The following is a 57671-nucleotide window of genomic DNA, read 5'->3' as shown; positions in this document are numbered from 1 at the left end:
ACAGGCGTAAAGTAGCTATCCCCCATTTTGATAGAAAGTGGAAGTGATAATAATGATAGCAATTGGATAAAAAAACAACAAATTTCTACCTAATATTTCATAAAACTTTACTTAAAAAATGACAAGACCTGAATGCTTTCTTTCACAATATCAGGCCTTGTTTCTACAATTTTACATTTTTTTACTATTGTTCATAATAATCATCAATTGATTTTATAAGTGACTTCACTATTTTATCTTGGTATTCACTAGTATTTAATTTTTCAGCTTCCACCTGATTAGATAAAAAGCCACATTCTACAAGTATAGATGGCATACTATCATTACATCTTAATACTTTATAGGAATCTAATGCAGGCTTTTCTTTTCTCTTGTTATTAGGATCTAAATCTCTTCGTAAATTTTCCTGAGTTATTTTTGCAAGCTTCTCACTCTCCGCATTTTTAGAATACCAAACCTGCGCTCCATAGTATTTTTCTTCAGGAAACATATTAAGATGTATGCTTACAAACATATTACATTTGCTATCTTTTTTCATTTTACATCTGTTATTTAAATCTTCAACTTTTTTCTTTCTTATTCTGCCATTATCTTCATATAATCCTTTGTCTTCTTCTCTTGTCATAATTACTTTGTATTTTTGCTTTTCTAATTCAGATTTAAACTTTAATGATATTTTCAAATTTATGTCTTTCTCTAAAATTCCACTTCTAGACTCAGCTCCACCATCAATTCCACCATGGCCAGGATCTATAAGTATGGTTACATTTTTTTTATCATTACTACTTGTGTTTAAATGAAACATAGGCATAGAATATTTGATATTAACATAAAATACAGAAACTAATCCCAAAGATACAGTTAAAACAACTAACATTAATATTCTATTTTTAAAACGCACTATTACCCCTCCTAAAATAAAACTTCATCTATATTCTATGCCTTAATATCGCTTTTTAATTAACACAATTTTTTACAATAAAAAAAGAGAGGAAATTCCTCTCTCTTTCTTATCTCTTTGAGAACTGTGAAGCTTTTCTAGCCTTTTTAAGACCATATTTCTTTCTTTCTTTCATTCTTGGATCTCTTGTTAAGAAACCAGCTTTCTTAAGTTCTGGTCTTAGGTTTTCATCAGCCTTTAAAAGTGCTCTTGAAATACCATGTCTTATAGCTCCAGCCTGACCAGTAAATCCACCACCGTGTACATTTACTAATACATCAAATTTTTCTTTAGTTCCTGTTAAAACTAATGGTTGGTTAACTATAACCATTAAAGTTTCTAATCCGAAATAGCTTTCCATTTCTCTTTTATTTATTACTACTTTACCTTCACCAGGTACAAGTCTTACTCTTGCAATTGATTTTTTTCTTCTTCCTGTTCCAAAATACTGAACTTTAGCCATTTTTTCTCCTCCTTCCAGCTTCCAATTAATATCTTAATTCTAATACTTCTGGTTTTTGAGCTTGATTATCATGCTCAGCACCTCTGTATACTTTTAACTTTTTAAGCATTTGTCTTCCTAATACGCCCTTTGGAAGCATTCTTCTAACTGCTTCTTGGAATACAAATTCAGGTTTCTTTGCTATAGCCTCTCTATATGGAGTCTCTTTTAATCCACCTGGATAAAGTGAATGGTGTCTTAACATTTTCTGATCTAATTTTTTACCAGTTAAAACTACCTTTTCTGCATTTATTATTATAACAAAATCTCCTGTATCAACATGTGGTGTAAATGTAGGTTTATTTTTTCCTCTTAATATTGAAGCAACCTGGCTTGCTACTCTTCCTAGTGGCTTTCCAGCAGCATCAACAACATACCATTTTCTTTCAACTTCTTGTGGTTTTGCTATGTATGATTTCATGTTTTTACCTCCCTAAATTCTTTTACAAAATACGTACCTCTATATAAAGATCCGGGGCTAGTGGATCTTTTATACTTATAATACAAACATACATTATTATAATACAATCTCCCTGGCGTGTCAATAAGTTAAACACTGAAATTACTTAGTTTCCTTAATAAAACACTTCTTCTAAAATTAATCCACATGCTGGAACAGATTTTCCTGCATTAGCTCTATTTTTAGAAGTAATTATTTTCTCAATATCTTCAGGGTTAAACTTGCTAACTCCTACATCTAACAAGGTTCCCACTATAATTCTAACCATATTATATAGGAATCCATCTCCTGTGATACTAAACCTTATGTATTTACCATCTTTATCTATTGTAAGTTCTTTTATTGTTCTCACAGATGTTTTTACAGAACTTCCCTGCTTTTTAAATGCAGAAAAATCATGAGTTCCCAAAAAATACTTTGATGCTTTTCTCATCCGTTCAATATCTAATGTTTTATTAAAATAATATACATAATTTCTTTCTATGGCTGGTCTATTAGATCCATTTACTACAGTATACACGTATCTCTTACCTATACTATTATATCTAGAATGAAATTCTTTATCTACTTCTTTAGACTCTACAACAACTATATCTTCTGGCAAAAAAGCATTTAGTGCCCTTTTAAAGTTATTTGGAGGTATCGAATTTTCCGTAAAAAAATTACAAACAAATCCTTTGGCATGAACTCCTGCATCCGTCCTGCTAGATCCTATAACTTTTGAAAAAACTCCAGTAACATTTTCGATAGCTTCCTCAATTTTTTGTTGAATTGATTCACCATTATTTTGTCTTTGCCATCCACAATAATTAGTACCATCATACTCAATTAATAACTTAATATTTTTAGTTAATGCCATGTATTACTCCATACAGAAACAGCTACCAATGCTACTACACTTATTCCTGCAATAAAGTCTCTGTTAGTCATTTTTAATTCCTTCATTCTAGTTCTTCCATCACCGCCCCTATAACATCTAGCTTCCATAGCCATTGCTAATTCGTCAGCTCTTCTAAAGGAACTTATAAAAAGAGGAACTAGTATAGGAATAAGGTTTTTTGCTCTTTGAATTAAATTTCCTGATTCAAAATCAGCGCCTCTAGCCATTTGAGCTTTCATTATCTTATCTGTTTCATCCATCAAAGTTGGAATAAATCTTAATGCTATAGTCATCATCATTGCTAATTCATGAGCAGGTACACCTATTTTCTTAAGTGGATTTAGAAGTTTTTCTATACCATCTGTTAATTCTATTGGTGATGTAGTTAACGTTAATAACGATGTTCCAATTATTAAAAATACAAGTCTTAAAACCATGAATGCAGCAAGTACTAAACCTTCTTTATACACCTTCAAAAATTTCCAAGCATATAATGGCGGATTTTTACCATCTGTCATAAAAATATTTAATAATGCAGTTATTAATACTAATATAAGTATTGGTTTAAGTCCTTTGTATATATAGCTAAAATGAACCTTAGATATAATTATTGAAAGTAAAGTAAATGCTATTATGAATATGTACCCTTTAAAGGTATTTACTAAAAATAGATCTACTATATATATTAAAGATATTAATATCTTTACTCGTGGATCTAACTTATGGATAAAAGAGTCGCCAGGTACATATTGGCCTATTGTAATATCCTTAATCATTTACTAGCTCCCCTAACGTTTTTTTAGTATTCTTAGTATCTCCGCTTTAGCTTGCTGTATAGTAAATATATCATCAGATATATTTATTCCTTTTTCTTTGAGGGCTCTTGCAAGATAAGTAACTTGCGGTACTGCAAGCCCAACGCTTTCCAATGTATCTATTTCTTTAAACACTTGTGTTGGTGTTCCATCAAGTATAGTTTTTCCTTCATGCATAACTAGTATCCTATCTGCAAGTTTTGCTACATCTTCCATACTATGAGAAACAAGTATAATAGTCATTTTATATGCTTTGTGTAAATCTTTTATTTGACCTAAAATATCATCTCTTCCTTTTGGATCAAGACCTGCTGTCGGTTCATCTAATATTAAGACTTTAGGTTCCATAGCCACTACACCTGCTATAGCAACCCTTCTTTTTTGACCCCCACTTAATTCAAAGGGAGACTTGTCTTTATACCTTTCATAATCCAACCCAACCATGTTCATAGCTTTCTTTACTTTGCTGTTTATCTCATCATCACTTAATCCTAAATTTTTAGGACCAAAAGCAATGTCTTTTTCTATAGTTTCTTCAAAAAGTTGATACTCAGGATACTGGAATACAAGACCTACTTTTTTCCTTATGAAATTTAGATTAATTTTCTTTTCAGTAATATCCACATCATCTATTATGATCTTTCCTGAACTTGGTTTTAATAAACCATTAATATGCTGAATAAGTGTAGATTTTCCTGAACCAGTATGACCAATTAAAGCAACAAATTCTCCCTCATTGATATTAGCATTAACATTGTCTAATGCCTTTTTTTCAAAAGGAGATCCTTTCATATACACATGAGTTAAGTTTTCTATTTTAATTGACATAATTCATCCACCATCTCATCTATAGTTAATATATCTGTTCTTATATTTATGCCACTTTCCCGCAGTTCATAGCTTAGCTCTGTCATTTGAGGTACATCAAGTCCTATATTTTTCATCTTTTCAACTTGACTAAAAATATCCCTAGGAGTACCTTCCATCATAACTTTTCCTTCATCCATAACTATTATTCTATCAGCCTTTACTGCTTCTTCCATATAATGAGTAATTAGTATTATAGTTATACCATACTTACTATTTATCTCTTTTATAGTTTTCATTACTTCTTTTCTTCCTGATGGATCTAACATAGCAGTGGATTCATCAAATATTATACATTCAGGCATCATAGCCAGCACTCCTGCTATAGCCACTCTCTGCTTTTGACCTCCAGATAGTAAATGAGGCGCATGCTTCTTATACTGATACATATTTACTCTTTTTAAACATTCGTCTACTCTTTTTCTTATTTCCGCAGGATCAATTCCTAGATTTTCTGGACCAAAAGCAACATCTTCTTCTACAATAGTTGCAACTATTTGATTATCTGGATTTTGAAAAACCATACCAGCTTTGTTTCTTATAGTCCAAACATTTTTTTCATCACATGTATCTAATCCACTCACATACACTTTCCCATCAGTTGGAATTAACAATGCATTCATATGCTTTGCTATAGTTGATTTTCCAGAACCATTCCTTCCTAGAACAACCAGAAACTCTCCTTTTTTCACTTCAAGACTAGCATTATTAATAGCCAATTTTGTTCCATTTTTATCAGCGTTTTCATACTTATAAATAACATTCTTACATTCTATCATCTTATCTTTCATGGAAGCACCTCGCTAAATTAATGCAGCAAATTATTTATATACTTATATATAAGAAAATGGGGATTAAGCTAGTTTACTTAATCCCCTAAATCTTATACTAACTCTAGTATAACTACTTCAGCTCCATCGCCTCTTCTTGGACCTACTTTGTATATTCTAGTATATCCACCATTTCTTTCAGCATATTTAGGAGCTACTTCATCAAATAAATTTTTAACTACTTCCTCTTCAGTTACGAATGAAAGTACTTGTCTTCTAGCATGAAGATCCCCTCTTTTTGCAAGAGTGATCATTTTTTCTGCTAAGTTTTTAGTTTCTTTTGCTCTAGTTTCTGTTGTTTCTATCTTTCCATGCTTTAAAAAACTAGTAACAAGATTTCTAAGCATTGCTCTTCTTTGATCAGTTGGACGACCTAATTTACGATATCCTGCCATCTCTATACCTCCTTACCTTCGTTTTTCTTTGAGTAAACAATGTTAATATTCTTTTTTATTCTTCACTCTGTTTTAAAGATAATCCTAAGGCTTCAAGTTTTTGCTCTACTTCTTCTAAGGATTTCTTACCTAGGTTTCTAACCTTCATCATATCATCCATTGTTCTTTCTGTTAATTCTTGAACAGTATTTATTCCTGCTCTCTTTAAACAATTATAACTTCTAACTGAAAGATCTAGTTCTTCTATAGTCATTTCAAGAACTTTTTCTTTCTTATCTTCTTCTTTTTCAACCATTATTTCAACATTATTTGCATGATCAGTTAATGTCATAAATAATTTAAAGTGCTCTATAAGAATTTTAGCTGATAAACTTATAGCTTCATCGGGCATTATTGTGCCATTAGTCCATACTTCTAAAGATAACTTATCATAATCAGTAATTTGGCCTACCCTTGTATTTCCTACAACAAAGTTGACTCTTTTGATAGGAGTATAGATTGAATCTACTGCAATAGTACCTATAGGCATATCCTCAGATTTGTTCTTTGTTTGAGAAACATATCCTCTTCCAGTACTAACTTGGATTTCCATATATAATCTTCCATCATCATCAAGAGTTGCTATATGTAAATCCTTATTAATTATTTCTATGTCTTCATCTGTCTTTATGTCTCCTGCAGTAACTTCTCCTGGGCCCTGTGCATCTATATAAATAGTTTTAGGACCTTCTCCATTCATCTTTAAAGCTAGACATTTTATGTTTAAAACTAATTCAGCAACATCTTCTTTTACTCCACGAACAGTTGAGAATTCATGAAGTACACCATCTATTTTTATGTGGTTTGCAGCAACTCCTGGTAAAGAAGAAAGAAGAATTCTTCTTAATGCATTACCAAGAGTGATACCATAACCTCTTTCTAATGGTTCCACTACAAATTTTCCATAGGAACCATCTTCACTAACTTCAACACATTCTATTTTAGGCTTTTCTATCTCTAACATGAATATAACCCTCCTTCTATTTGTATTTCAATTTATTTTGAGGGCAACTGATTCTAATATTAATTATTTACTATATAACTCTACTATTAATGTTTCGTTAACAGGAACATCGATATCTTCTCTTGAAGGCTCTCTAAGAATTTTTCCTTCAAAGTTTTCTGGATTTCCTTCTAACCAAGCTGGTAAAGTTTTTGGATTTTCAGCAAAAGTCTTAAACTTTTCTGTTGCTCTACTCTTTTCACTTACAGTTATAACATCATTAGGTGAAACTTGATAAGAAGCGATATCTACCTTCTTACCATTTACTAAAAAGTGTCCGTGTGTTACTAACTGTCTAGCTTCAGGTCTTGAGTTTCCATATCCAAATTTATAAACTACATTATCAAGTCTCATTTCAAGAAGTTTTAACAAGTTTTCACCTGATATACCTCTTTTTCTTTCAGCTCTTTCATAATATGTTCTGAACTGTCCTTCTAGTATTCCATATATTCTTCTAGCTTTTTGTTTCTCTCTTAATTGTAATCCATAGTTAGATAATTTTTTTCTACTTTGTCCGTGCTGTCCTGGTGCATAACCTCTTCTAGAAACTGCACATTTATCTGTAAAGCATCTATCCCCTTTAAGGAATAATTTTAAGCCTTCTCTTCTACATAATCTACATACTGCTCCAGTATATCTTGCCATTAAATTTACACCTCCTATACCTAAACTCTTCTTCTTTTTGGTGGTCTGCATCCGTTATGTGGTATAGGAGTAACATCTTTAATCAATGTAACTTCTAATCCAGCAGCTTGTAGTGATCTTATTGCAGCTTCTCTACCAGCTCCTGGTCCCTTAACGTATACTTCAACACTCTTTAATCCATGTTCCATAGCTGCTTTTGCTGATGTTTCAGCTGCCATTTGAGCAGCAAATGGAGTACTCTTTCTAGAACCTCTAAATCCTAATCCACCTGCACTAGCCCATGATAATGCATTTCCTACAGCATCAGTTATAGTTACTATTGAATTATTAAAAGTTGATTTTATATGTGCACAGCCATGCTCAATATTCTTTTTCTCTTTTCTTCTTCTAGTCTTTCTATTCTTTGATCCAGCTGCCATCTTTCTCCCTCCTTACGCTCTGTTATTTCTTTTTCTTAGCCCCTATCATTTTCTTAGGACCTTTTCTTGTTCTTGCGTTTGTCTTAGTCTTTTGTCCTCTTACTGGAAGACCTCTTCTATGTCTTATTCCTCTGTAACATCCAATTTCGATTAATCTCTTTATGTTAAGAGCAATCTCTCTTCTTAAGTCGCCTTCAACCTTTATGTTCTTATTTACATAGTCTCTTAACGTATTAACTTCTTCTTCAGTTAAATCCTTAACTCTAACATCTGGATTTACTCCAGTTTCACTAAGGATTTTATGAGAAGTTGGTAGTCCTATACCATATATATAAGTTAGACCTATTTCTACTCTTTTTTCCTTTGGTAGGTCGACACCTGCTATTCTTGCCATTAAAATTTACACCTCCTGAATATCTAGTTGGTATGGATTTATTTTTTATATAAAGCTTTAGGTCAATAGAATAATTTTAATTCTACATGCAGCCGCATCCTAAAACATTAATAACATAAAATTGTTTTTTATTAATAATTTATTAGCCTTGTTTTTGTTTGTGTTTAGGATTTTCACAGATAACCATTACTCTTCCTTTTCTTTTAATAATTTTGCATTTTTCACACATAGGCTTAACTGATGGTCTTACTTTCATAGCTAACCCTCCTTACTTTGCTCTCCAGGTTATTCTTCCACGACTTAAATCGTATGGAGAAAGCTCTACTGTAACTTTGTCACCTGGAAGAATTCTTATAAAGTTCATTCTTAACTTACCTGATATATGTGCCAATATTTTATGTCCGCTTTCCAATTCTACTTCAAACATAGCATTAGGTAACGCTTCTAAAACAGTACCCTGCATTTCTATAACATCATCTTTTGACATAAGGTAATCAAACCTCCTTATTCTTGTCGTAAGACTGCATAAATTTTCTTATCATCGCACTATTAACTTTTTGATTTGATATTAACAGATCTCTTATTTCTTCAGCTACAGAACTAGTAAAGTTTAAATGCTTCACTTTTTTCTTTTTTGGTTTTTCTACAGTTCTAAGGTCTCCATCACAAATATAAACATATTCATCATCTAACACGCTTAGTATTATGAAGAATTTTCCTTTATCTCTTCCTGCTTTTGAACAAACTAACTTTCCTATACAGCTATTACTGTCTAACAACATATTCACCTCTATTAAATTAAGGTCAGTATCTCAGGACCGTTCTCTAAAATAGCAACGGTATTTTCATAATGAGCTGATAGGCTACCATCCATTGTTACAACAGTCCAATTGTTAGGTTCTGTTTCTACACGGCATTTTCCTGCATTTACCATAGGTTCTATGGCGAGCACAATACCCCGAGTTAATTTTGGTCCTCTTCCAGGTCTTCCATAATTAGGTACCTCAGGATCTTCGTGCATATCTTTGCCTATACCATGACCTACATATTCTCTTACTATAGAATATCCAAAGCTTTCAGCATAAGCTTGAATAGATGCAGAAATATCAGTTAATCTATTTCCAACAACAGCTTTTTCAACACCTTTAAAAAAACTTTGTTTTGTCACTTCAATTAAGTTTTCAGCTTCTTTAGAAATTTTGCCTACAGCAAAAGTTCTTGCTGCATCGCCCTGATATCCATTCAATATAGCTCCACAATCAACGCTTATTATATCGCCTTCTTGCAAAATTACATTTTTATTTGGAATACCATGAACTACTTCCTTATTAACTGAAGTACATATTGAACCTGGAAATCCACAATACCCTTTAAAGGATGGTTTTGCTCCCTGTTTTTCAATATAGCTTTCTGCAATTCTATCCAATTCTGCAGTTGTTATACCAGGTTTCACTGCTTCTTCAAGTTTCAACAGGGTATTTCCAACAACTTTACCCGCCTGCCTCATATACTCTATTTCTCTGTCTGTTTTAATTATTATCATTTACCAACAGCTCCTAGAACATTACAAATTTCATCAAAAACTTTTGTTATTTCTCCTGTTCCTTCTACTGTTGAGAGTATACTTTGATTTTTATAGTATTGAATAAGTGGTTGAGTCTGCCTATCATACACATCTAATCTTTCTTTAACAGTTGCTTCAGTATCATCTTTTCTTTGTATTAATTCGCCGCCACAAGCATCACATTTTCCTTCAACATTAGAAGGATTAAACTTTACATGGTAGCTTGCGCCACATTTTGAACAAACTCTTCTTCCTGTCATCCTTTCTAGAATAAATTCCTTAGGAACATCTATAAGTAATGCAGTATCAATTTTTTGTTCATTAGCATTTAAAAATGAATCTAAAGCTTCAGCCTGCTTAACTGTTCTTGGAAATCCGTCTAATAAAAAGCCATTCTTACAATCATCTTCATTCAACCTATCTTTTACTATTCCTATAGTAACTTCATCAGGTACTAGCTTTCCATTATCCATATATGTTTTAGCCTCAATTCCAAGAGGAGTTTTTTCTGAAATATTCTTTCTAAAAATATCTCCTGTAGATATATGAGGTATTAAAAATTTTTCACTAATTAATTTAGCCTGAGTTCCTTTTCCAGCTCCTGGAGGACCTAATAAAATTATTTTCACTTGAATCATCTCCAAATATTTTTATTACCTTAAGAACCCTTGGTAATGACGCATTACCAACTGTGACTCTATTTGCTTTATTGTTTCTATAGCAACATTTACAATAATAAGCAATCCAGTAGCCCCAAAATATATACCTTTAAAGTTTGTATGATTTTGAGCTATCATTGGTATTACTGCTATCACTCCTGCAAAAGATCCACCAAGTATTGAAACTTTAGCAAGAACTTTTTCTATGTGCTCAGTTGTAGGTTCTCCTGGTCTTATTCCTGGTATGAATCCTGATGACTTATGCATGTTTTCTGACATTTCTTCAGGCTTCAAAGTAACCTCTGTATAAAACCAAGTAAAGAATATTGTTAATAAAAAATAAGTTAGTGCATATTGCCAACTACCATCTTTAAATATACTAAATTTACCTGCAGTTACAAATTTATAGAAAGCTGAATTTGGCCAAAACTGACCTATAGTCATTGGAAACTGCATAACAGATATAGCAAATATTATTCCAATAACTGCTGAACCATTTACATTAATAGGAATATGAGTGGATTGACCTTTATAAAGCTTTCCACCTGATGTTTTTCCAGCATATTGTATAGGTATTCTTCTTTCTGATAAAGTCATAATTACTACTGCTACAAACATTGCAAATGCCACCACAACCAGTGCTACAAGCTCAATAAAATTAATTGTCTCCATTTTCTGCAGTCCTATAATTTGATTTAGTGTCTTTGGAAATCCAGAAATAATATTTACAAATATTAAAAGCGATATACCATTTCCAATTCCACTATCAGTAATTCTATCACCAAGCCAAATTAAAAACGTTGAAGCTGTAGTCAATGTAAGTATTATTAAAAATGCATTAACTTTATTATATGGATCATGAAGTGCATTAGCTCTAGCTATTATAACATATGTACTAATAGCTTGAATTGCTGCTAAAGGCACTGCAGCATATCTTGTATATTGTTGTATTTTCTTTCTTCCATCGTCTCCTTCTTTAGAAAGTTGTTCTAACGCAGGAATCGCAATTTGCAATAATTGCATTATGATGGAAGAGTTAATAAATGGTACTACACCAAGAGCAAATATACTAAATCTACTAAATGCACCACCTGCTATCAAATCATAAAAACCAAATAATGATCCGCCTTTAGTTAAATCAGCAAGTTTTGTAGTATCAATTCCAGGAACAGGAATAAAATTTCCCATCCTGAAAATTGCTATCATTAGTATTGTAAACAATAATCTTTTTCTCAACTCCGGAACTTTCCAGGCATTACGTAAGGTTGATAACATTATTATACCACCTCAACTTTTCCTCCAAGCGCTTCTATTTTTTCTTTAGCTACCTGTGAGAATTTTGCTGCTTTTACAGTTAATTTTTTCTGCAAATCACCATTGCCAAGTATCTTAACACCATCTTTTGATTTCCTTACTATTCCTTTTGATAATAGTAATTCTGGTGTAACTTCAGTGCCATCTTCAAAAATATTTAATCTATCAACATTTATAGTTGAGAATTCTTTTGCAAATATATTTGTAAATCCTCTTTTGGGAAGTCTCCTGAATAAAGGCATCTGTCCGCCTTCAAAACCTAATCTGACTCCGCCGCCGGATCTAGCTTTTTGTCCTTTTTCACCTTTACCAGCGTTTCTTCCTAAACCTGAACCAGTACCTCTACCTACTCTTTTAGGAGCTTTTCTTGATCCTTCTGCTGGTTTTAACTCATGAAGTTTCATTTCAACTTACACCTCCTCTGTATTACGCTTCTTCTACATTTAGAAGATAGCTAACTTTTTTTATCATACCTTTAATCTGAGGAGTATCCTCATGTTCTACAACTTTTCCTATTTTCTTTAATCCAAGAGCGTTAACAGTAGCAATATGATCTTTTTTTCTTCCTATTAAGCTTTTAGTTAAAGTTATTTTAATTTTAGCCAAGGTTCATTCCCCCCCTAACCTAAAATTTCTTCAACAGATTTACCTCTAAGATTAGCAACATGTTCTGCTGTTCTTAATCTTGATAAACCGTTTATAGTAGCATTAACCATATTTCTTGGATTATTGGATCCTAAAGATTTAGCTCTAACATCCTTTAATCCTGCAAGTTCAAGTACCGCTCTAGCAGGACCTCCTGCTATAACTCCTGTACCTTCTGATGCTGTCATTATAAGTACTCTTCCAGTACCAAATTCACCTTGTATATCATGTGGTACTGTTGTACCAAGCATTGCAACTTCTACTAAATTCTTTTTAGCATCTTCTATGCCTTTTCTGATTGCTTCAGGTATTTCTATAGATTTACCAGTTCCTACGCCTACGTGACCATTTTCATCACCAACAACTACAAGGGCACTAAATCTAAAGTTTCTACCACCTTTAACAACCTTAGCAACTCTGTTTATAAATACAACTTTTTCTTTAAGATTTAAAGTGCTAGGATCGATTCTCATTTATTTCCCTCCTTCTTTAGAATTGTAAACCAGCCTCTCTTGCGCCTTCTGCAAGATTCTGTACTCTTCCGTGATATACATATCCGCCTCTATCAAAAACTACTTCTTTTATTCCATGTTCAATAGCTCTTTTAGCTATTATTTCACCAACTTTTTTAGCTGATTCTTTATTACTGCCTATACCTTCGAAATCTTTATCCAAAGTTGAAGCAGAAACTAAAGTTTTTCCATTTATATCATCTATTATTTGAGCATATATATTTTTTTCACTTCTATATACTGCAAATCTAGGTCTTTCAGTTGTTCCAAAAATTTTCTTACGAACTCTAAGATGACGTCTTACTCTAGCTTTTTTTCTGTCGTCTTTATTGAACATAAAAGTCACTCCTTTCTATTATTTCTTACCAGTCTTACCTTCTTTACGTCTTATAACTTCGTTTTCGTATTTGATACCTTTTCCCTTGTAAGGTTCAGGTTTTCTCCAAGTTCTTATATCTGCTGCAACGGCACCAACTAATTCTTTATCAATACCTCTAACGATAACTTTAGTAGCAGCAGGTGTTTCAAATACTACGCCTTCAACTGGTTCTATTTCAACTGGATGTGAATATCCAAGATTCATAACTAATTTTTTACCTTGTAACTGAGCTCTGTAACCAACACCTACTAATTCCAGTGTTTTTGCATATCCTTCAGTTACTCCGATAACCATGTTATTTATTAGTGCTCTTGTTAATCCGTGAAGAGCTCTTACATTCTTTACATCGCTGTCTCTTGTAACAACTACATGGTTGTCTTCAAGAGCTATATTTACATCTTTGCTCATAGCTCTAACAAGTTGGCCTTTTGGTCCTTTTACAGTAACAACGTTGTCTGGTGTTACTGTAACAGTTGCGCCGTTTGGTATAGCTACTGGGAGCTTTCCTATTCTTGACATGATTACACCTCCTGTATTCCTATAGGCACATAACAAGCTTAATTTGCTATATATCCTAATTACTTTGACTTAAGTAATAATACTTTACATTTCTTTTATATCTTCAAATTACCATATGTAGCAAAGAACTTCTCCGCCTACTCCAAGTTTTGTTGCTTCTTTGTCTGTAATAATTCCTTTTGAAGTTGATATTACAGCTATTCCCAAGCCATTTAAAACTTTTGGTATTTCTTCTTTTCTGCAATAAACTCTTAATCCTGGCTTAGATATTCTTTTAAGACCAGTTATAACTCTTTCTTTACTTTGACCATACTTCATTGCAAGTCTTAACATATTAACGGAACCATCTGTATATTCCTCTACGTCTTTTATATATCCTTCTTGAAGCATTATATTTAAAATAGCCTTCTTTATGTTAGAAGAAGGTACTTCTACTATTTCATGTCTAACAATGTTTGCGTTTCTTATACGTGTAAGTAAATCTGCGATAAGATCAGTCATTACCATTTATTGTGCCTCCTTTCATTAACAATTATCATTACCAACTTGCTTTTCTACATCCTGGTATTTCACCTTTGTAAGCAAGTTCTCTGAAACAAATACGGCATATACCAAACTTTCTTAATACAGAATGAGGTCTTCCACAAATTCTGCATCTAGTGTAAGCTCTAGTTGAATATTTTGGGTCCTTATTCCACTTTTCTATTAAAGCTTTACGTGCCACGTTTTCCCCTCCTTATTTCTGAGTGAATGGCATTCCAAGGAATCTTAATAATTCTCTTGCTTCTTCGTCAGTGTTTGCAGTTGTAACGAAGATTATATCCATACCTCTTACTTTATCTATTTTATCATATTCTATTTCTGGGAACATTAATTGCTCTTTAACTCCTAATGAATAGTTTCCTCTTCCATCAAAAGCTTTATCTGAAACTCCAGAAAAGTCTCTAACTCTTGGTAAAGCAACATTCATTAATTTATCTGCAAATTCATACATCTTATCTTTTCTTAATGTAACTTTACAACCTATTGGCATGTTTTCTCTTATTTTGAAGTTAGCAATAGATTTCTTTGCTCTAGTTAAAATTGGTTTTTGACCTGTAATAAGTGTTAAATCACTTACTGCAGCTTCTAACACCTTTGGGTTATCCTTAGCTTCACCAACACCCATATTAATAACTATCTTCTCTAACTTTGGTAACTCCATAACATTTTTATATCCAAATTTATCCATTAAAGCCGGAATTACTTCCTTTTGATATTTTTCTTGTAATCTTGAGATCATTATTTAGCCCTCCTTTCAAAGATTAGAATGTTTCTCCGCACTTCTTACAAACTCTAACTTTTGTTCCATCTTCTAATAATTTATGGCTTATTCTTGTTACTGATTTACATTTATCACAATATAACATTACTTTTGAACTATATATAGGAGCTTCCTTTTTAATTATTCCGCCCTGCATATTTGCTCTGTTTGGTTTCTGGTGTTTTGTTACTTCATTGATGCCTTTAACAATTACTTTTCCTGTTTTAGGCATTACGGCTAAAACTTCTCCTGTTTTACCCTTATCTTTTCCGGATATAACCATAACCGTGTCTTTTTTTCTAACATGTATTTTATTTAATGCCATTATAGCCACCTCCTTATCTTATAGAACTTCAGGTGCTAATGATAATATTTTTGTAAAATCTTTATCTCTTAGCTCTCTTGCAACTGGTCCGAAGATACGAGTTCCCTTAGGGTTTTTATCTTCTTTTATTATAACAGCAGCATTTTCATCAAATCTTATGTAAGAACCATCAGCTCTTCTTAAGCCTTTTACTGATCTTACTACAACTGCCTTTACAACTTCACCTTTTTTAACAACACCGCCTGGTGTTGCACTTTTAACGCTAGCAACTATTATATCACCAATGTTTCCCCATTTTCTTTTGGAACCACCTAATACTCTTATACACATAATTTCCTTAGCACCGGAATTATCTGCAACTTTCAACAATGTTTGTTGCTGAATCATTGAAAATACCCTCCTTTCAGCTTTATATACTATTTAGCCTTTTCAACTATTTCTACAAGTCTCCATCTCTTATCTTTTGATAATGGTCGTGTTTCCATTATTAAAACTCTATCATTAATTTTTGCTTCATTATTTTCATCATGAGCTTTAAATTTAGTTGTTCTATTAACTGTTTTTCCATATAATGGATGACGAACTTTTGTTTCTATTGCTACTACTATTGTCTTATCCATTTTGTCAGAAACAACTTTACCTATTCTTGTTTTTCTATTTCCTCTTTCCACAGAACAAACCTCCTTTCAGTCTATGCCCTTAGCTCTTCTTCTCTAAGGATGGTCTTAATTTGGGCTATAGATTTTTTAACTTCTTTAATTCTCATTGGATTTTCCAATTGACCTGTGGCTAACTGAAATCTTAAATTGAATAATTCGGCTTTAAGATCTCCTAGTTTACCCTGCAAATCTAGGGGGCTGTTTTGTCTTAATTCTTGCAATTCTTTAGCCTTCATTATTTTCACCACCCACTTCTTCAAAATCTCTCCTAGTCACAAATTTAGTCTTTAAAGGTAATTTGTGTGATGCAAGTCTCATAGCTTCTCTTGCAACAGTTTCATTAACACCTGACAATTCGAATAATACTCTACCTGGTTTAACAACGGATACCCAGTATTCTGGTGATCCTTTACCAGAACCCATACGAGTTTCAGCAGGCTTTTCAGTAACTGGCTTATCTGGGAAAATCTTTATCCAAAGTTTTCCTCCTCTTTTAATGTATCTATTAATAGCTATTCTGGCAGATTCTATCTGATTGCTTGTAATCCATCCACATTCAGTAGCCTGTATAGCAAAATCTCCATATGCTATAAAGTTTCCTCTTGTAGCTTTGCCCTTCATTCTACCACGTTGTACCTTACGATGTTTAACTCTCTTAGGCATTAACATATGATATTCCTCCTTCCTATGCGTTAACTTCTTCCTTATTTTGAGCTACTTTCTTAACAGGAAGAACTTCTCCTCTATATACCCATACTTTAACTCCGATTTTTCCGTATGTTGTATCTGCTTCTGCAAATCCATAATCTATATCAGCTCTTAATGTTTGTAGTGGAATTGTTCCTTCATGATATTGCTCAGTTCTTGCTATTTCAGCTCCACCAAGTCTTCCTGAACATGAAGTTTTAACTCCTTTAACACCAGTTTTCATTGCTCTTTGAATAGTTTGCTTCATTGCTCTTCTGAATGAAATTCTTTTTTCAAGTTGTTGAGCTATATTTTCAGCCATAAGTTGTGCATCACCTTCTGCTGATTTAACTTCAACAATATTTATTAAGATGTTCTTATCTGTAACTATCTTTTGGATACTAGCTTTTAAAGCATCTATTCCTGAACCGCCTTTTCCTATTACCATACCAGGCTTAGCTGTAAATATGTTTAACTTAACTCTTTTAGCTGCTCTCTCAATTTGAATTCTTGAAACTCCAGCTGAAGCAGTTTTAGCCTTTACAAATTCTCTGATCTTATTATCTTCCACTAGGTTATCTGCAAAATTTTTCTTATCTGCATACCATTTGGCATCCCAATCTTTAATTACGCCAACTCTTAGGCCATGTGGATGTACTTTCTGTCCCATCTGTTTCCCTCCTTCTTAAGCTCTTTCTTTAACAACTACTGTTACGTGACTAGTTCTTTTCTTGATTCTAAAAGCTCTTCCTTGAGCATGTGGTCTGAATCTCTTTAATGTTGGTCCTTGACAAGCATACGCCTCCGCAACATATAAGTTATTTATATCTAAACTTAAATTATTTTCTGCATTTGCAACTGCTGATTTTAAAACTTTATTAATAACCTCAGCTGCATCTTTTGGAGTATATTTTAATATAGCAAAAGCTTCATTTACGTTTTTGCCTCTTATCAAATCAAGAACAACTCCTACTTTCATTGATGACATTCTCACATATTTAGCTATAGACTTAGCTTCCATAGATATTACCTCCTTTCTAGACTATTTTAACTTACTTGATTTCTCAGTTCTATCTATATGTCCTTTAAATGTTCTAGTTAATGAAAATTCTCCTAACTTATGTCCTACCATATCCTCTGATATATATACAGGTACATGTTTTCTTCCATCATGTACTGCTATTGTATGACCTATCATTTGTGGGAATATAGTTGAACTTCTTGACCAAGTTTTTACAACTTTCTTCTCACCATTTTTATTCATTTCGTTTATTCTATTTAAAAGTGTTTCTTGAACATAAGGTCCTTTTTTAACTGATCTACTCACGATTTGGCCTCCCTTCATACAACGTAACTAATAAGCAGTGAAGAGAACTTAACATTCTCTTCCTACTATTTATCGTTTCTTCTCTTAATAATAAATCTATCTGAATATTTCTTATGTTTTCTAGTTTTATATCCAAGTGCTGGTTTGCCCCATGGAGTCATTGGACTTGCGTGTCCGACTGGTGATTTACCTTCACCACCACCGTGTGGATGGTCATTAGGATTCATTACAGAACCTCTAACTGTAGGTCTGATTCCCATGTGTCTTGTTCTACCAGCTTTACCTATATTAGTGATTTCATGAGTTAAGTTTGAAACCGTTCCTATAGTTGCTCTACATTCTATTTTTACGTATCTCATTTCACCACTTGGAAGTCTTAAAGTAGCATATCCGCCCTCTTTAGCCATAAGTTGAGCTGATGTTCCAGCTGATCTAACAAGCTGTGCTCCCTTTCCTGCTGACAATTCTACATTATGAACAATTGTACCAACAGGTATGTTTTGTAGTGGAAGACAATTTCCTGTCTTTATGTCAGAATCTGCACCTGATACTATAATATCTCCAACTTTTAATCCAACTGGAGCTATTATGTATCTCTTTTCTCCATCAGCATAAACTACAAGAGCTATATATGCTGATCTATTTGGATCATATTCTACTGTAGCTACCTTAGCTGGAATTGAATCTTTATTTCTTTTGAAATCTATTATTCTATACTTTTGTTTAGCACCGCCACCAATATGACGAACTGTTATTTTACCGTTTGCATTTCTACCACCGCTCTTCTTTAATGCAACAAGAAGTGACTTTTCTGGTACATTTGTAGTTATTTCTTCAAATGTACTAACTGTCATGTTTCTTCTTGAAGGGGTAGTAGGATTAAATCCTTTAACTGCCATCGGTATTCCCTCCTTCTTTCAGCTTATCTGGTTTCTAACCATTACCTGCTTATTTTAAATTACATTCCTTCAAAAAACTCTATTGTTTTACTGTCTGTTGTTAATTTAACAATAGCTTTTTTGTAATCCGCTCTTTTTCCAATGTGTACGCCAACTCTTTTTGTCTTTCCTATATATCTTGATGTTTTAACGTCTTCTACTTTTACTCCAAATACATCTTCTACTGCTCTTTTTATCATTGACTTGTTAGCATGTATGTCAACTACAAAGGTGTATTTTTTATCACTCATTGAAGACATACTTTTTTCAGTTACAATAGGTCTTCTTATGATATCATAATTAGTTAATTTCATTATGCATACACCTCCTCAATTTTTGATACAGCTTCCTTAGTTATTACAAGCTTCTCATATTTTAATAAATCATATACATTTAAGTTATTAACTGGCATTATTTCTATACCTTGTATATTTCTTGCTGACTTATACACATTTTCATTTGACTCAGATGTAACTATCAATGTTTTCTTCGCATTTAATGCATTTAACATTGCAACTACTTCCTTTGTCTTTGGAGCTTCTAATTCTAAGTTTTCTAGAACTACTATCTGCTCATCATTAACTTTGCTTGTAAGAGCTGATTTCATAGCTACTTTTCTCATTGACTTTGGAACTGAAGTTCTATAGTCTCTTGGTTTTACTGCAAAAACCATTCCACCATGAATCCATTGTGGTGCTCTTATTGAACCCTGTCTTGCTCTACCAGTTCCTTTTTGTCTCCAAGGTTTTATTCCGCCTCCAGAAACTTCAGCTCTAGTCTTAGCTGATTGAGTTCCCTGTCTTTTATTTGCAAGTAATGCAACAACTACTTGATGTAGTGCATATTGATTTACTTCAACTCCAAATACGTTATCTGAAAGTTGAACATCTCCAACTTTTTTACCTTCTTTATTAAATAATCCTACTGTAGGCATTCTGTATCCTCCTTTCTACCAAAACTTAAGCTTTAACTGAATTTCTTATTACTACAAAGCCTTTATTAGGTCCTGGTACTCCACCTTTTATTAATATAATGTTTTTCTCAGGCATAACTTTTGCAATTTGTAGGTTTAATACTGTTGTATTTACATTTCCCATATGTCCAGGCATTTTCTTGTTTTTAAATGTTCTTGATGGATCAGATGATGCTCCCATAGAACCTGGTGCTCTATGGAATTTTGAGCCATGGGACATAGGTCCTCTCTGAGCATTCCATCTCTTAATTGTACCTTGGAAGCCCTTACCTTTAGAAACTCCAGATACATCAATCTTTTCACCTGCTGCAAATACATCAGCTTTTATTTCCTGTCCTACTTCATATGCGCTTATGTCTTCGATTTTTAATTCTTTTACAAATCTCTTTAAAGCAGCACCAGCCTTTGCAAAGTGTCCTTTTACTGGTTTGTTTACAAGCTTTTCTCTTATGTCATCAAATCCTACTTGTATAGCATTGTATCCATCCTTTTCTGTAGTTTTCTTTTGAACAACTACGCATGGACCTGCTTCAATTACTGTAACAGGGACTATTTTCCCATTTTCATCAAATATTTGAGTCATACCAAGTTTTCTACCTAGTATAGCTTTTTTCATACTCTGCACCTCCTCAACGTATTAGCGGATCGCCTTAGGCGGTCATAATCGTTAGTAATAGTTATCTATTACAATTATAATTTTATTTCAATATCAACACCTGCTGGTAAGTCTAATCTCATTAGAGCATCAACAGTTTTTGGTGATGGACTTATTATATCTATAAGTCTTTTATGAGTTCTTATTTCGAACTGCTCTCTAGAGTCTTTGTACTTATGTACAGCTCTTAATATAGTTACAACATCTTTTTCTGTTGGTAGTGGCACTGGACCTGCTACCTTTGCACCTGTTGTTTTTGCTGTTTCTACAATCTTTTCAGCTGATTGATCTAATATGTTATGATCAAACGCCTTTAATCTAATTCTTATTTTTTGTTTTGCCATTGCTATTTCCCTCCTTTTCATGCACGCTTTACTTCTTACGTACAACAGCGGATTGGTTATGTAAACTGCTCCGGGTGTTTCGTATTTTTACCCAAAAATAGTCACCTGCACAACCACCGTCGCCCGGTTCAAGACCCGGCATACTCAGTCAAGAATTACCCGGAAGCCCGGCAACCTCTTGCCTCATCGCTGTTATCACAATACAACTTCTTAATTATACAATATATTTTTATATTTGACAAGTATTTTTTATTTATAAAATCACTTAAAATTATTTTATAAAAAAGGAAAGAGCGTCCTCTTTCCTTTTTCCATTAAATGCATTTAACTTTTAAAATCAAAAATTACTCAACTATTTTAGTAACAACTCCTGAACCAACTGTTCTTCCGCCTTCTCTTATTGCAAATCTTAATCCTTCATCCATTGCTACTGGTGTAATAAGTTCAACGTTCATGTCTATATGATCTCCTGGCATAACCATTTCTACTCCTTCTGGTAATGCGATTGATCCTGTAACGTCTGTTGTTCTAAAATAAAACTGTGGTCTATATCCATTGAAGAATGGTGTATGTCTTCCGCCTTCTTCTTTCTTTAATACGTACACTTGACCTACAAATTTCTTATGTGGGTGTACTGATCCTGGTTTTGATAATACTTGACCTCTTTCGATGTCATCTCTTTGGATTCCTCTTAATAATGCTCCTATATTATCTCCTGCCATTGCTTGATCTAGTAACTTTCTGAACATTTCTACTCCTGTTACTGTTGTCTTGCCTTTTTCTTCTTTTAATCCTACGATTTCTACTTCGTCTCCAACTTTTAGTATTCCACTTTCAACTCTTCCTGTTGCAACTGTTCCTCTTCCTGTGATTGTGAATACATCTTCTACTGGCATTAAGAATGCTTTATCTGTTGCTCTTTCTGGTGTTGGTATATAGCTATCTACTGCTGCCATTAATTCATGTATGCATTTTGTTGCTTCTGCATCATCTGGGTTTTCTATTACTTTTAATGCACTTCCTACTATTATTGGAATGTCATCTCCTGGGAAGTCATACTCGTTTAATAATTCTCTAACTTCCATTTCTACTAATTCTAATAATTCTGGATCGTCTACTTGGTCTGCTTTATTTAAGAATACTACTATGTAACTTACTCCTACTCTTGAAGCTAGTAGTATATGTTCTCTTGTTTGTGGCATTGGACCATCTGCTGCTGATACAACTAAGATTGCTCCATCCATTTGTGCTGCTCCTGTTATCATGTTCTTTACATAGTCAGCATGTCCTGGACAGTCTACATGTGCATAGTGTCTGTTTTCTGTTTCATATTCTACGTGTGCTGTGTTGATTGTGATTCCTCTTTCTTTTTCTTCTGGTGCTTTATCTATTTCGTCATATTTAAATGCTTCTGCTTTTCCCTCTTTTGCTAACACCATTGTTATTGCTGCTGTTAATGTTGTCTTACCATGGTCTACGTGTCCTATTGTTCCTATGTTTACGTGTGGTTTGTTTCTTTCAAATTTTGCTTTTGACATTTTTATTCCTCCCAAAAATCAATTTATTTTTGTATTAAATTAATTAGTTTTCTTACCAGCTATTTGTTCTTGAATGCTCTTTGGAACTTCCTCATAGTGATCAAATACCATTGAGTAAACTCCTCTACCTTGAGTTCTTGATCTCAATGTAGTTGCATATCCAAACATTTCTGAAAGTGGAACAAATGCTCTTATTACTTCTGCACCTGCTCTTGGATCCATTCCTTCAATTCTACCTCTTCTTGAATTAACGTCTCCTATTACATCTCCCATATATTCTTCTGGAATTACTATTTCAACTTTCATCATAGGTTCAAGTAATGCTGGATCTGCTTTTCCCATAGCATTTTTAAATGCCATAGATCCTGCGATTTTAAATGCCATTTCTGATGAATCGACATCATGGTATGATCCATCAACTAATTTAACTTTGAAGTTTATAACTGGATATCCAGCTACTATACCACTTTCGGCAGCTTCTTGTATACCATTATCAATAGGTCCTACATATTCCTTTGGAATAGCTCCACCGACAATAGCATTTTCAAATGTATATTCGCCTTCTGTTGGTTCCATTTCTATCCAACAGTGACCATATTGACCACGTCCACCAGACTGTCTAACAAATTTACCTTCAGCTTTAACAGCTTTTCTAATTGTTTCTTTATAAGCAACTTGTGGCTTACCAACATTACATTCTACTTTAAACTCTCTTTGAAGTCTATCAGCAATTATTTCAAGATGAAGTTCTCCCATTCCTGCTATAATTGTCTGTCCTGTTTCTTGGTTAGTGAATGTTTTAAATGTAGGATCTTCTTCTGCAAGTTTTGCTAATGCAATACCCATTTTTTCTTGACCAGCTTTTGTTTTTGGCTCTATAGCTACTTCTATAACTGGTTCTGGGAATTCCATACTTTCAAGTACAATTGGATTTGCTTCATCACAAAGAGTATTACCTGTAGTAGTTTCTTTTAATCCAACTATTGCACCTAAATCTCCTGAACGAAGTTCTTCAACTTCTTCTCTATGATTTGCATGCATCTTAACAAGTCTTCCGATTCTTTCTTTTTTACCCTTAGTTGAGTTATATACATAAGAACCACTCTTCATTATTCCTGAGTAAACTCTAGTAAATGCTAATCTTCCAACAAATGGGTCTGTAGCAATTTTAAATGCTAATGCTGACATTGGAGCATTATCATCTGCTGGTCTTTCATCATCTTCTCCAGTTTCAGGATTTGTTCCTTTAATTGCTGGTATATCTAATGGTGATGGCATATAATCAACTACAGCATTTATCATTGGCTGTACGCCTTTATTTTTATATGATGATCCACATGTAACAGGTACTATAGCATTTGCTATAACGCCTTTTCTGATACCTTTTTTAATTTCATCTATAGTTAATTCTTCACCATCAAGGTATTTCATCATTAATTCTTCATCTTGCTCAGCAACTGCTTCTATTAAAGCTGTTCTATACTCTGCAGCTTTATCTTTTAGGTCTGCTGGTATTTCAACTTCATCCATAACTTTTCCTAAATCATCTTCATATATTATAGCTTCATTACTAACAAGATCTATAATTCCTTTAAACTGATCTTCAGCTCCTACTGGTAACTGTATTGGAATAGCATTACAATGTAATCTATCTCTTAGCATATTTACACACATGTAAAAATCAGCACCTGTAGAATCCATCTTATTTACATATACCATTCTTGGTACTTTGTAATTATCCGCCTGTCTCCATACAGTTTCTGTCTGAGGCTCAACTCCACCTTTTGCATCTAATACAGTAACTGCTCCATCAAGAACTCTTAATGATCTTTCAACTTCTACTGTAAAATCTACGTGTCCTGGCGTATCTATTATATTTATAGCATGATCTTTCCACATACAAAAAGTTGCTGCTGAAGTAATTGTTATACCTCTTTCTTGTTCTTGAACCATCCAGTCCATTGTAGCCTGACCTTCATGAACTTCTCCTATTTTATGAGTTCTTCCTGTATAAAAAAGTATACGTTCTGTTGTAGTTGTTTTTCCCGCATCAATGTGAGCCATTATTCCTATATTACGGTATTTCTCTAACGGATGTTGTCTTCCCACTTAAATTTCCTCCTCTTAAAGTATAAATTTAAATTTGACAAAACTGTTTTGGTAAAATCCAAAACAGTTTTGTTTATTATTAGTATCTATAATGTGCAAAAGCTTTATTAGCTTCAGCCATTTTATGAGTATCTTCTCTCTTTTTAACAGCTGCACCAGTATTATTAGCGGCATCCATTAATTCTGCTGAAAGTCTTTCTCTCATGCATTTTTCGCCTCTTTTTGCTGCTGCTGCAAGCATCCATCTAATTCCTAATGTCTGTCTTCTTTCTGGTCTAACTTCTATTGGAACTTGATATGTAGCACCACCTATTCTTCTTGCTTTTACTTCAAGTAATGGCATTACATTGTTCATTGCCTCTTCAAAAACCTCTATTGGTTCTTTACCTGTCTTTTCACGAATTATGTCAAAAGCTTCGTAGCATATTTTTTGTGCTACTCCCTTTTTACCATCTTCCATTATGTTGTTTATGAATTTAGTAACAACCTTACTACTGTACACTGGATCTGGTAATACATCTCTTTTTGCAATATGTCCTTTTCTTGGCACTTTTCTTCCCTCCTTAACAATATGAAATTTAAGTTCATCGGTACTCGATACCACACTCTTTCATGTGCTACCGTAAAGTGCTTTGTACTTCTGCAAGTTATTTATTAAATCTATATATAAATGCTGAAGACATAGCACTATTTTTCAAATCAACTTAACCAAACATTATTTTTGTTTTGGTTTTTTTGCACCGTATTTTGATCTACTCTGTAATCTGTTAGCAACTCCTGCTGAATCTAAGGCACCTCTGATGATATGATATCTAACACCAGGAAGATCCTTAACTCTTCCTCCTCTTATAAGAACAACACTATGCTCTTGTAAGTTGTGGCCTACACCTGGAATGTAAGCAGTTACTTCAAAACCATTTGTTAATCTAACCCTAGCGATTTTTCTTAATGCTGAGTTTGGTTTCTTAGGTGTTGTAGTTTTTACTACTGTACAAACTCCTCTCTTTTGAGGACATTCCTTTAGTGCTGGTGCTGTTGATTTAGCACTTATTGTCTTTCTGCCTTTTCTTACTAACTGGCTTATAGTTGGCATATTTACACCTCCTTTAAAAAATATTAACTAGCTTAAAATTTATTTAAGCAGCTAATTTGTAACAAATTAAAAATTTATGTTAAATTATATCTGTAAGCTATTTAAATTAGGAATTAATCCTTTAACACTGCTGCTGTTGCTGCTCCGACATCTATTCCACAAAGCTTTCCTAATTCTTTCATACTATCTACATATACTGTTTCTAGGGATTCTTCACTAACTAATAATTTTATAGGTTGTATAAACTTATCATCGGCATCTTTTGCTATATAAACAATTTTTACATCGCCAGCTTTTATAGCCTTAATTGTTTGTTTTACTCCAACAACCTTACTGCCTTCAAGTCTAAGAATCATTATTACCTTTCCTCCCTTACAGTACTATGGAGACAAAGCTATATAACTTTGTCTCTTTTAAAAACATACAGGTGTATTTTATCATTTTAAATCTACTATGTCAATAAATTGTTAAACTTCTATTGGATTATTAACTTGTTTTTCTTCTAATTCTTTTTCAGTATTAATTTTGATAGACCTATATCTAGTCATACCTGTACCTGCAGGTATTAACTTACCAATAATTACATTTTCTTTTAAGCCTAATAATGGGTCTACTTTTCCTTTAATGGCCGCATCAGTAAGCACCCTTGTTGTTTCTTGGAATGACGCAGCTGAAAGGAATGAATCTGTAGCTAGTGCTGCTTTAGTTATACCTAATAATGCAACCCTACCTTGAGCTGGTCTTTCACCTTTAGCCTCTGCTTTTTCATTTTCTTCATCAAAATCAAACATATCTATCATTGTACCTGGTAATAATTCTGTATCACCAGAATCTTCTATCTTTATCTTTCTTGTCATCTGTCTTACTACTACTTCAAGATGCTTATCATTTATATCAACACCTTGGAGTCTATAAACCTTCTGAACTTCAGATAAAAGATAATTTTTAACTCCCAAAACACCTTTAATTCTTATTACATCATGTGGATTAACAGAACCCTCTGTTATTTCATCTCCAGCACTTATTACATCTCCATTAGATACCTTAATTCTAGATCCAAATGGTATATCATAAGTAACCTCTTCACCTGAATCTGTAACTACAGAAATAGTTCTCTTTTTCTTTGTTTCTTCCATTTTTACTGTACCAGAGACTTCACTTACTATAGCGAGTCCTTTAGGCTTTCTTGCTTCAAATAATTCCTCAACTCTTGGAAGACCTTGAGTTATATCAGATCCAGCAACACCACCAGTATGGAAAGTTCTCATTGTAAGCTGAGTACCAGGTTCTCCTATACTTTGTGCTGCAATTATACCAACGGATTCTCCTATGCTTATTTTTTGTGCTGTAGCCATATTCATTCCATAGCATTTTGAACATACACCGTGTTTAGATTTACATGTAAATACAGACCTTATCTTAACTCTCTTAATTCCTAAGCCTTCAATTCTTTCTGCAAGCTTATTATCCATGTAATCATTCTTATGAACTACTATTTCTCCAGTACTAGGATCCATTATATCTTCTGCTGAATATCTTCCTGTAAGTCTTTCAGCTAAGCTTTCTATTACTTCATTTCCTTCTTTTATTTCAGAAACATCGTATCCTTCATGTGTTCCACAATCTTCTTCTCTTACTATAACATCTTGGCTTACATCTACAAGTCTTCTTGTCAAATATCCTGAGTCAGCAGTTTTTAAAGCAGTATCTGCATTACCTTTTCTAGCTCCATGAGTTGATATAAAGTACTCTAGTACATCTAAACCCTCTCTGAAACATGCTTTTATAGGCAACTCTATAATCTTACCAGATGGATTAGCCATAAGACCTCTCATACCAGCAAGCTGTTTAATCTGACTCTTAGAACCTCTGGCTCCTGAATCTGCCATCATAAATATTGGATTAAATCTATCCAAGTTATCCATAAGAGCATCTGCTACATCTTCAGTTGTTTTGGTCCATTTTTCTATAACTCTTTCATATCTTTCATCGTCAGATATGAAACCTCTTCTATACATTTTCTGAATTTTTTCAACTGCTGCATCTGTTTCTGCAAGTAATGTCTTTTTAGCTTCAGGCACCACCATATCTGAAGTAGAAACTGTAATAGCACCTATACTTGAATAGTGATATCCTTTTGCCTTTATTTTATCAAGCATTATAGATGTTTTAGTAGCTCCATGTTTCATATAGCACTTATCTATAACTTTACCAAGGTTTTTCTTTGTTACAAGAAAGTCAATTTCTAACTTAAACTCATTTTCTGGATTAGTTCTATCAATAAATCCTAAATCTTGAGGTATTGATTCATTAAATATTATTTTTCCTGGTGTTGTATCTATTATTCCAGTAATAAGTTCACCGTCTTTAATTTTACTCATTTTTACCTTGATCTTAGCATGAATATTAACCTGTTTAACCTGATAAGCCATGATTACTTCATCTGGTGATGAAAAGTATCTTCCTTCTCCTAACATTCCATCTTTATCTAATGTTAAATAATATGATCCTAAAACCATATCCTGAGTAGGAATAACAACTGGCTTACCATCTGATGGTTTCATTATATTATGTGCAGCAAGCATCAAAAATCTAGCTTCTGATTGTGCTTCAACAGACAATGGAACATGCACTGCCATTTGATCTCCATCAAAATCCGCATTATACGCTGTACAAGCTAATGGATGGAGCTTTATAGCCCTACCCTCTACAAGCACAGGTTGAAATGCTTGAATTCCTAATCTATGAAGAGTAGGTGCACGATTCAAAAGCACTGGATGATCAGATATTACTTCTTCAAGTACATCCCATACTTGAGATTGAACTCTTTCAACCATTCTTTTAGCACTCTTTATATTATGTGCTACTCCACTTTCAACAAGCTTTTTCATTACAAAAGGCTTAAATAGCTCTAGTGCCATTTCTTTTGGAAGTCCGCACTGATACATCTTAAGCTCAGGTCCAACAACTATAACTGAACGTCCTGAATAATCAACACGCTTTCCAAGCAAGTTCTGTCTAAATCTTCCTTGCTTACCCTTTAGCATATCAGATAATGATTTTAAAGGTCTGTTTCCAGGACCAGTTACTGGTCTTCCTCTTCTACCATTATCTATAAGTGCATCCACTGCTTCTTGAAGCATTCTTTTTTCATTTCTAACTATTATATCTGGTGCACCTAGATCCAAAAGTTTTTTAAGTCTATTGTTTCTATTAATAACTCTTCTATAAAGGTCATTTAAGTCTGACGTAGCAAACCTTCCACCATCAAGTTGAACCATAGGTCTTAAATCTGGTGGAATTACAGGAATTACATCTATAATCATCCACTCAGGTCTATTTTTAGACTTTCTAAATGATTCGACTACTTCAAGTCTTCTTATTATTCTTACTTTCTTTTGTCCTGTGCTAGTTTTTAAATCCTCTTTTAGTTCAACAGATGATTGCTCTAAATCTATTTCTTCTAAAAGTCTTTTAATGGATTCTGCACCCATACCGGCAATAAAACTTTCATCACCATATTTATCTACAGCTTCTCTATATTCTTTTTCATTTAAAAGCTGTTTCTTTAGTAATGGAGTTTCCTTAGGATCCAATACGACATAAGATGCAAAATATAATATTTTTTCTAATGCTCTTGGTGACATATCTAATATAAGTCCCATACGTGATGGTATACCTTTAAAATACCATATATGGGATACTGGTGCTGCTAGTTCTATATGCCCCATTCTTTCACGTCTTACTTTAGCTTTAGTAACTTCAACACCACACCTATCACAAACTATACCTTTGTATCTTATCCTCTTATATTTACCGCATTGGCACTCCCAGTCTTTTATAGGTCCAAAAATTCTTTCACAAAATAACCCGTCTCTTTCAGGTTTTAAAGTTCTGTAATTTATTGTTTCAGGCTTTTTTACCTCACCTCTTGACCATTCTCTTATTTTTTCTGGTGAAGCCAACCCTATTTGTAATGCATCAAAATTATTTAATTCAAACAAGGGTACATCCTCCCTTCCTAATGTTCGTCATTAAAATCATCTATTTCCAAATTACCTTGAAGTTCATCTAAAGATAAATCATCATAGTCAAGGTCTAACTCTTCATCGCTTTCTTCTGCCTCAACATAATCATCAGTTGGAGTTGGTGGAACGAGCTCTTCGCTTCCTTCTATATTTACACCTAAATCTTCGATTTCTTCATCTACAGATTCTTTTAATCTTATTTCTTCGTTATCATCGTTAAGTACTTTTACATCCAAGCATAATGCCTGTAATTCCTTAATAAGAACCTTAAATGATTCTGGAACTCCAGGTTCTGGTATGTTTTCGCCCTTTACAATAGCTTCATAGGTCTTAACTCTTCCTACAACATCATCAGATTTAACTGTTAATATTTCTTGAAGTGTGTGAGCAGCACCATATGCTTCTAAAGCCCAAACTTCCATTTCTCCGAATCTTTGTCCTCCAAATTGAGCTTTACCACCTAGTGGTTGCTGAGTAACTAATGAATATGGGCCAGTGGATCTAGCATGTATCTTATCATCAACTAAATGTGCAAGTTTCAATATATACATATATCCAACTGTTACCGGATTGTCAAATGCTTCTCCAGTTCTTCCATCATATAATACTGTTTTTCCCGTTTCATCATATCCTGCATCTACTAAGCATTTTACTATATCTTCCTCTGTAGCTCCATCAAATACAGGAGTTGCTACATGCCAACCTAGTTCACTAGCAGCCCATCCTAAATGAACTTCAAGTACTTGCCCGATATTCATACGAGAAGGAACTCCTAGAGGGTTTAAGCATATCTGAAGAGGTCTTCCATCTGGTAAGAAAGGCATATCTTCTTCTGGTAACACTCTTGATATAACACCTTTATTACCATGTCTTCCTGCCATTTTATCTCCTACAGATATTTTTCTCTTTTGAACTATATAACATCTAACTAATTTATTAACTCCTGGTGGAAGTTCATCTCCATTTTCCCTTGTAAATATCTTCACATCTACAATTATACCAGCTTCACCATGAGGTACTCTAAGTGAAGTATCTCTTACTTCTCTTGCTTTTTCTCCGAATATTGCTCTAAGTAATCTTTCTTCTGCTGTAAGCTCTGTTTCTCCCTTTGGAGTAACTTTACCTACAAGTATGTCTCCAGATCTTACTTCAGCACCTATTCTTATTATTCCTCTTTCATCTATATCTTTTAAAGCATCTTCACCGACATTTGGTATATCTCTTGTTATCTCTTCTGGTCCTAATTTTGTATCTCTTGCTTCTGCTTCATACTCTTCTATATGAATTGATGTAAATACATCATTTTTAACTAATTCTTCAGATATAAGCATAGCATCTTCATAGTTATAACCTTCCCATGTTATAAATCCCATTCTAATGTTTTTGCCTAATGCTATTTCTCCAAGGTCTGTAGAAGGACCATCTGATAATACTGTTCCTCTATCTACTTTTTCACCCTTGCTTACTATAGGTCTTTGATTTATACATGAACTTTGGTTAGATCTTTTAAATTTTAAAAGTCTATAAGTATCTATACCACCATCTGAATCTCTCTTTACTCTTACCTCGTTAGCACTTACATATACAACTGTTCCTGCATTTTTAGCCTTAGGCAGAACCCCTGAATCTACGGCTGCCTTAAACTCTATGCCTGTTCCTACAATAGGTGCCTGTGGCTTCAATAATGGTACTGCTTGTCGCTGCATGTTAGATCCCATAAGTGCACGGCTGGCATCATCATTCTCTAAGAATGGTATCATAGCAGTAGCTACAGAAACTATTTGTCTTGCAGATACATCCATAAGATCAACATCTTCACGTGGAACTATAATTACATCTTCTTGATCTCTTACTGTTACTTTACTGTCTACAAAATGTCCATCATCATCTAATGGTTCGTTTGCTGGTGCAACAAGATATTCATCTTCTTCATCTGCTGTCATATATACTATTTGTTTTGTAACTATGCCTGCTTTTTTATCTATTTTCCTATAAGGTGTCTCTATAAATCCATATTCATTTACTCTTGCATAAGCTGCTAATGAATTAATAAGTCCTATATTTGGACCTTCTGGTGTTTCTATAGGACACATTCTACCATAATGTGAATGGTGAACGTCTCTAACTTCAAATCCAGCTCTTTCTCTTGAAAGACCACCTGGTCCTAATGCAGATAATCTTCTTTTATGAGTTAATTCTGATAGTGGATTCGTTTGATCCATGAATTGTGAAAGCTGTGAACTACCAAAAAACTCTTTTATGGCAGCTGCTACAGGCCTTATATTTATTAATGCTTGAGGAGTTATAACTTCTTGGTCCTGAATAGTCATTCTTTCTTTAACTACTCTTTCCATTCTAGATAAACCAATTCTAAATTGATTTTGAAGTAACTCTCCAACAGACCTAAGTCTTCTATTACCAAGATGATCAATGTCATCTGTATGACCAATATCATATGGTAATCCTAATTCATAACTTATAGTAGTATATATATCATCTCTTATTATATGTTTTGGTATTAAAGAATGTATATTCTTTTTTATTTCCTCTTTTATACTATCTTCATCAGTATAATTGTCCAATATCATTTTTAAAGTAGGATAATGAACAAGTTCTTTTATATTTAAGTCATCTATATTAAAGTCTACAAAATTATGTATGTTTACAAAGTTATTACCTATAACTTTTATAACTTTATCTTCAAGTTGAATATTTACTGCAATTACACCACAATTTTGAATTTCTAAGGCTTTTTCTCTACTTATTTTTTCACCTTTTTCAACAAGTATTTCTCCAGTTTGAGGATTAACAACATCTTCAGCTGATACTTGGTTTGCAATTCTAAGACTCAAAGCTAACTTTTTATTAAACTTATATCTTCCTACCCTTGAAAGATCATATCTTTTAGGGTCAAAAAATAAAGATTCAATAAGTGATTGAGCACTGTCAACCGTAGGTGGTTCCCCTGGTCTTAGTCTTTTATATATCTCAAGTAGTGCCTCTTCTCTTGTCTTTGTATTATCTTTTTCTATTGTGGCTTTTAATCTTTCATCATCACCAAAAAACTCAGTAATTTCAGCATCTGTTCCATAACCCATAGCTCTTGCAAGAATAGTTATTGGCAATTTTCTTGTTTTATCTATTCTTACATATATTATGTCATTGGAATCTGTTTCATACTCTAGCCAAGCACCTCTATTTGGTATAACAGTTGCAGAAAAAAGTTTTTTACCTGTCTTATCAACTGACATATCATAATATACACCTGGTGATCTTACTAATTGACTAACGATTACTCTTTCAGCTCCATTAATAATAAAGGTTCCTTGTTCTGTCATAAGAGGAAAATCTCCCATGAAAACTTCCTGTTCTTTTACTTCACCAGTTTCTTTGTTTAGTAGTCTAACCTTTACCTTTAAAGGTGCTGCATAAGTAGCATCTCTTTCCTTACATTCTTCAACAGTGTATTTAATGTTATCCATATCTAGTTTGTATCCAACAAATTCTAAATTAAGATTTGCTGTATAATCCTGGATAGGATTAATATCATCAAATACTTCCTGCAAGCCTTCCTTCAAAAACCAATTATAGGAATCTAGCTGCACCTCAATCAAATTAGGCATTTCACCTACTTCTTTAAGTTTGGAAAAGCTCATTCTTGTTCTCTTACCAACCTGGACAGGATGTACCATTGACTCTCACCCCTTGCATAAACTAAAAATAACCAAAAACACAACTTTACTGTAGAACGTGCTTCTGGATTGATCACATTATCATCAAATTATTATAACCTATTTTTCATAATTAATTCAAATTATCTAAAATTAAAAATTAAATGTATACTTAATTTTTAATTAATCAATGCAATTAATTATTTTACCATAACATTATTAAATTGTCAATCAGGTTTATTCAATTGCTTAAAAAGTTTTAAAAAAGAGGCACTTTTTATAAAGTGCCTCTTTAATTTGTGAATTACTATTTTATTTCAACAGTAGCTCCAACTTCTGAAAGTTTAGCTTTCATAGCTTCAGCATCTTCTTTACTTACGCCTTCTTTTAATGTCTTAGGAGCTCCATCAACTACTTCTTTAGCTTCTTTTAATCCTAATCCTGTTATTTCTCTAACAGCTTTTATAACTTTGATTTTTTCTGAACCTGCATTTGCTAATACTACATCAAATTCAGTCTTTTCTTCTGCAGCAGCACCACCTTGAGCAGCACCTCCTGCAACAGCAACTGGAGCAGCAGCACTTACGCCAAATTCTTCTTCACATGCTTTTACTAAGTCGTTTAATTCTAAAACGCTCATTCCTTTTATAGCTTCAATTATTTCTTCTCTTGTCATTATTAGACACCTCCAAAATTTCCTTTTTTTAAATTAAGCTTCTTCTGATTCTTTTTTTTCTTTAATGGCATTTACTAAATAAGCAAAATTTGATAATGGAGCTTTGAAGCTTCCAAGTAATTTTGCAATAAGAACTTCTTTTGGTGGTATTGTTGCAAGTTGTTCAACCTTTTTAGCATCAAAGATTTCTCCTTGAACTATTCCACCTTTTAATTCTAATTTCTTATGGTTTTTAGCAAAATCATTAAGTACTCTTGCTGGAGCAGTTGGATCTTCATATCCAAATGCTACTGATAAAGGTCCTTGAAGTATACTACTTACTTCATCAAAACCTAATTCCTTTGCAGCTAATGCGCTTAAAGTATTTTTATAAACTTTATATTCAACACCAGCTTCTCTTAACTTTGTTCTAAGCTCTGTATCCTCTTCAACAGTTAATCCTTGATATTGAGCGAAGATTATACCTTGTGCTTTTTCCATCTTTTCTTTTATTTCTAAAACTTTTGCTTCTTTTATTTGTCTATTCTTTTTCACTGTGTGTCCACCTCCTCACAGTTTATACTGCAATTATACAAATTTAAAGGTCTCCCCGAAGACACAGAGAGACCAATTATAATCTTTATATTGGAACCCTCGGTAGGTTGTTAATCGTTATGCTTTCGCACCTACTGTCTACGGAATATTTACTTGTTAACCCTTAGGATTATACATAAATTTTTAACTTATGTCAATACTACTCTAAAACTTTTCCTGGATTTATTTTTATTCCTGGTCCCATAGTACTTGAAACTACTACTGATTTCAAATATTGACCCTTTGCTGCTGCTGGTTTAGCTTTAACTACAGCTTCCATCAACACACGGAAGTTTTGAGATAGTTTTTCATCTCCAAAAGATTTCTTTCCAATTGCAACGTGAATTATAGCAGTTTTATCAACTCTATATTCAACTTTACCAGCTTTGATATCAGCTATTGCTTTTGTAACATCAAAAGTAACAGTTCCCGATTTTGGGTTTGGCATTAATCCCTTAGGTCCTAATACTCTACCTAATCTACCAACAACACCCATCATATCTGGAGTTGCAACTACTACATCAAAATCGAACCAATTTTCTTTTTGAATCTTTTCAACAAGTTCTTCTGCTCCAACGAATTCAGCACCTGCTGCTTCAGCTTCTTTTGCTTTTTCGCCTTTAGCAAAAACTAAAACTTTAACTTTTTTTCCTGTTCCATGAGGAAGTACTACTGCTCCTCTAACTTGTTGATCTGCATGTCTTGGGTCAACGCCAAGTCTTAAAGCTAATTCTATAGTTTCATCAAACTTAGCTTTTGATGTTTTTACAGCAAGCTCCATAGCTTCTGAAGGTGTATATAATACACTTTTGTCAACTAACTTAGCGCTTTCTTTATAATTCTTTCCCATTACTAATCCTCCTTTGTGGTTTTAACGGTTTTTACCTCCCACTATCTTTGACAAAACTATTCTTCTACAGTTATTCCCATGCTTCTAGCTGTTCCTGCTATCATACTCATAGCAGCTTCAACTGTTGCAGCATTTAAATCTGGCATTTTTGTCTCAGCTATTTGTCTTAACTGATCCTTTGTAACTTTAGCAACCTTAGTTTTGTTTGGTACACCAGAACCACTTTCTATTCCTACTGCTTTCTTTAGTAATACTGCTGCTGGTGGAGTCTTTAGTATAAAACTAAAAGATCTATCCTGATATACAGTAATTACTACTGGAATTATTAATCCTGCTTGACTAGCAGTTTTAGCATTAAATTCCTTACAGAATCCCATTATGTTTACACCATGCTGTCCAAGTGCTGGTCCAACAGGTGGTGCTGGAGTTGCTTTTCCTGCAGGAAGCTGAAGTTTAATCATTCCTACTACTTTTTTAGCCATGAATTTACACCTCCTATAATGTGGTTATACGGACTTTTGTCCTCCCACTTATTAAGACTTTCGTCTTATAGACTAATCTAGTTTTTCTATTTGATTAAAATCAAGTTCAACAGGTGTTTCCCTGCCAAACATGTTAACTAGCGCTTTAATTTTTCTTTTTTCTGCGTTTATTTCTTGGATAATAGCTGGGAAGTTTTCAAGAGGACCTGACTTAACTTTAATGTTCTCTCCTACTTCTACATCTACGGCAATAGCTTTTTCTGTTATTCCCATAGATACCACTTCTTCATCTGTAAGTGCGACAGGCTTAGATCCTGGACCTACAAAACCTGTTACTCCCCTAGTATTTCTAACTACATACCAAGAATCATCGGTCATAACCATGTGTACTAAAACATATCCTGGAAATATTTTTTTTAGTGATACTTTTCTTTTCCCATCTTTTATTTCAACTTGTTCTTCCATAGGAACTTGAACATCATCTATCCAATCATAAAGATTCCTATTTTCAATAGTTTTCTCTAAATTAGCTTTAACTTTGTTCTCATAACCAGAATATGTATGGACTACATACCATCTAGCTCTCTCTGCCATAGCTCAAGGGACGGGAATCTTTTTCTCGACCCCTACCTCCTTCTTACCTTTATTTAAAAATTACACTAAACAAATTTTTAAATCCTACATCTAGCAATCCAACAATTACTACATAAATAAGACAAAATATCAATACTGTTGCTGTTGCTTTTTTTACATTCTCCTTAGAGGCCCAAGTTATTCTTTTAACTTCCGCTTTTAAATCTATAAAAAAGTTAATAAAACTATTTCCGGACGCTGCTGATTTTTTTATTTTTTTTGTATTATTTTGTGCAGCCATTTTTTTCACATCCTTGAAAATTATTTATATATGCCTCTATAGTTACTATTTTGTTTCTTTATGAGATGTATGTTTATGGCAAAATGGGCAGTACTTTCTCATTTCTAATCTATCTGGATCATTTTTCTTGTTTTTCATTGTGTTATAATTTCTTTGTTTGCAATCTGTGCATGCTAATGTTACTTTTGTTCTCATTACTTACACCTCCTGATTTAATCATATATGTAAACTATTAATATGTCTCTTACAAGTCTAAAATTATGCATTACTTTAATAATTTATCACAACTTAGTTTATATGTCAATAAATTTAAAAAATACTTTTAAAAGGACCAGGTCTAGAAACCCAGTCCTAAAAATCAAAAATTACTCAACTATTTTAGTAACAACTCCTGAACCAACTGTTCTTCCGCCTTCTCTTATTGCAAATCTTAATCCTTCATCCATTGCTACTGGTGTAATAAGTTCAACGTTCATGTCTATATGATCTCCTGGCATAACCATTTCTACTCCTTCTGGTAATGCGATTGATCCTGTAACGTCTGTTGTTCTAAAATAAAACTGTGGTCTATATCCATTGAAGAATGGTGTATGTCTTCCGCCTTCTTCTTTCTTTAATACGTACACTTGACCTACAAATTTCTTATGTGGGTGTACTGATCCTGGTTTTGATAATACTTGACCTCTTTCGATGTCATCTCTTTGGATTCCTCTTAATAATGCTCCTATATTATCTCCTGCCATTGCTTGATCTAGTAACTTTCTGAACATTTCTACTCCTGTTACTGTTGTCTTGCCTTTTTCTTCTTTTAATCCTACGATTTCTACTTCGTCTCCAACTTTTAGTATTCCACTTTCAACTCTTCCTGTTGCAACTGTTCCTCTTCCTGTGATTGTGAATACATCTTCTACTGGCATTAAGAATGCTTTATCTGTTGCTCTTTCTGGTGTTGGTATATAGCTATCTACTGCTGCCATTAATTCATGTATGCATTTTGTTGCTTCTGCATCATCTGGGTTTTCTATTACTTTTAATGCACTTCCTACTATTATTGGAATGTCATCTCCTGGGAAGTCATACTCATTTAATAATTCTCTAACTTCCATTTCTACTAATTCTAATAATTCTGGATCATCTACTTGGTCTGCTTTATTTAAGAATACTACTATGTAACTTACTCCTACTCTTGATGCTAGTAGTATATGTTCTCTTGTTTGTGGCATTGGACCATCTGCTGCTGATACAACTAAGATTGCTCCATCCATTTGTGCCGCTCCTGTTATCATGTTCTTTACATAGTCAGCATGTCCTGGACAATCTACGTGTGCATAATGTCTATTTTCTGTTTCATATTCTACGTGTGCTGTGTTGATTGTGATTCCTCTTTCTTTTTCTTCTGGTGCTTTATCTATTTCGTCATATTTAAATGCTTCTGCTTTTCCTTCTTTTGCTAACACCATTGTTATTGCTGCTGTTAATGTTGTCTTACCATGATCTACGTGTCCTATTGTTCCTATGTTTACATGTGGTTTGTTTCTTTCAAATTTTGCTTTTGACATTTTTTATTCCTCCTCATTTGGTTAACTTTTAGTTTAAGTAAACTCACCCTGGTGTGTTGTAGGGTTTATATATTATTGGAGCCCATGACCGGGATTGAACCGGTGACCTCCACCTTACCAAGGTGACGCTCTGCCAACTGAGCTACATGGGCAATTTTCCATTGGAGCAGGAAACGGGGATCGAACCCGCGACAACCAGCTTGGGAAGCTGGCGCTCTACCGCTGAACTACTCCTGCTCATATCTAATAAAAACTTATATACCGATTATCAATTTTAATACAACTATATTTTTTTGTCAATATACATTTTATTATTTCCCAAATTACAAATAAAATATATAGTATTATTCATCAATTGTTCATAAATTTTTGTATATCTATTACATTAAAATCGTTTTAAATCAGCACTATTTCATTTCAAAATTGTTAAATTGAAATCATGTATTAAGACTGCTATTTGTTATTTAAACACTTTTCCAATTTTCTCTTTACTCTTTGCAGTGCATTATCTATGGATTTTGCATGCCTATCTAAATCACAAGCAATTTCTTGGTAAGACTTGCCATCAAGGTAAGACATTAGTACTTCCATTTCTAAATTTGACAAAACTTCGCCTATTTCTGTGTGTATATGATTCAATTCTTCTCTGCTTATAATTAGTTCCTCAGGATCTGCAACCCTAGCTTCGGATAGAACATCTAGCAAGGTTCTATCTGATTCCTCATCATATATAGGCTTATTTAAAGAAATATATGTATTTAAAGGAATGTGCTTTTGCCTTGTAGCAGTTTTAATAGCAGTAATTATTTGCCGTGTAACACATAATTCAGCAAAAGCTTTAAAAGATGATAACTTATCAGGTTTAAAATCTCTTATAGCTTTATACAAACCTATCATTCCTTCCTGGTATATGTCTTCTTTATCTGCTCCTATCAAAAAATAAGACTTCGCTTTTGCTTTCACAAAATTTTCATATTTATTAATCAAGTATTCCTGGGCTCTAGTATCCCCTTTTTTTGCTTGAATAACGACTTCCTCGTCTAATTTTTTTTCAAAGGAGGAAATTTTCTTACTAATACTACCCATTCTATCCAAGATATCCCCTCCAAAATAAAAATACACCACATACTGATTATACATTAGAACCAAATTTCTAGTCAATATCTTTTAATTACTTCTTCGAATTTTTTCAAGTTTTTCCAAAATTTCCTTTTGAATTGTATCTTCTAGGGTAAATCTTTTTTCTGAATATTTTCTTTCTATTTTACTTTTAATCTTACTTTCTACATTTTTAACTTCATGATAAAATTCTATAGATGACATTCTTGTGGCACCTCTTTGAAAAACAACTTGTTGTTCTAAGGAATCCGAAGTTACAACACACACTTCTATTTTTCGACCTATGTTGTTGACTGTTTTTTCTATAAAAGCGTCTGCGGTTTCTCCTTCCTTGGTAAATACAACTATAATATTATCACTAATTCTTTCTTCCTTTTCTGTACTTTTACTTACCAAATGAGCATCAAAAACTATAAAAACCTTGTGATTTTTATACGCTGCATAGTTACTTAATTTTTCTATTAATTCTTTTCTTGCAGCTTCGTAACTACATTCCTTTATTTTTTTTAACTCAGACCAACTATTTATTACATTATATCCATCTACAAAAATATTTTTCACTTTATATTACTATTACTTTTTAAATCTTTGTTTTAATATTTCATACATAAGTATTCCACCTGCAACAGAAGCATTTAAAGATGATATCTTTCCAACCATAGGTATCTTTACAAGTACATCGCACTTATTTTTAGTAAGTTTTAGAATTCCTTTTCCTTCACTTCCTATTATTAAAGCTACTGCTCCTCTAAAATCTACATCATAGCAATAACTTTCTCCTGCCATATCTGCACCATATACCCAAATTTTTTTTTCTTTCAGTTTATCTATTACATTATTTATATTTGTAACTTTAGCAATCTTCATATGCTCTACTGCTCCCACAGAGGCTTTATACACAGCAGGAGTTAACCCAACATTCCTTCTTTTAGGAATTATAATACCATGCACTCCACAGGTTTCAGCAGTTCTAATTATAGATCCAAAGTTATGAGGATCTTCTATTTCATCTAATATTACAATAAATGGTTTTTCTCCTTTTTCTTCTGCATGCTTAATTATATCATCTACATCACAATATTTATAAGGTGTAATTTGAGCAATTACGCCCTGATGGACACCAGTTTGAGAAAGTTGGTCTAATTTTTTTCTATCTACTTGCTTTATAACTACCTTTTTTTCCTTTGCTAATGCTAATATCATATTTATAGATCCTGATACATCTCCATTAGCAACTAATATCTGCTCCACAGTTCTTTCAGATCTCAAAACTTCAATAACTGCATTTCTTCCTTCTATTAAATCCTCTCTAAAAGCTTTTTCATTAGTATCATTTTCAAAATCACTATTTTTTTCTTTTCTTTTATTTGAATTATTATCAAAACCTTTTTTAGTATATCTCACATTAATACCTCTTTCATTTTTTTATTCATACCCTAATAAATTGTAATTATAATTTTTGATCCTAAAATTTAAAATAAGGATACATTATAATTACTTATATTCTCAAATACATCTTTCTCATTTCTTCTTTTTTACCACAAGTCATTTTCCCTTCTGGACAAATTCCATTTAGACAGGAAGGTCCCCCATATTTAAATAATACTGGAGCCACTTCTCTAACTTGCTTCAACATTTCATTTGCTAATGCTCTTATTTCCCACTGGGCTCTATTGCAACATCTATGTTTAAAAAAGTTCATTAAAGTTCTTGCATTCATAGTTAACATTATCTTAGTTTCACAAGCATTTGGAAAAACATATCTAGCATCCTCAATAGCCTTTTTTTCTGATGCTGGCGAATTCATTCCATTTTTTATATAGTTTTCTTTTAGAATATCTGCTAGCTTGTTATAAGCTTTTTGAGTAGCTTCCATCGCTTCAATATATATTTTTTTAGCTTCTTCATTCTTTTCTATTTCAGGGGGGATTATGTATTCAAACTGACTCAGTTTAACATATCTTTGACTTTGCTGTGAATAAGAAGCTAATCTATGCCTAACTAATTGATGGGTTAAGCTTCTTGATACTCCTTCTGCAACAAAAGTGAAAGATACATGTTCTATAGGAGATTCGTGTCCATAAGACATCAACATATCTAAAAATTTTTTAGACTTATCACCTTCTAGATTTTGCTGAATTTCATCTATACCTACAGCGCTATAACATAATTTTGCTGCCGATGCTATAACCTTTTCTGGATTAGGTGTATATTCTATTAATTTAACTTTTAAAGCCATTTATATTCCTCCATCTTTTTGTAAATCTACTATCATATTTAATAAGTAATTCAATCTTTCATCTTGTTCAGTTAAATATAAAAATCCCATTAAAGCTTCAAATCCTGTTGCAAATCTATACTCTTGTACATCTGCATTTTTAGGCACTGTTCCTGATTTAGCATTTCTTCCTCTTTTAAAAAACCACATTTCCTCTTCACTTAACTCTTTTTCTAACTTCTTTATAAGCTGACTTTGTGCATGTGCTTTTACAAATTTTATAGCTTCTACATGAAGCTTATGCACAGACATATCTTTATTTTTATCTACTAAGTAAGTTCTTACAAAAATTTCATATACAGCATCACCAACAAAGGCAAGTACTAATGGATTTATTTGTCTTACTCCTTCTTTAGTAAACTTACCCTTTAGCAAATTAAAATCCATTTTTATTCTCCATTCTAAAATTCATTTAGTTAAATTCTTTTCCATCTAATTCCTTGAGGAGTATCCTCTAAAATTATTCCTTGCGCTTTTAAATCATCTCTTATTTTATCTGCTAAAGCCCAATCCTTATCCTTTCTTGCTTGCTGTCTCTTTTCTATAAGATCTTCTACTTGTTGTTCTAAAGTTCCTTTTTGAGACTTTTGTAATATTCCAAGTGGCTTTCCTAACTCTTTTATCAAGTTTAAACAATACTTTATTAATTCTTTTGAAGAACTAACTTTAACATTAGTATTAATGTCTCTTATAAGATCAAATATAACAGATACAGCATCTGCTGTATTAAAATCATCATCCATTCTTTCTATATACTTATCTTTATATTCATCTAAAGTTTTTAAATATACATTTTCTTCATCCATTAATCTTTCTTGTTTCGTTTCTTCCATTAAATTCTCTAAATTTGAAATAGAATTACATAATCTATCCATAGCGGCTTTCGTAGATTCTAATGATTCCATACTAAAATTTATTTGAGTTCTGTAATGACCTGAAATCATAAATAACCTAATAACATCTGGGTCATATTTCTCTAATATCTCTCTTGCAGTAAAAAAATTATTAAGGGATTTAGACATTTTTTCATTATTTACATTTACAAAAGCTGAATGCATCCAATACTTTGCAAAAGGTTTACCTGTTCTAGCTTCACTTTGAGCTATTTCATTTTCATGATGTGGAAACGCTAAATCCGATCCACCCGCATGTATATCTATAGTTTCACCTAATAATTTATATGCCATGCATGAACATTCTATATGCCATCCAGGTCTTCCCATACCCCAGGGACTCTCCCACGCTGGTTCTTCAGGCTTTTGACTTTTCCAAACTGCAAAATCCATAGGATCTTTTTTTCTTTCATCTATATTAATTCTAGCTCCTGCCTGAAGATCTTCTAAATTTTGACCTGAAAGTTTTCCATAATCCTTAAACCTTTTAGTATGGAAATAAACATCTCCATCCACCTCATAAGCATACCCCCTGTCTATTAATTCCTTTACAAAATCAATAATTCCATCTATGTATTCAGTTGCTCTTGGATTTACTGAAGCTCTTTCTATATTTAAAGCATCTGCATCTTTATAATATTCTTCTATAAATTTATCTCCTAATTCTTTTACTGTTATATTATCTTCTTTTGCTCTTTTAATCATTTTATCATCTATATCAGTAAAATTTTGTATAAACTTAACTTCATATCCTCTATACTCTAAGTACCTTCGTATTGTGTCAAAAACAACAAAGGTTCTAGCATTCCCTATGTGAAAAAAGTTATATACTGTTGGACCACATACATACATCTTAACTTTTTTCTCTTCTAAAGGAATAAATTCTTCCTTTTGTCTTGTCATTGTATTAAAAACTTTCATAGTTAAATTTTACCTCCCATTGTTAAGCATATAATTAAATCTCTTTACATACTTAAACTAAAATTCTCTTAAACATTTTAACATATTATGATAAGTTATTTAAGTATTATTAATGTTTTTATAAGGATTAGTTTCCTTTAAAATCAAACCCAATATGTATTAATACTATCTATACAATCTAATATGTTATAACCCTTATTTTAAGTTTTAAAAGCTGTGAAATCTAGTTCATTACACCAATTTCACAGCTTCCTATAAAAACTATCCTAAAATTATTAATATCATTTTTGATAATCTCACAAAATTATTTCTACACTTAACTTTACTCGTATATAAGTGTAAATCTCTTACTTTCGACAGTAAGAGACTTACATTTAGTAATTTTGTAATATTTTTTCAGCAATACCTAAATCCTCTTGAGTAGTTATTTTTATATTATTATAACTTCCTTTATATAAATAAACTTTATTTCCAAATCGTTCAGCTACTGCAGTATCATCTGTAACAACAACATTATCCTGTTTCAATTTTTTATGACATTTAACAATCAAGTCATATTTAAAACACTGTGGTGTTTGAACACAAAATAATTTACTTCTATCTAAAGTATCTGTAGAAAATCCTTCACTATCTCTAACCTTTATTGTATCCTTTGAATTTATTCCACACGCACAGGCACCATAAGCTTCAGCATATTTAATTCCATCTTCAATAATCTTATGAGTTACAAATGGTCTAGCTCCATCATGAATTAGTACTATATTGCAATCAACAATTGATTTTAAGCCGTTTAATACTGAATCTTGTCTTTCTTTGCCTCCAGCTACAAAACTATGTACCTTTGGGATATTGTACTTTTCCACTATTTGTTTTTTACAATAGTCTATCTCACTTTCGGCACATACTAAAATAATTTCGTCTATAAATGAACTTTTAGAAAATGTATTTAAAGAATAATAAAGAATTGGTTTATCTTTTATATTTAGGAACTGCTTATTAATACCCGCTCCCATTCTTTTACCTTTTCCTGCAGCTAGAATAACCGCATAATTTTTGCTCATATTAAACTTCTCCTTTTTGTTTTGCAAAAATCATTCTTCCTGCTGCTGTTTGTAATACAGATGTAACCAGTACATCTTTAGTTTCACCTATATGTTTTCTTCCACCTTCTACAACTATCATAGTTCCATCATCTAAATAGGCTACCCCCTGACCTGATTCTTTTCCATCTTTAACTATTTGTATTCTCATTTCTTCTCCGGGAAGAACTACTGGTTTCACTGAATTAGCAAGTTCGTTTATATTTAACACAGGAACTCCTTGGAACTCTGCAACCTTATTTAAGTTGTAATCATTGGTTATAACTTTTCCATTTAAGACCTGAGCAAGTTTTAACAGTTTACTATCTACTTCTGCTATTTCAGGAAAATCCTTTTCAGAAATTTGTACTTCTATATTTAATTCTTTTTGAATTTTATTTAATATGTCAAGACCTCTTCTTCCCCTGTTCCTTTTTAATCCATCTGAAGAATCTGCTATATGTCTTAATTCTTCTAGCACAAAGTTAGGTATTATTAAAGTACCTTCTATAAAACCTGTCTGACATATATCAAATATCCTTCCATCTATTATTACAGAAGTATCCAAAACCTTAGCATGCCCATTATAATCTCCCTTACCTTTTTTATCTTTATTTGATGTGGATTTTTTAATAGCTATATTTGAAAATAAGCTAATTAGTTCTTCCCTTTTTTTAATAGCTATCTTAGCTCCCAATATGGCCATTACTAATGCAATAAACACTGCTAACATTGCCCCTATTACAGGAATATTAGCCAAAAGATTTACAAATAAAGCCGATATCAGAAGACCTACTATAGCTCCTGCAGTTCCAAATAACATTTCAGTAGCAGGAAGTTTTTGAGCACTTTTTTCAATGTAATCCATAATTTTTATTATTATTGTATTAATCAAGGGTGATAATAAAAATAATATAATTCCAAAGAATAAAGTAGATAAAATTAAAAATAAAACTGTCTTTATAGGATTACTGGTAGTATACCCAAGTTGCACAAAATAATTTGTATGAACTACTGCTCGGCCAATCAAATACCCCATCATAAGTCCTATAATTGTAAAAATTACTCTTAGTATTTTTTTAAGCAAAAGCTTCACCTCCCTTTTAATTATTAACAATTTTTGCATTTTTAAGTCCTTAATATCTAATATATATTAATAAAATGTTTTTTTCAATAATAGTAAATTTATTTAATAAATTATTTACCTAATTTTCTTATTTTAATCAATGCATCTTCAATTTTTATATCAAATGCTAATGAAATTTCACTTCCTACCATATTTTCAGCTTTATTTAGTATTTTTCTTTCGCCTGGTGGAAGTGTCCCCTTAGATTTTAAGTAATACAAGTCCCGTATTACTTCACACATTTCAAACAAATTTCCACCCTTTATTTTATCATTGTTTTCCTTATATCTTTTACTCCACTTTTTTTCAAGGTTTTGTGGTGTAAATTTAATTATTTCAAGAGCTTTATTCAAATTCTCTTTATTTTCGATAGGTCTTATTTTATAATCTGATAGTTTACTTTCAGGTATATACAAATCTATACTATCAATTAAAATAAAAATACTAACATAATTTTTATTTATATCATAACTCTTATTATCTTTAACTTTATTCATAACTCCTGCGCCATAATTTGGTACAAATATTTTTTGCCCATTAATTAACATAGTAATCCCCCTATTAATAAAAGTATTCTTGATTTATTATATAAAAGCAAGGGAAAATTCGTACTATACTTTATTGACAAAATTATCTGAAAAAAACTATAATTAATTTATAAATCTAACTTAAATCTTTATAAGGAGTTGAACCTGATGAAAGATGTAATTTTTGATGATTTTCAAAATGCAGTAGACGAGTCTTTACTTAGACATAAAAGTATTTTGGATATAATGACTAAACTTCAAGAATCTAATGCGAGAATAAATAGAGCTATAGCTAAATCAATTACTAACTGTGGTTGTATAAAGCTAAATGCAGAAAAACAACACTTACCGGAGCATGATGTAAACATGAATATTGAATCACTGAAAGACTGCCTTAAATCTCACATAAGTGGCTCTCTTTGTGATAACTGTAGAGAGGTAATTGAACATGAAATAGGAAATAATTTATTTTATTTAACATCTCTTTGTAACTCCCTTGATTTGAATCTATTTGATGTTCTTCTTAAGGAAAATGATAAAATAAATACTTAAGGAAAATATACTTTTAGATAAAAATTAGCACAAAATAATGCTAATCATTATTTTGTGCTAAAATTATTGTCTAACATAATTTGCTCTCTAAGTCTTCTGAGACCATTTTTTATAGCCCTAGCTCTAGCTTCTCCTATACCCTCAACCTTATCTAACTGTTCATAAGAAGCCTCCATAGCGCCTTTTAATTCTTTAAAATTCTTTACCAAGTTCTCTATTACATTTGTTGGTATTCTAGGTATTTTATTTAACATCCTATATCCTCTTGGTGATATAAGAGTGTCTACTAATGGTACTCCTATGTATCCTAATGATTTTGATATATAATCTAAATTTATTAATTCTTCAGATGTCATAGTTTGAATCTGTTTATATATTTCATTATAATCCATATCATTTTGACAATAATCTCTTATTAATAATATTCCATCTTCCTCTACACTCTTTACTAGCTCATTCAACTGCATTGAAATTAATCTTCCCTCATTTCCAAGCTCACATATATACATTTCAATTTCAGCAACTACTCTCATAACCATTTCTGTTCTTTGAATAGCCGTCATTACATCAAGTAATGTTACTAAATCTTGAAATTCCAAAATATTGAGGTTACTTACAACTCTATCTAAAACTGCTACATATTTTTCCAATGTTTGAAGTGCTTGGTTAGCTCTTGCAAGTATTATGCTGCTATCCCTTAAAACATATTTTATATTGCCTTTATATACTGTTATTATATTTCTTCTTTGTGAAATAGCAATAACAATTGCCCCCATCTGCTTAGCAACTCTATCTGCAGTTCTATGCCTAGTTCCAGTTTCAAAAGTTGGTACATTAGATTCTGGTATAAGCTGAGCGTTGGCATACAATATCTTTTTTAAATCATTACTAAGAATTATAGCACCATCCATTTTTGCAAGTTCATATACATATGATGGACTGTAATCAGAATTTATAGTAAATCCTCCATCAACTATTTTTAGTATCTGTTCACTATCACCTAATACAAGTAATCCACCAGTCTTAGCTCTTAATATATTTTCTAATCCTTCTCTAAGCTGTGTCCCAGGTGCTAAAAGTTTAAGTATACTCATAAGTTCTTTATCTTTTCCTAATCTCAATTTAATCACCCTACATTAAAAAACTTTATTTATAGCCTCTCTAAGTGAAGAGACTCCAATAATGTTTATATTTTTATTTTTTACTTTTTCTTTATTTCTTATTGGTATAATAATATTCTTAAATCCCATTTTTTCTGCCTCATTTACAATTCTATCTCCAAAGGCCACAGGTCTTACTTCTCCTGTAAGTCCTATCTCTCCAAACACTATTAACTTCTCTAGGTTTGTTTCCTTGGATTTAACGCTAGATATAAGTGCTAAAGCTAAACCTAAATCAGCAAAGGTTCCTTCAATATTAAGTCCCCCTACTACATTAACATAAACATCACAATTATAAAAAGGTACTTTTAACTTTTTTTCTAAAACTGCCAAAATAAGATTTAATCTTGAACTATCTATTCCAACTGTAGTTCTTCTAGGCATAACTGCTTTAGTTTCACTAACTAATGCTTGTATTTCTATTAATATAGGCCGAGTTCCTTCCATTATACCTATAACTACTGAACCTTCGTTTTGAAAACCAGTTTCTTCAAGAAATACTGCTGATGGATTTAGTACTTCTTCAAGACCACTTTCTCTCATTTCAAATACACCAATTTCACTAGTAGTTCCAAAACGATTTTTTATAGTTCTAAGTATTCTAAATTCTTCAGTTCTTTCTCCTTCAAAAGATAGTACAGTATCTACCATATGTTCTAATACTCTAGGTCCTGCTAACTCTCCTTGCTTAGTTACATGGGCTACTATAAAAAATGGTATTCCTTTTGTTTTCCCTATACGCATAATATCGTTGGAGCTTTCCCTAACTTGAGACACACTTCCTGGTGCAGAAGTGATAGAATGTTTAAAAAGTGTTTGTATTGAATCTATAATAACAAAAACAGGTTTAGTATTCTCTATATGTTCTTCTATTTTTTCAACATTAGTTTCTGATACTATATATAACTCACCTGATATGGCCTCTAATCTATCTCCTCTCATTTTTATTTGTTCCTCAGATTCTTCTCCAGAAACATAAAGAACTTTTCCATACTTTTTAGAAATACTATTTGCTGTTTGTAGTAACAATGTAGACTTACCTATACCTGGTGCACCAGATATTAATGTTAAAGAACCCTTTACTATTCCACCACCAAGTACTCTATTTAATTCTGTTATACCAGTATCAAATCTTTCATATTCGCTAGATCTTATATTTAGTATACTCTTAGGCAAACTATTGGAACTTATATTAGATGATGAGTTACCTACTATTTTAGTTTCTTCAACCATGCTATTCCAACTATTACAATTAGGACATTTCCCAAGCCATTTCAATGACTCATATGCACATTCCTGACATACGAAAATTGTTTTATTTTTTGCCATAAGAATCACCTCTCTCTATACAAAATATAATTATACAGTATTATTCCCGTATGTTGTCAATAATAATTAAAATTTTAAAAATAATAAATAAACCTTCAGAAATTTTTTTATAATATTGAGAAATAAATGAAGTAATCAAACAAAAGCCGTGAAATTAAGAAACTTGCCTTAATTTTCACAGCTTTTATGCTTAAAATAAAATTTGTATTTTATTAAACCTTATAAATTTGATGCTTAAATATCATTGCCTTAAACTTATTATTGAACCTTAGCAAAATCTAACTCATCATTTTTTACACCAACTTTAACCTTATCACCCTTTTTAATGTTACCTCTTAACATTTCTTCTGAAAGCTTATCCTCTACAATTTTTGTTATAGCCCTTCTAAGTGGTCTTGCTCCATAAGTTAAATCAAATCCTTCTTTAGCAAGGTTTGTTTCAGCCTCTTCAGTAAATTCTATATCAATTTGCTGCTCTTTTAGCCTTTCATTTACTGTATTCAACATTAATTTAACTATATATCTTAAATCTTCTTCTTGCAATTGATGGAAAACTATAATATCGTCAATTCTATTTAAAAACTCAGGTCTAAAAGAACGCTTTAGCTCTTCCATAACATTTTCCTTCATCTTTTCATATTCATCTTCTTGTTTTTTACTTTCTCCACCTAGCGCAAATCCCATAGATTTCTGTTTCTTAATAGTAGAAGCACCTACATTAGATGTCATAATTATTATTGTGTTTTTAAAATTTATAGTTTTCCCTTTTCCATCTGTAAGTCTTCCATCTTCAAGTATTTGCAATAAAATATTAAATACTTCTGGATGTGCTTTTTCTATTTCATCAAATAGAACTACTGAGTAAGGATTTCTTCTAACTTTTTCAGTTAATTGTCCTCCCTCATCAAAACCTACATATCCTGGAGGCGATCCTATAAGTCTTGAAACTGTGTGCTTCTCCATATATTCTGACATGTCTATTCTTATCATATTGTTCTCATCACCAAACATAGCTTCTGCTAGCGCCTTTGAAAGCTCTGTCTTTCCTACCCCTGTAGGACCTAAAAATATAAATGACCCTATTGGTCTTTTAGGATCTTTAAGACCAACCCTAGCTCTTCTAACAGCTCTTGATATAGATTTAACTGCTTCGTCTTGACCTACAACTCTACGATGCAATATTTCTTCTAACTTTAATAATTTTTGCGACTCTTTTTCTGTTAACTTTTCTACTGGTATATTGGTCCACTTAGAAACTACCGCTGCTATTTGCTTTTCTGATACTACAAGAGTGGAAACCTCTTTTCTTGTTTTCCAATTAGTTTTTAGTCCTTCTAATTTATCTTTCATTTCCTTTTCTTTATCTCTTAATCTTGCTGCTTTTTCAAAATCCTGAACTCTTATGGAATCTTCTTTTTCCTTAGTTATCTTTTCAAGTTTCTCTTCTAAATTCTTTAAATCTGGTGGGGCAACTAAACTTTCAATTCTAACTTTTGCTGCTGCCTCATCCATTAAGTCTATTGCCTTATCAGGTAGGAACCTGTCTGTTATATACCTATCTGATAAATTAACTGCGGCTTCTATAGCATCATCTGTAATTTTTACTCTATGATGTGCTTCATATTTATCTCTCAATCCTTTAAGTATAAGAACAGCTTCTTCTTTATTAGGTTCCCCTACAGTAATGGGTTGAAATCTTCTTTCTAATGCTGAGTCCTTTTCAATATACTTTCTATATTCCTCTATAGTAGTAGCCCCTATACATTGTATTTCGCCTCTTGCTAGTGCTGGTTTCAATATATTAGATGCATCAATAGCTCCTTCTGCAGCTCCAGCTCCTACTATGGTGTGTATTTCGTCAATAAATAATATTACATTTCCAGACTTCCTGATTTCATCCATAACCTTTTTAAGTCTTTCTTCAAACTCTCCTCTATATTTAGAACCTGCTACCATAGAAGATAGTTCCAAAGTTACAACCCTTTTGTCTTTAAGTAATTCAGGAATGTTTGCTGATACTATTTTTTGTGCTAATCCTTCAGCTACAGCTGTCTTACCTACTCCAGGATCACCTATTAGGCAAGGATTATTTTTAGTTCTTCTGCAAAGTATCTCTAAAACCCTCTGAGTTTCTTTGTCTCTTCCAACTACAGGATCCAACTTACCCTCTTTTGCCATTTCAGTTAAATCTCTACCAAACTGATCCAAAGTAGGTGTAGGTTCTCCAGTTGTCTTATTAAAATCACTACTATTGCTAGATTGTTCTCCTGACAAAGCTTCCACTAATTCTTTTCTTAATTTATCAAAATCAGCACCCAAATTATTAAGTATTGTAAATGCTACACCCTCAGCTTCTCTAATGAGTGCTAATAATATATGCTCCGGACTTATATAATTATGATTTAGATTTCTAGCCTCAAATAAACTTAATTCTAATAACCTTTTAGTTCTTGGAGTAAGTGGAATCTCGTTTTTATATAAATCTACATCTCCTTTGCCTTCATATTCTTCTACTAAGTCCCTTACATCATCTACAGTGATGTTTATATCATTTAAAAGCTGCTTAGCTATTCCTTCTTCCTTTAGAATACCCAGCAGTATATGTTCTGTCCCTACATATCCATGTTGAAGAACTTGTGCCTCTTCCTGTGCGTAGAAAAGAACTTTTTGTGCACGTTCAGTAAATCTTCCAAACATCATATTACATTCACCATCCTTTAATTATAATGTTTTCTTTTTTAAAGTTTCTCTTACTATTTTAGCTCTATTAAAGTTTGTTTCTTTATCTGATAACTTGCCATTATACATCTTATATATACTAGCAGTCTGTGTGTTTATTAAAATATTATTTAACAATATTTTATCCACATCTTTAATTATTCCCATTTCAACACCTAATCTTACATCGGATAAAAGTTTTAAACACTCATTAGCACTCAAAATTACTGCTGATTTTAATATACCTAATGCCCTATAAATTCTATCCTCTATTTCATATTTATATTTATTCATTAAAGTACTTCTACATGAATTTTCTTCATTTGCAATCTGAATTACTACAGCTTTTAAATTATTTATTATTTCTTCTTCACTAAGGCCTAATGTAATTTGATTAGATATTTGATATATATTACTTTTGCCCTTTGATCCTTCTCCATATAACCCCCTTATTGTCATCCCAAGTTGAGTTACTGCACTTAATATAGAGTTTAACTTATTACTTAAAGAAAGCGTTGGAAGATGAATCATAACTGAAGCCCTCATTCCTGTTCCTATATTTGTAGGACATGCAGTTAAGTATCCTAACTTTTCATCAAAAGCATAATCAATTTTTTCTTCTAAAATATTATCCACTTTATCAGCAAAATCATATGCTTCCTCCAAATTTAGAGATGATGTTATACATTGAATTCTTATATGATCTTCTTCATTTATCATAACACTTACAGTTTCATTTTTATCTAATATAAATGCTGACTTGCAGCTATTATCTATAAGATTTTTGCTTATTAAATGTTTCTCTAAAAAAATTTCATTTGAAATATCATCTTTTTCCCATAGATAGTTTGTTTTATAATTTTCTGAGTTAAATGAAGATGTGTAAAAGGCATCTTCTACTAATTTTACAATATCCCTACCTTGATCCTCCTTAAGAACATGGGGGAAAGGAGTCTTATTTATATTTCTTGCAAGCCTTATTCTGCTGCTTAATACTAAGTCATCATTACTTTTACTAGACTGAATCCAATCTTCCACAAATATCCCCCCTAATCCTGTGCCTTTTCAAGTTCCTTAATTCTATCTCTAATTTCTGCTGCTTTTTCGTATTCTTCAGTTTTTATAGCTTCTTTTAAGCTTTCCTTTAACTTAAGCAACTCTTTCTTGCTGATAATATTTTTACCAGCTCTTCGCGGTATTTTCCCTGTATGATCTAAGTTACCTTGTACTCTTTTTATGACAGGTATAAGTGCAGCTGTAAAATCTTTATAACAATCGCTACATCCTACTAATCCTCTTTTCTTAAAATCTGAAAATGTAGTTTCACAGTTCTTGCATGAGCAATCAAAATTACTTTGTGATTGATTTGGACTGCTTATATAATCCATTATTCCGGTTAATATATTTTGGAAAGTAAATGGTGAAGAAAAGTCTAACTGTGCTGGAAAATTAAATTCTCCTTTTTCTTTTGCACATTTTTCACATATATTAAATTCCTGCTGCATTCCATTTGTTATTTTTGTTATATGAACTGTAGCCTCATTCTTTTTACATATATCACATAACATATTAATCACTCCTCCATTATTTAATAACACCTACCAAGAAAATAATTCAAAATTTTTTATATCCAAGTCCCAATTTTAATTCTCATTCAATATAACCATAGTAACTGATTTTAATATATCGGATCTTAATTTATTTTTCTTATCTGTTGAACTACTTAAAGTTCTATCATTTATAGCTATTTTTAAAATGCTTGCTTCTCGCTCTGTAATTATTCTAGATTCTAATAATCCATCAATCACCTGTACCGCAGAATCATAGGTTATACTGTTTCCTAGTTTTTCATTTATAATATCTGCAAGGGATTTGTTTTCATCAAATTCTACACGTTTTATTATTATGCATCCCCCACCACCTCTTTTACTTTCTATATAATAACCTCTATCAACAGTAAACCTAGTAGTCAGTACATAATTTATCTGAGAGGGTGCACAACTAAAATAACTTGCTAGTTCATTTCTCCCAATTTGCAGTTGACTTTCTTCACTATTCTCTAACATGTCCTTTATAAATATCTCTATGATATCTGACAATCTTGCCAAAATAACGCCTCCCTGACTTTGCCTTTCTTTGACCTTAATTTAATATTAATATTTTTTCTTTTACTATTCAATATTTACATAACCTCAGATTAGCTTATTTTATAACAATAGTCTTATTTAATCTAAAAGTGCTTTCTATTTCTCCTCCATTCTATATATTTTTCCGATTTACGTCACTGTGGAATTATAAAAACATCTACATGCTTGTACTATTGAATATCTTTAACACATTCAATAATTTTATACACCAAATACACATTTAATTAGATAAAATTTTATAATTACTAACTAAAGATACTATTTAATATTTTATTGCACTGATGTGATACTCTCCTTTATCATAATGTTTATCTCGTCTAATCATAAAGCTATTGTCCTCTAACATTTTACATAATATATCTATATCTTCAGTTTCTCCTTCAATGAAATTTATTGTAAGATTATCACACTTATCTACTATAGACATGTAATCGTAAATACTACTATAATCCATTAATTGAATATTTCCATTTATGTTCATTTGGTATTGAGCCATAAAACCTCTCCTTAAATTCATTTTTAACATACATTAACATAATTATTTTCTCTTATAGTTTATTAAAATATTCAATATATTATAATAAAAACCCAATAGTTTTTACTATTGGGTTTTTAGATCATTTATTATTCAACTTTCTCTTTCAACTTTTTAGCTTCCTCTATTATTTTATCTACTTCTGTAGGTGGAACTTCCTCATATCTTTCAAATTTCATAACAAAGCTTCCTCTTGCCTGAGTTATAGATCTCAAATCTGTAGCATATTTAAACATTTCACTTTGTGGAACTTCTGCTATTATTCTTTGTTTATCTTCATCTGATTCCATTCCTAAAACTCTGCCTCGTTTTTTATTTATGTCACCTATTATATCTCCCATATAATATTCAGGAACTAATATTTCTACATGCATAATAGGTTCTAGCAATACAGATTGAGCTTCTACAAGCCCTTTTTTATATGCTAAAGATGCCGCAACCTTAAATGCCATTTCTGAAGAATCTACAGGATGATATGACCCATCATGTAAAGTAGCTTTTAACCTTATTACAGGATATCCTGCAAGTATACCTCGATGTATACAGTCCTTTAATCCTTTTTCTACTGCTGGAATATACTGTCTTGGAACAACGCCTCCAACTACTTGATCAACAAAAAGTAAGTCATCTTCACCGTCATTTCTTGGTTCAAATTTTATCTTTACATCTCCATACTGTCCATGCCCACCTGACTGTTTTTTATGTTTACCTTGAACATCAGCAACTTTCTTTATAGTTTCCCTATAAGGTATCTTTGGTTTTTGAAGAATTACCTCTGCTCCAAACTTTCCTTTTAATTTACACGCTATTACATCAAGGTGAGTTTCTCCTAGACCTGAAATTATAGTTTCTGCATTTTCAACATCTCTTGAAAGTTTAAAAGTAGGGTCTTCGTCTAACAACTTATTTAAACCGATAGATATTTTATCTTCATCATTTTTTGACTTTGGCATAACAGCCATTGACATTGTTGGCTGAGGAAATTCTATTTTATCAAAAACTATAGGATTTTCTAATGAACTTAAAGTATCTCCTGTTGTTGTGAATTGAAGTTTTGAAACAGCTCCTATGTCTCCTGCAATTATTTCATTTGTTGAAATTTGCTGTTTACCCATTAGGAAATACATAGTTCCAACTTTCTCGTTTTTATCTTTACTTGAATTATAAACAGTAGAATCCGATTTCATTTTTCCAGTTATTACTCTAAACAAAGATAATTTACCAACAAACGGATCTGCTATAGTTTTAAATACAAAAGCAGACAATGGTAACTTTTCATCTGTTTTTACTTCTACATTAGAATTAGTTTTTAAATTTACAGCAGCTATTGGTTCTGCATTTTCAGGTGATGGAAAACATTCAACTACATCCTCAAGTAATGTTTCAGTTCCTATTCCATTCAATGCTGAACCACACATTACAGGAGCTATATCTCCTTTAGCACATCCATTAATAAGTCCATTATAAATTTCTTCATCACTTAAAGTTCCCTCATTAAAATATTTATCTAACAAAACTTCATCTGTTTCTGCAACAGCCTCTATTATCATATTTTTGCATTCATCAACTTTATCTATAAGTTCTTCTGGTATTTCACTTTCTATCATATTATGAGTTTTTGGATCAAAAATTCTAGCCTTTCTAGATATAATATTTATAACTCCTCTAAAATCTTCCTCATTTCCTATAGGATACTGTACTGGAACTATAGACATACCAAATTTCTCTTTCAATCCTGCCAATACTTTATCAAAATTTGAATTTTCTCTATCTAATTTGTTCACATAAAATGATCTTGGCAACTTATTTTTATTAACATATTCCCAAAATTTCTCTGTACCAACTTGTATACCAGCCGTACCCGATACTAGAATCATTGCTACATCAACTGCCCTTAAACCTTCATATGTCTCTCCAATAAAATCAAAGTATCCTGGAATATCCACTAAATTTATTTTTACGTTTTGCCATTCACAGGGAGCTATTGATGTTGATATTGATATCTTTCTTTTTTTCTCTTCAGAATCATAATCACTTACAGTATTTCCTTCTTCAATTTTTCCAAATCTATCTATAGCTTTTGTGTAGTAAAGTATTGCTTCTGTCAAAGTCGTCTTTCCTGAACCACTATGTCCAACAATTCCAACGTTTCTTAAATTTTTGGTTGTATAATTTTTCATAAGCAATTCCCCCTCTTACTTTTAAGCTTAATTATATATTCTACTTTAAATTGAAAATTCCTTTATAATTTATTAAATTTTCAAAATAGTTTGATTATATATATGCCCATATATTCCATTTTATATACTATATATGTAAAAGTTTGTTTTTAGAATGTAATTTTTAAAGTTTATACTATTTAATGAAAATTACCTTCTTACTTTTCGTAGAGGGAATAAGTTACTATGTTAATTTCTATAGTTAAGTAAAAGTTAACGTAAAAAAAGACTGTAAGTATACAGTCTTTAATAATTCATATAAAATTGGCTCCGCGAAAAGGATTCGAACCTTCAACCTATCGGTTAACAGCCGAGTGCTCCACCATTGAGCTATCGCGGAACGCATTACCTGGCAACTACCTACTCTTCCACAGAGCCTCCCCTGCAGTACCATCGGCACTATAAAGCTTAACCATCGTGTTCGGAATGGGAACGGGTGTTACCTTTACGTCATTATCACCAGATTTTCTATTTAGTTGTTTGAAAAGCACGGGGGAATTCTTAACGTCACTACCGTGACTAAATTACCCGGCAATTGTCATTTAGACATTTGCCCTCTCAAAATTGCACAGTGAATTTATTTGGTCAAGCCCTCGACCTATTAGTATCAGTCAGCTGAACAT

At 32.3% G+C, this 57671-nt stretch carries 72 protein-coding genes, 3 tRNA genes, 1 rRNA gene and 1 other annotated feature; of the genes, 1 reads left to right on the top strand and 75 read right to left on the bottom strand.

Going from position 1 to position 57671, the window contains the following annotated elements; all coding sequences use genetic code 11:
- Positions 1-184 precede the first annotated feature (184 nt).
- The 65 genes from cwlD to HBE96_RS12480 form a co-directional block, all read right to left on the bottom strand.
- Positions 185-901, bottom strand: a complete 717-nt coding sequence (gene cwlD, locus HBE96_RS12800; protein ID WP_169298135.1) for an N-acetylmuramoyl-L-alanine amidase CwlD — start codon at positions 899-901, stop codon at positions 185-187.
- 109 nt (positions 902-1010) lie between these two features.
- Positions 1011-1403, bottom strand: coding sequence for a 30S ribosomal protein S9 (gene rpsI / locus HBE96_RS12795; RefSeq protein WP_169298134.1), 393 nt, complete (start codon positions 1401-1403; stop codon positions 1011-1013).
- A gap of 25 nt (positions 1404-1428) precedes the next feature.
- Positions 1429-1863, bottom strand: coding sequence for a 50S ribosomal protein L13 (gene rplM, locus HBE96_RS12790; protein WP_007062406.1), 435 nt, complete (start codon positions 1861-1863; stop codon positions 1429-1431).
- 154 nt (positions 1864-2017) lie between these two features.
- Positions 2018-2761 (bottom strand): tRNA pseudouridine(38-40) synthase TruA, encoded by a 744-nt coding sequence (gene truA / locus HBE96_RS12785; protein ID WP_169298133.1) that lies wholly within the window; start codon positions 2759-2761, stop codon positions 2018-2020.
- A complete protein-coding gene (locus tag HBE96_RS12780; protein ID WP_169298132.1) occupies positions 2752-3558 on the bottom strand; it encodes an energy-coupling factor transporter transmembrane component T family protein in 807 nt (268 codons plus the stop codon). Before HBE96_RS12780 ends, truA begins: the two co-directional genes overlap by 10 nt.
- A gap of 12 nt (positions 3559-3570) precedes the next feature.
- Positions 3571-4425, bottom strand: a complete 855-nt coding sequence (locus HBE96_RS12775; protein WP_169298131.1) for an energy-coupling factor transporter ATPase — start codon at positions 4423-4425, stop codon at positions 3571-3573.
- Positions 4410-5255: an energy-coupling factor transporter ATPase gene (locus tag HBE96_RS12770; RefSeq protein ID WP_169298130.1), complete on the bottom strand. Its 846-nt coding sequence runs from the start codon at positions 5253-5255 to the stop codon at positions 4410-4412. Before HBE96_RS12770 ends, HBE96_RS12775 begins: the two co-directional genes overlap by 16 nt.
- A 92-nt stretch (positions 5256-5347) precedes the next feature.
- Positions 5348-5689, bottom strand: coding sequence for a 50S ribosomal protein L17 (gene rplQ / locus HBE96_RS12765; protein ID WP_169298129.1), 342 nt, complete (start codon positions 5687-5689; stop codon positions 5348-5350).
- 55 nt (positions 5690-5744) lie between these two features.
- Positions 5745-6692, bottom strand: coding sequence for a DNA-directed RNA polymerase subunit alpha (locus HBE96_RS12760; RefSeq protein WP_169298128.1), 948 nt, complete (start codon positions 6690-6692; stop codon positions 5745-5747).
- 63 nt (positions 6693-6755) lie between these two features.
- Entirely contained in the window at positions 6756-7376 is a 621-nt protein-coding gene (rpsD, locus tag HBE96_RS12755) for a 30S ribosomal protein S4 (protein WP_169298127.1), read from the bottom strand.
- A 20-nt stretch (positions 7377-7396) separates the two neighbouring features.
- Positions 7397-7795, bottom strand: coding sequence for a 30S ribosomal protein S11 (rpsK, locus tag HBE96_RS12750; RefSeq protein ID WP_169298126.1), 399 nt, complete (start codon positions 7793-7795; stop codon positions 7397-7399).
- Positions 7796-7817: 22 nt separating this feature from the next.
- On the bottom strand, positions 7818-8189 hold the full coding sequence (gene rpsM, locus HBE96_RS12745; protein WP_169298125.1) for a 30S ribosomal protein S13: 372 nt from the start codon (positions 8187-8189) through the stop codon (positions 7818-7820).
- Between the two features lie 142 nt (positions 8190-8331).
- On the bottom strand, positions 8332-8445 hold the full coding sequence (gene rpmJ / locus HBE96_RS12740) for a 50S ribosomal protein L36 (RefSeq protein ID WP_007062395.1): 114 nt from the start codon (positions 8443-8445) through the stop codon (positions 8332-8334).
- Positions 8446-8457: 12 nt separating this feature from the next.
- Positions 8458-8676 carry a translation initiation factor IF-1 gene (gene infA / locus HBE96_RS12735; protein ID WP_007062394.1) on the bottom strand — a complete coding sequence of 73 codons (219 nt, stop codon included), beginning with the start codon at positions 8674-8676 and terminating at the stop codon, positions 8458-8460.
- A 7-nt stretch (positions 8677-8683) separates the two neighbouring features.
- Positions 8684-8971, bottom strand: a complete 288-nt coding sequence (locus HBE96_RS12730; protein ID WP_169298124.1) for a KOW domain-containing RNA-binding protein — start codon at positions 8969-8971, stop codon at positions 8684-8686.
- A gap of 11 nt (positions 8972-8982) precedes the next feature.
- The gene (gene map / locus HBE96_RS12725) at positions 8983-9732 is read right to left on the bottom strand and encodes a type I methionyl aminopeptidase (protein WP_169298123.1); all 750 of its coding nucleotides are present in this window, start codon (positions 9730-9732) and stop codon (positions 8983-8985) included.
- Positions 9729-10382, bottom strand: a complete 654-nt coding sequence (locus HBE96_RS12720; protein ID WP_169298122.1) for an adenylate kinase — start codon at positions 10380-10382, stop codon at positions 9729-9731. Before HBE96_RS12720 ends, map begins: the two co-directional genes overlap by 4 nt.
- A gap of 24 nt (positions 10383-10406) precedes the next feature.
- Positions 10407-11687 (bottom strand): preprotein translocase subunit SecY, encoded by a 1281-nt coding sequence (gene secY, locus HBE96_RS12715; RefSeq protein WP_169298121.1) that lies wholly within the window; start codon positions 11685-11687, stop codon positions 10407-10409.
- Between the two features lie 2 nt (positions 11688-11689).
- Positions 11690-12130 (bottom strand): 50S ribosomal protein L15, encoded by a 441-nt coding sequence (gene rplO / locus HBE96_RS12710; RefSeq protein ID WP_169298120.1) that lies wholly within the window; start codon positions 12128-12130, stop codon positions 11690-11692.
- 22 nt (positions 12131-12152) lie between these two features.
- Positions 12153-12332, bottom strand: coding sequence for a 50S ribosomal protein L30 (gene rpmD, locus HBE96_RS12705; protein WP_169298119.1), 180 nt, complete (start codon positions 12330-12332; stop codon positions 12153-12155).
- Between the two features lie 14 nt (positions 12333-12346).
- Positions 12347-12844: a 30S ribosomal protein S5 gene (gene rpsE / locus HBE96_RS12700; RefSeq protein ID WP_169298118.1), complete on the bottom strand. Its 498-nt coding sequence runs from the start codon at positions 12842-12844 to the stop codon at positions 12347-12349.
- A 16-nt stretch (positions 12845-12860) separates the two neighbouring features.
- Positions 12861-13220, bottom strand: a complete 360-nt coding sequence (gene rplR, locus HBE96_RS12695; protein ID WP_007062386.1) for a 50S ribosomal protein L18 — start codon at positions 13218-13220, stop codon at positions 12861-12863.
- Between the two features lie 18 nt (positions 13221-13238).
- Positions 13239-13781 (bottom strand): 50S ribosomal protein L6, encoded by a 543-nt coding sequence (rplF, locus tag HBE96_RS12690; RefSeq protein ID WP_169298117.1) that lies wholly within the window; start codon positions 13779-13781, stop codon positions 13239-13241.
- Between the two features lie 108 nt (positions 13782-13889).
- The gene (gene rpsH / locus HBE96_RS12685) at positions 13890-14288 is read right to left on the bottom strand and encodes a 30S ribosomal protein S8 (RefSeq protein ID WP_169298116.1); all 399 of its coding nucleotides are present in this window, start codon (positions 14286-14288) and stop codon (positions 13890-13892) included.
- A 31-nt stretch (positions 14289-14319) separates the two neighbouring features.
- Positions 14320-14505 (bottom strand): type Z 30S ribosomal protein S14, encoded by a 186-nt coding sequence (locus HBE96_RS12680; RefSeq protein WP_029160299.1) that lies wholly within the window; start codon positions 14503-14505, stop codon positions 14320-14322.
- A gap of 12 nt (positions 14506-14517) precedes the next feature.
- The gene (rplE, locus tag HBE96_RS12675; RefSeq protein WP_169298115.1) at positions 14518-15063 is read right to left on the bottom strand and encodes a 50S ribosomal protein L5; all 546 of its coding nucleotides are present in this window, start codon (positions 15061-15063) and stop codon (positions 14518-14520) included.
- Between the two features lie 22 nt (positions 15064-15085).
- Positions 15086-15409 carry a 50S ribosomal protein L24 gene (gene rplX, locus HBE96_RS12670; protein WP_169298114.1) on the bottom strand — a complete coding sequence of 108 codons (324 nt, stop codon included), beginning with the start codon at positions 15407-15409 and terminating at the stop codon, positions 15086-15088.
- A gap of 18 nt (positions 15410-15427) precedes the next feature.
- The gene (gene rplN / locus HBE96_RS12665) at positions 15428-15796 is read right to left on the bottom strand and encodes a 50S ribosomal protein L14 (RefSeq protein WP_007062380.1); all 369 of its coding nucleotides are present in this window, start codon (positions 15794-15796) and stop codon (positions 15428-15430) included.
- A gap of 29 nt (positions 15797-15825) precedes the next feature.
- Complete coding sequence (rpsQ, locus tag HBE96_RS12660) at positions 15826-16080, bottom strand: 30S ribosomal protein S17 (protein WP_169298113.1); 255 nt, start codon at positions 16078-16080, stop codon at positions 15826-15828.
- A gap of 20 nt (positions 16081-16100) precedes the next feature.
- Entirely contained in the window at positions 16101-16304 is a 204-nt protein-coding gene (gene rpmC, locus HBE96_RS12655) for a 50S ribosomal protein L29 (RefSeq protein WP_169298112.1), read from the bottom strand.
- The gene (gene rplP, locus HBE96_RS12650; protein WP_169298111.1) at positions 16294-16737 is read right to left on the bottom strand and encodes a 50S ribosomal protein L16; all 444 of its coding nucleotides are present in this window, start codon (positions 16735-16737) and stop codon (positions 16294-16296) included. The genes rpmC and rplP overlap by 11 nt, the downstream gene beginning before the upstream one ends.
- A gap of 16 nt (positions 16738-16753) precedes the next feature.
- Entirely contained in the window at positions 16754-17425 is a 672-nt protein-coding gene (gene rpsC / locus HBE96_RS12645; protein WP_169298110.1) for a 30S ribosomal protein S3, read from the bottom strand.
- 15 nt (positions 17426-17440) lie between these two features.
- Positions 17441-17776: a 50S ribosomal protein L22 gene (gene rplV / locus HBE96_RS12640; RefSeq protein WP_169298109.1), complete on the bottom strand. Its 336-nt coding sequence runs from the start codon at positions 17774-17776 to the stop codon at positions 17441-17443.
- Between the two features lie 21 nt (positions 17777-17797).
- Positions 17798-18082: a 30S ribosomal protein S19 gene (gene rpsS / locus HBE96_RS12635; RefSeq protein ID WP_169298108.1), complete on the bottom strand. Its 285-nt coding sequence runs from the start codon at positions 18080-18082 to the stop codon at positions 17798-17800.
- 65 nt (positions 18083-18147) lie between these two features.
- Positions 18148-18981: a 50S ribosomal protein L2 gene (gene rplB, locus HBE96_RS12630; RefSeq protein ID WP_169298107.1), complete on the bottom strand. Its 834-nt coding sequence runs from the start codon at positions 18979-18981 to the stop codon at positions 18148-18150.
- Positions 18982-19040: 59 nt separating this feature from the next.
- The gene (rplW, locus tag HBE96_RS12625) at positions 19041-19334 is read right to left on the bottom strand and encodes a 50S ribosomal protein L23 (protein ID WP_169298106.1); all 294 of its coding nucleotides are present in this window, start codon (positions 19332-19334) and stop codon (positions 19041-19043) included.
- Complete coding sequence (rplD, locus tag HBE96_RS12620; RefSeq protein ID WP_169298105.1) at positions 19334-19954, bottom strand: 50S ribosomal protein L4; 621 nt, start codon at positions 19952-19954, stop codon at positions 19334-19336. The genes rplW and rplD overlap by 1 nt, the downstream gene beginning before the upstream one ends.
- Before the next feature lie 25 nt (positions 19955-19979).
- Entirely contained in the window at positions 19980-20609 is a 630-nt protein-coding gene (gene rplC / locus HBE96_RS12615) for a 50S ribosomal protein L3 (protein ID WP_169298104.1), read from the bottom strand.
- A gap of 74 nt (positions 20610-20683) precedes the next feature.
- A complete protein-coding gene (gene rpsJ / locus HBE96_RS12610) occupies positions 20684-20992 on the bottom strand; it encodes a 30S ribosomal protein S10 (protein WP_169298103.1) in 309 nt (102 codons plus the stop codon).
- A 344-nt stretch (positions 20993-21336) separates the two neighbouring features.
- Positions 21337-22530, bottom strand: a complete 1194-nt coding sequence (gene tuf, locus HBE96_RS12605) for an elongation factor Tu (protein ID WP_169298090.1) — start codon at positions 22528-22530, stop codon at positions 21337-21339.
- Between the two features lie 39 nt (positions 22531-22569).
- Positions 22570-24639, bottom strand: coding sequence for an elongation factor G (gene fusA / locus HBE96_RS12600; RefSeq protein ID WP_169298102.1), 2070 nt, complete (start codon positions 24637-24639; stop codon positions 22570-22572).
- 79 nt (positions 24640-24718) lie between these two features.
- Positions 24719-25189, bottom strand: a complete 471-nt coding sequence (gene rpsG, locus HBE96_RS12595; RefSeq protein ID WP_169298101.1) for a 30S ribosomal protein S7 — start codon at positions 25187-25189, stop codon at positions 24719-24721.
- A 165-nt stretch (positions 25190-25354) separates the two neighbouring features.
- Positions 25355-25732, bottom strand: coding sequence for a 30S ribosomal protein S12 (gene rpsL, locus HBE96_RS12590; RefSeq protein ID WP_007063571.1), 378 nt, complete (start codon positions 25730-25732; stop codon positions 25355-25357).
- 113 nt (positions 25733-25845) lie between these two features.
- Positions 25846-26088: a ribosomal L7Ae/L30e/S12e/Gadd45 family protein gene (locus HBE96_RS12585; protein WP_169298100.1), complete on the bottom strand. Its 243-nt coding sequence runs from the start codon at positions 26086-26088 to the stop codon at positions 25846-25848.
- 111 nt (positions 26089-26199) lie between these two features.
- On the bottom strand, positions 26200-29736 hold the full coding sequence (rpoC, locus tag HBE96_RS12580) for a DNA-directed RNA polymerase subunit beta' (protein WP_169298099.1): 3537 nt from the start codon (positions 29734-29736) through the stop codon (positions 26200-26202).
- A gap of 17 nt (positions 29737-29753) precedes the next feature.
- Complete coding sequence (rpoB, locus tag HBE96_RS12575; RefSeq protein WP_169298098.1) at positions 29754-33452, bottom strand: DNA-directed RNA polymerase subunit beta; 3699 nt, start codon at positions 33450-33452, stop codon at positions 29754-29756.
- Positions 33453-33738: 286 nt separating this feature from the next.
- Entirely contained in the window at positions 33739-34107 is a 369-nt protein-coding gene (rplL, locus tag HBE96_RS12570) for a 50S ribosomal protein L7/L12 (protein WP_169298097.1), read from the bottom strand.
- Positions 34108-34140: 33 nt separating this feature from the next.
- Entirely contained in the window at positions 34141-34641 is a 501-nt protein-coding gene (gene rplJ, locus HBE96_RS12565; RefSeq protein WP_169298096.1) for a 50S ribosomal protein L10, read from the bottom strand.
- Between the two features lie 33 nt (positions 34642-34674).
- Positions 34675-34803: a sequence feature (ribosomal protein L10 leader region), on the bottom strand.
- Between the two features lie 37 nt (positions 34804-34840).
- A complete protein-coding gene (rplA, locus tag HBE96_RS12560) occupies positions 34841-35530 on the bottom strand; it encodes a 50S ribosomal protein L1 (protein WP_169298095.1) in 690 nt (229 codons plus the stop codon).
- A 56-nt stretch (positions 35531-35586) separates the two neighbouring features.
- Positions 35587-36012 (bottom strand): 50S ribosomal protein L11, encoded by a 426-nt coding sequence (gene rplK, locus HBE96_RS12555; RefSeq protein WP_169298094.1) that lies wholly within the window; start codon positions 36010-36012, stop codon positions 35587-35589.
- Positions 36013-36084: 72 nt separating this feature from the next.
- Positions 36085-36606, bottom strand: coding sequence for a transcription termination/antitermination protein NusG (nusG, locus tag HBE96_RS12550; protein WP_169298093.1), 522 nt, complete (start codon positions 36604-36606; stop codon positions 36085-36087).
- A gap of 49 nt (positions 36607-36655) precedes the next feature.
- Complete coding sequence (gene secE, locus HBE96_RS12545; RefSeq protein ID WP_169298092.1) at positions 36656-36886, bottom strand: preprotein translocase subunit SecE; 231 nt, start codon at positions 36884-36886, stop codon at positions 36656-36658.
- A 45-nt stretch (positions 36887-36931) separates the two neighbouring features.
- Entirely contained in the window at positions 36932-37081 is a 150-nt protein-coding gene (gene rpmG / locus HBE96_RS12540) for a 50S ribosomal protein L33 (RefSeq protein WP_169298091.1), read from the bottom strand.
- A gap of 170 nt (positions 37082-37251) precedes the next feature.
- The gene (gene tuf / locus HBE96_RS12535; protein ID WP_169298090.1) at positions 37252-38445 is read right to left on the bottom strand and encodes an elongation factor Tu; all 1194 of its coding nucleotides are present in this window, start codon (positions 38443-38445) and stop codon (positions 37252-37254) included.
- 76 nt (positions 38446-38521) lie between these two features.
- Positions 38522-38597: transfer RNA gene (locus tag HBE96_RS12530), tRNA-Thr, on the bottom strand.
- Positions 38598-38607: 10 nt separating this feature from the next.
- Positions 38608-38682: transfer RNA gene (locus HBE96_RS12525), tRNA-Gly, on the bottom strand.
- A 216-nt stretch (positions 38683-38898) separates the two neighbouring features.
- The gene (sigH, locus tag HBE96_RS12520; RefSeq protein WP_425350733.1) at positions 38899-39531 is read right to left on the bottom strand and encodes an RNA polymerase sporulation sigma factor SigH; all 633 of its coding nucleotides are present in this window, start codon (positions 39529-39531) and stop codon (positions 38899-38901) included.
- 81 nt (positions 39532-39612) lie between these two features.
- Complete coding sequence (locus HBE96_RS12515) at positions 39613-40125, bottom strand: NYN domain-containing protein (RefSeq protein WP_169298088.1); 513 nt, start codon at positions 40123-40125, stop codon at positions 39613-39615.
- 12 nt (positions 40126-40137) lie between these two features.
- Entirely contained in the window at positions 40138-40863 is a 726-nt protein-coding gene (rlmB, locus tag HBE96_RS12510; protein ID WP_342590182.1) for a 23S rRNA (guanosine(2251)-2'-O)-methyltransferase RlmB, read from the bottom strand.
- Between the two features lie 199 nt (positions 40864-41062).
- Positions 41063-41803 (bottom strand): FAD-dependent thymidylate synthase, encoded by a 741-nt coding sequence (gene thyX, locus HBE96_RS12505; RefSeq protein WP_169298086.1) that lies wholly within the window; start codon positions 41801-41803, stop codon positions 41063-41065.
- Positions 41804-42229 carry a Mini-ribonuclease 3 gene (locus HBE96_RS12500; RefSeq protein ID WP_169298085.1) on the bottom strand — a complete coding sequence of 142 codons (426 nt, stop codon included), beginning with the start codon at positions 42227-42229 and terminating at the stop codon, positions 41804-41806.
- Between the two features lie 29 nt (positions 42230-42258).
- Positions 42259-43656, bottom strand: a complete 1398-nt coding sequence (gene cysS / locus HBE96_RS12495) for a cysteine--tRNA ligase (protein WP_169298084.1) — start codon at positions 43654-43656, stop codon at positions 42259-42261.
- Positions 43657-44030: 374 nt separating this feature from the next.
- Entirely contained in the window at positions 44031-44717 is a 687-nt protein-coding gene (ispD, locus tag HBE96_RS12490) for a 2-C-methyl-D-erythritol 4-phosphate cytidylyltransferase (protein ID WP_169298083.1), read from the bottom strand.
- A 1-nt stretch (position 44718) separates the two neighbouring features.
- Positions 44719-45822 carry a PIN/TRAM domain-containing protein gene (locus HBE96_RS12485; protein ID WP_169298082.1) on the bottom strand — a complete coding sequence of 368 codons (1104 nt, stop codon included), beginning with the start codon at positions 45820-45822 and terminating at the stop codon, positions 44719-44721.
- Between the two features lie 110 nt (positions 45823-45932).
- Positions 45933-46409: a CarD family transcriptional regulator gene (locus tag HBE96_RS12480; RefSeq protein ID WP_169298081.1), complete on the bottom strand. Its 477-nt coding sequence runs from the start codon at positions 46407-46409 to the stop codon at positions 45933-45935.
- A gap of 147 nt (positions 46410-46556) precedes the next feature.
- Between HBE96_RS12480 and HBE96_RS12475 the strand changes: the two genes are divergently transcribed.
- Positions 46557-46940: a DUF1573 domain-containing protein gene (locus HBE96_RS12475; protein WP_169298080.1), complete on the top strand. Its 384-nt coding sequence runs from the start codon at positions 46557-46559 to the stop codon at positions 46938-46940.
- 47 nt (positions 46941-46987) lie between these two features.
- Here HBE96_RS12475 and disA read toward each other — a convergent pair whose 3' ends face one another.
- From disA to rrf, 10 genes are all read right to left on the bottom strand, one after another.
- Complete coding sequence (gene disA / locus HBE96_RS12470; RefSeq protein ID WP_169298079.1) at positions 46988-48061, bottom strand: DNA integrity scanning diadenylate cyclase DisA; 1074 nt, start codon at positions 48059-48061, stop codon at positions 46988-46990.
- Positions 48062-48076: 15 nt separating this feature from the next.
- Positions 48077-49429, bottom strand: coding sequence for a DNA repair protein RadA (radA, locus tag HBE96_RS12465; protein WP_169298078.1), 1353 nt, complete (start codon positions 49427-49429; stop codon positions 48077-48079).
- Positions 49430-49687: 258 nt separating this feature from the next.
- Positions 49688-52129: an ATP-dependent Clp protease ATP-binding subunit gene (locus HBE96_RS12460; protein WP_169298077.1), complete on the bottom strand. Its 2442-nt coding sequence runs from the start codon at positions 52127-52129 to the stop codon at positions 49688-49690.
- A gap of 21 nt (positions 52130-52150) precedes the next feature.
- The gene (locus tag HBE96_RS12455; RefSeq protein ID WP_169298076.1) at positions 52151-53185 is read right to left on the bottom strand and encodes a protein arginine kinase; all 1035 of its coding nucleotides are present in this window, start codon (positions 53183-53185) and stop codon (positions 52151-52153) included.
- Positions 53186-53196: 11 nt separating this feature from the next.
- Positions 53197-53715, bottom strand: coding sequence for a UvrB/UvrC motif-containing protein (locus tag HBE96_RS12450; RefSeq protein ID WP_169298075.1), 519 nt, complete (start codon positions 53713-53715; stop codon positions 53197-53199).
- 75 nt (positions 53716-53790) lie between these two features.
- Positions 53791-54255, bottom strand: coding sequence for a CtsR family transcriptional regulator (locus HBE96_RS12445; protein WP_169298074.1), 465 nt, complete (start codon positions 54253-54255; stop codon positions 53791-53793).
- A gap of 301 nt (positions 54256-54556) precedes the next feature.
- Complete coding sequence (locus HBE96_RS12440; protein ID WP_169298073.1) at positions 54557-54790, bottom strand: hypothetical protein; 234 nt, start codon at positions 54788-54790, stop codon at positions 54557-54559.
- A gap of 128 nt (positions 54791-54918) precedes the next feature.
- Positions 54919-57009, bottom strand: a complete 2091-nt coding sequence (gene fusA, locus HBE96_RS12435) for an elongation factor G (RefSeq protein ID WP_169298072.1) — start codon at positions 57007-57009, stop codon at positions 54919-54921.
- Between the two features lie 304 nt (positions 57010-57313).
- Positions 57314-57388: transfer RNA gene (locus tag HBE96_RS12430), tRNA-Asn, on the bottom strand.
- Between the two features lie 7 nt (positions 57389-57395).
- Positions 57396-57512 (bottom strand): 5S ribosomal RNA (rrf, locus tag HBE96_RS12425).
- Positions 57513-57671: the final 159 nt, after the last annotated feature.

Origin of the sequence: Clostridium muellerianum (assembly GCF_012926525.1) — a bacterium.
Lineage (GTDB): Bacteria > Bacillota > Clostridia > Clostridiales > Clostridiaceae > Clostridium_AM > Clostridium_AM muellerianum.
Note: the sequence above shows the minus strand (reverse complement) of the source record. Positions and strands in the feature narration are given on the sequence as shown.

Excerpts from the sequence above, each read along its gene's own strand:
- rplX (WP_169298114.1), bottom strand. The coding sequence starts at position 15,409 with ATGGCATTAAATAAAATACATGTTAGAAAAAAAGACACGGTTATGGTT.
- rpsH (WP_169298116.1), bottom strand. The coding sequence starts at position 14,288 with ATGGTAATGACTGATCTTATCGCAGATTTACTTACACGTATAAGAAAC.
- rplB (WP_169298107.1), bottom strand. The coding sequence starts at position 18,981 with ATGGCAGTTAAAGGATTTAATCCTACTACCCCTTCAAGAAGAAACATG.
- rplE (WP_169298115.1), bottom strand. The coding sequence starts at position 15,063 with ATGATCTCAAGATTACAAGAAAAATATCAAAAGGAAGTAATTCCGGCT.
- HBE96_RS12775 (WP_169298131.1), bottom strand. The coding sequence starts at position 4,425 with ATGTCAATTAAAATAGAAAACTTAACTCATGTGTATATGAAAGGATCT.
- rplC (WP_169298104.1), bottom strand. The coding sequence starts at position 20,609 with ATGAAAAAAGCTATACTAGGTAGAAAACTTGGTATGACTCAAATATTT.
- ispD (WP_169298083.1), bottom strand. The coding sequence starts at position 44,717 with ATGAGCAAAAATTATGCGGTTATTCTAGCTGCAGGAAAAGGTAAAAGA.
- HBE96_RS12760 (WP_169298128.1), bottom strand. The coding sequence starts at position 6,692 with ATGTTAGAGATAGAAAAGCCTAAAATAGAATGTGTTGAAGTTAGTGAA.
- HBE96_RS12440 (WP_169298073.1), bottom strand. The coding sequence starts at position 54,790 with ATGGCTCAATACCAAATGAACATAAATGGAAATATTCAATTAATGGAT.
- HBE96_RS12460 (WP_169298077.1), bottom strand. The coding sequence starts at position 52,129 with ATGATGTTTGGAAGATTTACTGAACGTGCACAAAAAGTTCTTTTCTAC.
- radA (WP_169298078.1), bottom strand. The coding sequence starts at position 49,429 with ATGGCAAAAAATAAAACAATTTTCGTATGTCAGGAATGTGCATATGAG.
- cysS (WP_169298084.1), bottom strand. The coding sequence starts at position 43,656 with ATGAAAGTTTTTAATACAATGACAAGACAAAAGGAAGAATTTATTCCT.
- rplP (WP_169298111.1), bottom strand. The coding sequence starts at position 16,737 with ATGTTAATGCCTAAGAGAGTTAAACATCGTAAGGTACAACGTGGTAGA.
- rpsL (WP_007063571.1), bottom strand. The coding sequence starts at position 25,732 with ATGCCAACTATAAGCCAGTTAGTAAGAAAAGGCAGAAAGACAATAAGT.
- fusA (WP_169298072.1), bottom strand. The coding sequence starts at position 57,009 with ATGAAAAATTATACAACCAAAAATTTAAGAAACGTTGGAATTGTTGGA.
- rplV (WP_169298109.1), bottom strand. The coding sequence starts at position 17,776 with ATGGAAGCTAAGTCTATAGCTAAATATGTGAGAATGTCATCAATGAAA.
- HBE96_RS12585 (WP_169298100.1), bottom strand. The coding sequence starts at position 26,088 with ATGATTCTTAGACTTGAAGGCAGTAAGGTTGTTGGAGTAAAACAAACA.
- rpsD (WP_169298127.1), bottom strand. The coding sequence starts at position 7,376 with ATGGCAAGATATACTGGAGCAGTATGTAGATTATGTAGAAGAGAAGGC.
- tuf (WP_169298090.1), bottom strand. The coding sequence starts at position 22,530 with ATGTCAAAAGCAAAATTTGAAAGAAACAAACCACACGTAAACATAGGA.
- thyX (WP_169298086.1), bottom strand. The coding sequence starts at position 41,803 with ATGGCTTTAAAAGTTAAATTAATAGAATATACACCTAATCCAGAAAAG.
- rpsK (WP_169298126.1), bottom strand. The coding sequence starts at position 7,795 with ATGGCAGCTGGATCAAAGAATAGAAAGACTAGAAGAAGAAAAGAGAAA.
- rpmG (WP_169298091.1), bottom strand. The coding sequence starts at position 37,081 with ATGAGAACAAAAGTAACATTAGCATGCACAGATTGCAAACAAAGAAAT.
- rpsJ (WP_169298103.1), bottom strand. The coding sequence starts at position 20,992 with ATGGCAAAACAAAAAATAAGAATTAGATTAAAGGCGTTTGATCATAAC.
- rpmC (WP_169298112.1), bottom strand. The coding sequence starts at position 16,304 with ATGAAGGCTAAAGAATTGCAAGAATTAAGACAAAACAGCCCCCTAGAT.
- rplR (WP_007062386.1), bottom strand. The coding sequence starts at position 13,220 with ATGTTCAATAAAGACGACAGAAAAAAAGCTAGAGTAAGACGTCATCTT.
- rplW (WP_169298106.1), bottom strand. The coding sequence starts at position 19,334 with ATGAAATTAACTAATTATGATATCATAAGAAGACCTATTGTAACTGAA.
- rpmJ (WP_007062395.1), bottom strand. The coding sequence starts at position 8,445 with ATGAAAGTAAGACCATCAGTTAAGCCTATGTGTGAAAAATGCAAAATT.
- secY (WP_169298121.1), bottom strand. The coding sequence starts at position 11,687 with ATGTTATCAACCTTACGTAATGCCTGGAAAGTTCCGGAGTTGAGAAAA.
- HBE96_RS12475 (WP_169298080.1), top strand. The coding sequence starts at position 46,557 with ATGAAAGATGTAATTTTTGATGATTTTCAAAATGCAGTAGACGAGTCT.
- HBE96_RS12730 (WP_169298124.1), bottom strand. The coding sequence starts at position 8,971 with ATGTTGTTAGACAGTAATAGCTGTATAGGAAAGTTAGTTTGTTCAAAA.
- rpsM (WP_169298125.1), bottom strand. The coding sequence starts at position 8,189 with ATGGCAAGAATAGCAGGTGTCGACCTACCAAAGGAAAAAAGAGTAGAA.
- HBE96_RS12480 (WP_169298081.1), bottom strand. The coding sequence starts at position 46,409 with ATGTTAATTAATGGGCAAAAAATATTTGTACCAAATTATGGCGCAGGA.
- rplQ (WP_169298129.1), bottom strand. The coding sequence starts at position 5,689 with ATGGCAGGATATCGTAAATTAGGTCGTCCAACTGATCAAAGAAGAGCA.
- truA (WP_169298133.1), bottom strand. The coding sequence starts at position 2,761 with ATGGCATTAACTAAAAATATTAAGTTATTAATTGAGTATGATGGTACT.
- rplD (WP_169298105.1), bottom strand. The coding sequence starts at position 19,954 with ATGCCTACAGTAGGATTATTTAATAAAGAAGGTAAAAAAGTTGGAGAT.
- rpsI (WP_169298134.1), bottom strand. The coding sequence starts at position 1,403 with ATGGCTAAAGTTCAGTATTTTGGAACAGGAAGAAGAAAAAAATCAATT.
- HBE96_RS12450 (WP_169298075.1), bottom strand. The coding sequence starts at position 53,715 with ATGTTATGTGATATATGTAAAAAGAATGAGGCTACAGTTCATATAACA.
- rplO (WP_169298120.1), bottom strand. The coding sequence starts at position 12,130 with ATGAAACTTCATGAGTTAAAACCAGCAGAAGGATCAAGAAAAGCTCCT.
- infA (WP_007062394.1), bottom strand. The coding sequence starts at position 8,676 with ATGTCAAAAGATGATGTTATAGAAATGCAGGGTACTGTTTTAGAAGCG.
- HBE96_RS12780 (WP_169298132.1), bottom strand. The coding sequence starts at position 3,558 with ATGATTAAGGATATTACAATAGGCCAATATGTACCTGGCGACTCTTTT.
- secE (WP_169298092.1), bottom strand. The coding sequence starts at position 36,886 with ATGGCTGCACAAAATAATACAAAAAAAATAAAAAAATCAGCAGCGTCC.
- rplA (WP_169298095.1), bottom strand. The coding sequence starts at position 35,530 with ATGGGAAAGAATTATAAAGAAAGCGCTAAGTTAGTTGACAAAAGTGTA.
- rplL (WP_169298097.1), bottom strand. The coding sequence starts at position 34,107 with ATGACAAGAGAAGAAATAATTGAAGCTATAAAAGGAATGAGCGTTTTA.
- rplM (WP_007062406.1), bottom strand. The coding sequence starts at position 1,863 with ATGAAATCATACATAGCAAAACCACAAGAAGTTGAAAGAAAATGGTAT.
- rpoB (WP_169298098.1), bottom strand. The coding sequence starts at position 33,452 with ATGGTACATCCTGTCCAGGTTGGTAAGAGAACAAGAATGAGCTTTTCC.
- rpsC (WP_169298110.1), bottom strand. The coding sequence starts at position 17,425 with ATGGGACAGAAAGTACATCCACATGGCCTAAGAGTTGGCGTAATTAAA.
- tuf (WP_169298090.1), bottom strand. The coding sequence starts at position 38,445 with ATGTCAAAAGCAAAATTTGAAAGAAACAAACCACATGTAAACATAGGA.
- sigH (WP_425350733.1), bottom strand. The coding sequence starts at position 39,531 with ATGGGTAGTATTAGTAAGAAAATTTCCTCCTTTGAAAAAAAATTAGAC.
- rplK (WP_169298094.1), bottom strand. The coding sequence starts at position 36,012 with ATGGCTAAAAAAGTAGTAGGAATGATTAAACTTCAGCTTCCTGCAGGA.
- HBE96_RS12500 (WP_169298085.1), bottom strand. The coding sequence starts at position 42,229 with ATGGATTTTAATTTGCTAAAGGGTAAGTTTACTAAAGAAGGAGTAAGA.
- HBE96_RS12770 (WP_169298130.1), bottom strand. The coding sequence starts at position 5,255 with ATGAAAGATAAGATGATAGAATGTAAGAATGTTATTTATAAGTATGAA.
- rplF (WP_169298117.1), bottom strand. The coding sequence starts at position 13,781 with ATGTCAAGAATAGGAAAGCTCCCAGTAGCTATACCAAACGGCGCAACT.
- rpsE (WP_169298118.1), bottom strand. The coding sequence starts at position 12,844 with ATGAGAATCGATCCTAGCACTTTAAATCTTAAAGAAAAAGTTGTATTT.
- nusG (WP_169298093.1), bottom strand. The coding sequence starts at position 36,606 with ATGGCAGAGAGAGCTAGATGGTATGTAGTCCATACATATTCTGGTTAT.
- rplN (WP_007062380.1), bottom strand. The coding sequence starts at position 15,796 with ATGATTCAGCAACAAACATTGTTGAAAGTTGCAGATAATTCCGGTGCT.
- map (WP_169298123.1), bottom strand. The coding sequence starts at position 9,732 with ATGATAATAATTAAAACAGACAGAGAAATAGAGTATATGAGGCAGGCG.